This is a genomic window from Streptococcus sp. LYSM12 (genome assembly GCF_004569635.1).
Taxonomy (GTDB): Bacteria; Bacillota; Bacilli; order Lactobacillales; family Streptococcaceae; genus Streptococcus.
Window position 1 is genome coordinate 1 of record NZ_SPOZ01000014.1, and the last position, 57,671, is coordinate 57,671.

Below are 57,671 nucleotides of genomic sequence, written 5' to 3' on the forward strand. Positions count from 1 at the left end.
TATATTGAGTTTTACAATACACGACGCTATCAGACCAAATTAAATAACCTGACTCCTATAGAATTCAGGAATCAGGTTGCTTAATATCTTTTATTATTTGACTGTCTACTTGACAGGGAGCCGTTCAGGATATGATAGTCTTTTCATTTACTTTTAGTACTAGGAAACGAAATGCAGGCTGTACTGGAGTACGGCAAAGCAAGTGAACGAAGTCATAAAAGAGAAACGAAATGACTATAAAAAGAGTTCAGTTTGAAAAGAACCACTTATAATGGACAGTATAAAAAGTATACGCTACTGTTGTTATAAGGAGGTTCTTTTCAGTTTTGCCTTACTTCTTACATTCTAGGTTCGGTTTGAAGCGGTCTATTCCCAGACTGTTTCAAACCTGTCCCAGCACAGTTGGTTGATTAATACTCATTTAAAATCAAAATTAGCATTTCTTACTACTTCCTTAAGTTGTGCGGACAAAAAGCAAGCTCCTACGGCGTTTCATTCTTAATTTTCGAGCCAAAGGTTTTGAAAATCCTGTCCTTAGCAACAAGGTATCTATTGCCGGGGGGTACCACTACGGCGGAAATAGCCTTTTAGCTCACTACGTTCGCTTTCCCTTAAAAACTAGTTTTTGATTTTACAAAATTCGCTATTTTTGAAATTAGTTAAGTATAAGTTTAAAAAGAAAACCAATAGGTGTAAAAAGATCCGGTGGAGGTTTTTATACCTGCTCCCTTGAAAGAAAAAGAAACAACATTTCATTTCCAATCTTCAACACCATTATAGCCGTCACTGCGCTGAACTTTGAGAAGTGGAAAGGGCCTCATTTTATCACACGAACAATTTGATATATAGTCTTTTCATTTACTTTTAGTACTAGGCAAGGAGCTGCAGGCTGTACTGGAGTACGGCAAAGCGAGTGAACGAAGTCATAAAAGAGAAACGAAATGACTATACCTATCGGGAACGAGCCCGAATCCATTGGATTCGGGCTCGTTCGTTTCATAAAATCAAAAAGCACCTCAGAAAAGTAGTGCTGAAGTGCGATACTTTTCTTGAGGTACTTTTGCCCTGCTAGTGTTTCAAATAACTATAAAAGAATAAGGTTTAGGAAAGTTGGAGCTTATTCTTTCTCTTTTTTCTTGTAAAAGAGGAAACCAAGAAGCGCCATGCCTGAGGTAGGAAGCCCACCACTGCTCCAGCTACCTGTAGTCGGTAGTGCAGCTTTTTCTACTTTGACTTGATTGACCGTTTGTTTTAGAACCTCATCTTCTTGAGTCTTTACAGGTAAGAGTACGGTTTTAATTATTGGCTCTTTAGCTGGTTTGTCTATCCTTGATTCTCTAGCACCTTTATCAGAATTTTTTTGATCCTCATCTACCAATGTTGGAACTTCTTGTCCCTTATCTGGTTTAGGTTTCTCATCGTCCATTGGTTTAGATTGCTCTATCGGCAACAGAGTCAATTTCTCACGCGCTTCTCTTATCGCTTTTGCAAATACTGCAACCTGACCTTGCTCCGCCCGACTCAGCTCCCAATTAATGGAAGCAAGAGCTTGGTTCAATCTCTCCACACTGTCAGGAGTATAGTGAGTTAAATCAGAAAGCGACGGATTTAGGTTCATCTCAGCATAGACCAAACTATAGTCTGCTGGGAAATAGGTACTGTTCTTCCTATAAAATGCATTCATCAATCTGAAAAGATTTTCCTTAACATATGGTCTCCTAGGATTATCTGCCCAGACAGCAACCATACTTCCAATAGTTGGAACCGTACTTCCCTCATTACCTAAGACAGAATCAAAGGAATGTTTTTTTATACCATCAATTCCCTGATCAAGATTATAGTAACCACTTCCTGTCTTCTCACGACCAATCACATAATACCACGAGTCATTGGTATTCAAAATGGCATGTCCCTTATCTGACAAGAATTTGGAAGAAGCAACATTATAACCATTCCATCCTGCAGTCCAGTAAGATACAATCAAATCCTTATCAAAAACTCCAGCATCTTCTTTAGAATGATAGTAGATGCCATCATTAAAGGCTAACGGTTTCATACCCGCCTGTTTGACGATAGCTGCTAAATCATTGGCATATTGGACAAATTTACCATACTGTCCTGTCGACTGGAGGAGACCAAAACCACTTATTCCTTGGAAAGCATCGTTGGCATATTCATCTAAGCCAATATTGAAAATTTTGACTCCCTTACCTGCAAAATATTCCGCATACTTCTTGATAAGAGCCTTTGTAAAGTCAAGCGCAGCCTCATTATTCAAGTTAACCGTCCGCTGAGAACTTCCAGTTCTTCCATTTTTCATGGTATGACTAAAATGAGCATTTTCAATACCTAACTGCCTCATAGCTGTCAAGATAGCATCCATATGACCTGGACTATTTAAAGCAGGAATCAGAGCAATATCCTTAGCCTTAGCATAAGCAATCAACTGATCCATCTCCGCTTGACTGAGTGCCGCTCCTGCCGGATCATCATAATAGTGACGATTTCCTTCAAAAAGAGCCGTCTTCACATCATCGCTAGCATACACTTTGTGAGGAGTTTCAATGGTCATATCATCGAGCAAGAAACGCAAACCATCGTTTCCTACAAGAAGATGAAGCGTATTATAGCCATACTCATGCGCCTTATCAATGATTTCTTTCAAATCTTGTGGAGAAAAGTATTTACGACCTGCATCAATAGAGATTGCCTTAACAGTCCCCAATCTTCGCGTCCTCTCCTCTGGGCTCATATGTTCGAGTTCTTCTTTTGAAACCTCAATAACGTCTTCACCTGTACCCACTTCTACAATTTCCTCAATTGGCTCTGCTAAAACTTCTCTCGTCCCAACCTCTTGGAAATCCTCAATCTCCCCTTCCGCATCTTTTATCAGCTCATAAAAGATACGAACGCGTCCCACTTGCCCTTTTTGAGTCACTTTCTTAGTTCCCCTAGGTAAGTCCTTATTCTCTACTCTAGTAGTCCTATAGGCTATCTCTTCCTCAACCATTTCAAGTTCCGTTTGAGAGTGGGTTAACGGCTCTATCTTTTTGCTTCTCTTTAATTGCGGCAGATAAGCCACATAACTATCAAGCAGGTTTTGAGTCAACAGATGATCTCTCTTTAATTCATCTATAAAATCTACAATCCCTTGCAAAATTTCCGGTTCTTCTAATTTTCCATTGCTACGAAGATCCTGCAAAGTACGACGATAAGCATCATAGTTAACTTCATTTTCTTCTATGACTGGCACCACTAATCTTAATTCAGCAGCTGATTGGAAAGTATCCGGAGTATCCCCATAAGAAGCCGTCCCTGTTAAAACTACCTTTTTTGCCTTAATCGTCTTACCAAAATCAATTACCTTTTTCTCTGCAGTATCTGCCCAATCTCGCCCTTCAAAAACATGTTCCTGCCCTTGATTATCCGTCACTACCAAGCGCACATTCTTCAAAATACCGTTACTGCCGGATTGCCGAGGAACATATTCAAACTTAGTAATATCTGTCGGTTCTTTGAGAACAATCGTTGCAGGTGTGTTGATGCTTGTCTCACTCCACGGAGTATGCCACAAGGTTTCTGTGTTACCATCAAAAGCATTTTCCAAGCCCTCTCCAGCTTGAGCTGCTGCATTTACGGATTCAATCTCATTTGGTAAAACAATCTGACGTTTCGCAACTAAACCAGCAATGGATTGATTCACTTGTTCAATCAAGACTTTGGCATCCTCTACAGAAATATCTGGATCACTTATCTTTAATAGGTATAAGGCTTCACGAACTGAATCGAGGCTTGCTCTTGTATAGACATCATTCGCAACGATTGGAAGGTAGTTCTGCAAAGCTCCCTCTACTAACATAGCGCCTGTCACTTCAATCTCTTCAATAACTAGGTTATCTAGGATAAAGTCATTGTAACCTCTAAAGTTAGCATTTCCACCTGTATCACCGTGGGTATTGGAGGCTGTCCCTGTTGAGTAGATACCTATCCAGCTCTCTCCACTTTCTGCTCCATTAACGAGGAAGTTAACACGTTTCGCCCTAGGAGAATCTGTCCAGGTATTTCCCAGTAAATGCACCTCTGTATGATTGATATTCTCAAAAGCACCCTCTCCAATGACAAAGGCATAGGTATTATCCGAACCAGACTCATAATCAAAGCTGACACGATAGGACTTCCCAGCCTCAAAGCGGTAGTTTTGAGGAATTGTTTGATAAATCAAACGCTGCCTACCCACCAAACCATTTGTCTTTAAAGACCAATCCCCCTCGATAACGTCATCGATTTTTTTACCATTCCAACCTCTTTGAGTATAAGGAGCATTCTTTTCAGACAAGTGGGTCCGGTTATCGTTAACTCCTTCGGCAGCACCAATAACAAATGGGAAGATGCCCTGAGCGACATTTTCAAAGTCTTGTGTAAATTTCTTGGCTGCAGGAGTAGTGTCGTGACCGTCAGCATACATCGCTGATTCATTTTCAAAAATCCGAATCTCATCGAAATAGGCTGCTCCATCGCCTGCCTCTTTAGCCAAGGTCAAGACGACGTTTGAAACATCGCTACCTGTTGTAAAGTAAACATACATGTTCTGGAAGTAACTCAAATTATCAACCGTTGCCGTTGAGGATAAGGTATTATGAGCGTAAGCCTGAACATAGTTCAATGCAATGGACTGCTTGGTGTAGTTGCTGACTTCTTTTTCACCCGTATGAACAGTGATACTTGCCTTTGAATTACTACGGTTGTCAATTCCAACATACGCTGCATAGCGCGTATTTGGTTTTAGATCTGTTAACTTCTGAGTCAAGCTGACCTTGTCGCTGTTATTTTGAATCCGCAACATGTCATTGGATCCTTGAGATTTCACAATGCTTGCTGTTGTCGTATCGCCAGTCTTAATCCAATGATCGAGGGTTCCACTATTGAATCCCTGATCATAGATATGCATGCCCTCACTCCAAGACATTTCTGGATTTGTCTGTGGTGTCTTATAGACTACATAAGGCTGGTTCGCTAGTAGATTTAAGGTAATCTGACCATTTACGACTGGAATAAGCTGTTCTTCCGTCTTGCCTAAATCTGTTAGTTTGTAGAGATAAACAGAAGAAGTTGTCCAATCAGCCGGTAACTGCCATCTTGTTTGTCCTGCTTCTGTATTAAAGTAGTACATCTTCTCCTTGTCTTTTGCCAACTGATTTCCATTAGCATCCCAATTCCAAGGAACTAAGTAAGCACTGCCATCTTGAATGACCCGGCCATTTAGGGTAACCGTTCTCTGACGATATAAAGGACTCGTTACATCGTTACTCTTACGCGTGAGAACCAGCTGGGCATTGTCTTTGTCTGTCAGCTTAATCTCCATCTCTGGCACCCATCTATAGGTCGAGCCATTATCTGTCATACTGACAGCTTCACCATTCTTCCAGTTGCTGACTGTAAAGTGTTGGATGTATTTGGTCATGACATCATGAGCAAATAAATTAGTGACATAGCCATTATAGTCGCTACGACCTTGCCACCCTTCAAAGTCTTTCATACTGTAACCACCTAGCAGTGGATAGTTCGCAGCACCACCATAGGATGGATAGTCTCCATTCCAGGCATCTTTTTGATGGTTTCTAATAAAACGTGTAATAGCGCTATTAATTCCCTTATTGGTATAACCTCCATAAGTTAAATCCGCAGCCCAGTGTTGGAAAGTAGAATCATATTCTCCTCCGTGCCCCCACTCGATTGCAAAACGCCATCCTTGGTCAATAATTTCCTTGGCTAGTACATGGGTTGCCCAGGCTCCATTGTCACCAGACTGTCCATTCCCCCAAACATCTACATAGATGAAATCCAAGCCCTCACCTAATTCAGCCTTGAGGTCCTGCCAACGTTTCAAACGATTATGGGCCAGATCGTAAGCTGCATCAATATTGATTCCTTGATCCAACCAGTTCCAACCATAGCGATAGTTGCCATTTGTATCCTTGCTCAAGATTTCTTCTGTGAAATACTTGGATTCTGGATAGGTTTCAGAAGCATTGACATGGATTCCAAGTTTTGCACCATAAGCCTTAGACTTTTCAATCAAAGTCTTAAAATCTTCGACTCCACCGATACGTTTTCCAATATCTGCATAATTCAAATGTCCAGAATCATGCCCCTCTGATCCATACCCTTTCAAAAGGATACCTTGTCCCAGACCATCTGTGTGTAAGGCAATCTTCTTGATACCGTCTAAGGTCATCAAGAACGGATTTTGTGCCTGTGAGCCAAAGTTCATCGCAATACGGTAAGCAGCGATATCCTTGACACTCTCCCACCCTCTCGGATTGTTCATGATTTCACGATAAGCAATCGCTCCATCCTGCCAGTCAACCACCTGGTCATTGTTTATATCTTCTGTAAAGACAACCTTAGCACTCGGTAATTCTAGGGTATATTCTGGAAAGACAATATTGTTATGAGCCTTTTGCCATTGCCAAGGAGAGCTTGCAATGCCAATATAGTTCTTATCTCCTACCGTCTGCTTATATGCTGAAACGCGGGTGAAGTCATCTGCTCCTCCTCCATAACTATTTTGAGAATTACTCCAAACACCTGCTGCAACCTTATCCGTAGAAACAAAACCATACATGAAGCCTGAGGAAAAATCATTCATTGGATTTCTGACATCTACATGGACATCCCCTGACTGATGTGTGTTGTTAGACATCCGTGCTCCGTCAAATTTAGCCTGATTTTGATCGCTCGATACAGAAACTAACGGAGTGGTTAAGAAGTTCAAACTAGAAAGAAGTTTCTCAGTATTATCAATCCTTTGACCATAGTTCACCTCATTATGATTGGTGATATTGGTGATGTCAAAATGGAGTTGGTTGTTTTCAATTTTGAGACGAACAGTAATATCCGCATCAATCTTTTGATCAGCCTTTTGTACCTTTAAGACATATTCGGCTGTTTTATCATCAATCTTGCGATAGGTAACTTGTGGTTCAATATCCTGATGATTGATACTAATCTTCTTAGTAGGAACCACTTGACCATACATCTTGTTCCCCTTGTAACTATACTCTTTGATCCGGGGGAAAGTAGTATCAATGAGTGCTTCTAGGACATCGGATTTGATGGTGTCGTAAACAATGTGACTATCGTCCACTACTGGTCCAGTTTCTTTATCACTACCTGGTTGCCGGGGAGTGACATTTTCTTGATTATCTGTCTTCACTCCAACGACTGTTCGATCATCGCCATAACTACCTGCCTTTACCAAGATGCGCTTGCTATCTGCCAAATTATCTACTACAGCACTAGGCAATGTAATCGTATCAAAAAGAGAGGTTCCATTATTTGTTGCATTTAGCTGACCATCAGCCTTTAGGGTAATCGTCAATTCATTTAGAGAATGTTGAGCCGGTGCTGCAACGCGGCTTCCTTGATACCAAGCATTATGGTTTGGTGTTTTATGCTCCCAGAACCAACCCTCACGATCGTACCCAACAAAAATATTATTATCAGTATCCTTGAATTTTAAGAAGACTCCAAAGCGAGATTTAGCTGCTTCGGATTCTGCCAGAAATTGGAGAGTTACAGAGGCATTCCCATTCTCATCAACTAGTAGCCCCTCTTTTTCGTAGAGTGCAGGATTGGCAGCGTTATCATTTTGAGCAGTAGAAGACAGTCTATTGTAGCGAACACCATCTTTTTCAATGACTTCTATTTCACCTGGACTAACCCCTTGTGACGGTCTCCATTCCTTATAATCAGGTTCAGTACTTGCACGACGAACCCTTCCTCTAGGAGCTGTTTCCGGATCAGCCTTTGGAACTACTTCTGGTGCAGGCAGTTCTTTTTCAAGTACCTTTTCTTCTTCATGCACTTCTACTACCTCCTTAACAGGAGCAGGCTCTGGATTTGGCACTGCCTGCTCAGGAACAATCGGTTGCTCCAGCTGAGGATTAACTTCTACAGGCGCCTTTAGCTCTTCAACAGAACCCTCTGCTACTTTAGCCTCCTCAACTGGAACTAGAGCCTCTACAAAATCTGTGCTTGAACTTTCTGACTCACCAACTACTAGCTCAGGAGAAGCCTGGCTAGCACTTTCTCCTCCTTGTGTAACCTCTTGTGCACTAGCAGTCATTGCAGAAAAACTAAGACCGATGAGAACCGAACAAACTCCCACAGCTACCTTACGTAGACTATATTTGCATTTTCTTTGATAGAAAAAATCTTTCATTACAATACCCTTTCTTAACCTGCGCTTTTCTAATATTATTCTCTTTTCCCCTCCTTTATAAATGTAGTGCCCTAAGCGCTATTTAATATATTGACATATTTATTGTAAGGGTTTACAGTTAGTTTGTCAATCAAATTTTAAAAGATTTTTACATTTTTTAACCTTTCTCTTTCTTACTTTATAGTCTTTTCGTTTGCTTTTAGTACTAGACAACGAGTCGCAGGTAGTTGAAATAGTTGATAACTATTTCAAGTGACAGATAAGAAAAGTGTAACTTTTCTCAATAGTACAGCAAGACGAGTGAACGAAGTCATAAAAAGATAAACGAAATGACTATATCTCGCAGAAAGACATGCGAACACTCTATAACAATCAACATCTGACTAGCTCTCACAATTAGTTAGGGAACAGGAGAGAAAAGCTAGCCTCCTCTAACTGAAATAAAACAGCAGTTCAGCAAGGTGGGCTAACACCGGAAGAACGAATATACGTGAACCTCGACGAGATAAGTCGTACTCAAAAAGGCCGGGACAAAAGTACCGACCTCTTAACCGTTTATAGTATCGTTTCTTAGTTTGCTTTTAGTACTGGCAACAAGCTGCAGGCTGTACGAGAGTACGGCAATGCGAGTGAACAAAGTAGTAAAAGATAAACGAAAGGACTATATCAATCATTTGACGTATCAATCGTCAGGGGCTTAGTTAAGCCTGAACCCCAAAATGAAGAAACAAGACCTAGACAATACGCCTGTTCTTCTATTTTTATCTATGCAAGTTCAGCAATGATAGCTTTGAGCTGTTCTTTGCTATGGACACCTGCGACTTGTTTTACAACTTCTCCGTCTTTCTTGAATAAAAGGGTTGGAATTGACATAATTCCAAATTCGCGAGCTGTATTTGGATTTTCATCGACATCCATTTTCAAAATTTTCACTTCATCTTCATGAACTTCTTCTGCTAATTGCTCCAAAATTGGTGCCTGCATGCGACATGGACCACACCAGGTTGCCCAAAAATCAATCAATACAAGACCTGATTTGGTTTCTTCAACAAAGTTTGCATCAGTAACTACTTGAACCATATTTGTTCTCCTTTTTTCTTTGTACTGTTATTCTACACCAAAAGAAAATTTTTGCAAAATATTTGCTACGCCTTAAGAAAGTCAGTCGAATTCAGAAAATCTTTCTTTCTAAATCACCTGTTTAGATGTCATAAATGCAGTTCTCCAAACATTCAAACAACTGTAGCAAAACGTGCGGGATCCCCGGGTTTAAAGAAACCGATGTTTGACAAGTATTTTGAAAGAATACAGCCATATCTTGAAAGACCAACAGCGAGGGCAAAAAATGCGTTTGAGCTGTCAGCACAGGCTCTATTTAAATGTCACAATGGTTGCACCACTTCCTCCCGCATTCTGCGGTGCATAGCCAAATTCTTTGACCTGCTTGTTTCTACGGAGATACTTGGTCACTCCCTCACGGATAACACCTGTTCCAATACCGTGAATGATGTCTACTTGAGACATATTATGGAGCAGGGCTTGGTCAATAAATTCATCCAGTTCCTGCATCGCCTCTTCATAGCGTTTCCCACGCAGATCAAGGCGCGCCCTAGGTCCTTTTCCGGTGGTCCGTTTGACGACATGAACCTGCTTTGGTTTGGTTTTTTCTTCTTTTTCAACCTTTATCAAGGTAAATTCATCTGCTTTGAGTGTCATCTTAATCAAACCAACTTGGGCTTCCCAGCGACCGTCTTTTAATTGCTTGATTAAGGTGCCACGTTGCCCATAACTGGTCACTAAAATGTCATCACCCACGCGCGCCGCCTTTTCTTTCTTGGCTTTTTTCAAAACCTTGTTTTTAGAAAGATCTACAACTTCTGGCGCCAATTTTTTCAGCTGACTTTTGGCTTCGATAATCTGATGTGGTTTTAGGCTAGCCTGACTGTGAAGATGTTTTAAAATATCATCACTTTCTGCTAATGCCATGGTCACAATCTCTTGGGCTTCTAAGCGCGCCTTGTTTAACTCTGCTTCTTTCTCCCGCGAAAATTCATGATAGAGTTTCTTCAAGACGCGGTTCATCTTGAGATTTTCCTGCTCCACCTCACGAATCGTGTCAAGACGCTTCCTGCTTTCTACCGCTTGTGCCTCTAACCTTTCAATGATTTGATTGACATCGCTATCCGTCTTAGTCATGCTCTCAGCATCACTAATAATGGCTGTTGATAGACCGAGACGTTTTGCAATATCAAAGGCATTGGAGCGACCTGGAACCCCCTGCATGAAGTGATAGGTTGGTCGCAAGCTCTGGCTGTCAAACTCCATACTGGCATTTTCCACACCGATTGTTTCAATTCCATAGGCCTTTAATTCAGGATAATGGGTAGTCGCCATCGTTTTTATACCCCGCAAGCGCAGGTCTTCCAAAATAGCCATGGCAAGAGAAGCCCCCTCTTGCGGATCGGTTCCAGCTCCCAATTCATCAAATAAAATGAGGGAATCTTGATTAGCAATCCTTAAAATATCCACCGTATGGAGCATATGGCTAGAGAACGTCGACAAACTTTGCTCAATCGATTGCTCATCACCAATATCCGCAAATATTTCATGAAATAGAGCAACGCGACTGCCCTTATCTGCCAAAATGGGCAAACCTGATTGAGCCATGAGATGGGTCAGTCCTAGCGTTTTCAACATAATGGTCTTACCACCCGTATTAGGACCAGTAATCACAATCGCGGTTAACTCTTCTTTGAAGTATAAATCATTGGGCACAGGATCAGCCAAGAGCGGATGGCGAACATTTAAAAGGGCAATATCCTTTGACAAGGATAAGGTAGGAATGGTAGCTTGATACGTGCGCGCAAAAACATGTTTAGCACGGATAAAATCAAGGTGCCCAATCACCCAAGCATTATTGCGAATAGCACGACTATGCGGTCGCAACATATTGGACAATTCCTGCAAGATACGACTGATCTCATGGCGTTCTTCCGCCCTGGCATGGGTCATTTCTTCATTGAGAGAAACGACTGCGCGTGGCTCAATATAGACCGTCGAACCAGATGCCGAAATGTCATGAACCACACCCGAGATACGGTTGCGGTAGGTATTTTTCACAGGAAGGACATTGCGACCATTTCGACTGGCTAGAACCGTATCTGTCAGCATATCACTCTTGGTCTTTAGCATCTCCTGCAAGACCTGTCTGATTTGATCTTCTGATTCGCGAATCTTTCTGCGGATTTGCGTCAGTTTTTCGCTGGCAAAATCTTCTACAAAACCTCCGTTATGAATGACTTGCAAACTCCCTTGGATTAGAGGAAAAAGTTCAAACTTTTCAAATAAAGAGGGCAGTTGAATTAAGTCTACATTTTCCAAATGCTGGTAAAAATCCGCTAATTCCTTTGATACTTCTAATACTTTTTTAACCGCTAGTATTTCAGGAATATTGAGATCCGCTTCCAAGTCCAAGCGCTTCATGGCAGGTACGATATCAACCGTAGTCCCAAAACTAAAGTGAGGATGTTCTACGAACAATGCTGCCATGTCTGCCATTTCATCAAAGGCCTGCTGAATCCGCTTTGCATCTGTCATGGGCATGAGCTCCTGCAATGCAAGAGCCCCTTGTTCTGTTAGGATAAAAGGTTCCAACAAGACCTTGACCTTGTAAAACTCCAAGGTTTCCATAATTTTTTGATTCATTTTCTTTCTCCAACAAGCTACGAGAGCGTGTAAAAAGCGCATGTACCCCTAGGGCATCCGTATCTGTAAAACAGGCATAGCCTGCAACAGCTACAGTAAAAATAAGAAATACGACAAATGAAAAACTCCAGTGGAGGTTTTCAACTTCTTTCCTAAAAATAGCCAACTAGACTGGCACCCTGAAACAGCTCTATCAAGTAGCACATACTGGTTTCTAGCTAGTGCAGCCCCTCTCCACCAAATCTCGTATCTTCTTCCGTCCCCTTTCTTCCCATGTCCTGTATCATCAATCCTACCTGTATAAACAGAGGGACTGGCAACTTGTGCTCAACCCCCTTTTTACAACTAATAGTAAAATCTCCTATTGCCCAATCGTAGCAATCCATAAGTTTTTAAACAAGCTACTAGTAACAGGTATGTATTGGATTATCGCATTAGCAAGCCAACTTTTATGGAGCGTTTCTTGTACCAATGCAAGTGGAATACTTCCTACAAGGGTCAGAATAATCTGTAAGGAGATAAGGGCTACAATGACTGCCAATCCCCCACCAATCACATTGGTTACGGTTGTATCTGGATCGGCAAAACGTACCAAATGCATCAAAAGTCCAACTAGTCTCATCACAGCATAGACAAGTGCATAAACGACCAAAAAGGCCAAACCTGCATAAAAAATCTTATCTAGACTGAACAAGTATTGGCTATCAAAATAATACGTGCTGGCACCTTGACTTGCCGTTGAAAACGGTACCCATAAGTACAGCAGAGGCACTATTTTTTTAAACTGAGCTGCTGCAATAATAAGAGCAAAGATACTGGCGAACACATAATAACTTTGTAACACAATCCCTCGACTATAGCCAATGTAAAAACTCCAAACGAGAATTATCAACAAGACCAATGTTATCATGTCAGGTCCTCGAATTCATCTAAATCTAGTAGGGTTTCATTTTTCTTGAGAACTTGTTCTCTCATACTAGCTAATTCAGCTTCCACTTTCTCGTGCTCCATTTCGCGCTTCAGCTGAACAGATAGGGCATTGATAGCAAGCAACAAGGCCATGGTCTCAGGATCTGCCGTCGGCATTTTTTCCTTAATTGCCTGATATTTTTCCTGTACAATCCGCTCAATCTCTTCCATAAAAAGGTTGTCATGCTCTGTTGTGAGCGTCAACTGCTTGTCTCCAAATGTAAATTTGTATCGATTTAAATTTGCCATAAAATTACCTCACCTACCATTATATCGTAAAATCAGCCATTTGGCTAATGGACATGCCCTCTCAAACAAGACTAGAGCACTTTCTTTCTCCGCGCAAAATCGACAAAACGAAACTTGTCAATCTTATGCTTGCTTTCCGTGTATTGGAATTGCTGGGTATTTCCTAAAAAGACACGTGAACGAATTTGAACCAGATAGTCGTCCTTACTCTGCATCAGCTCCCTTTCTTCCCTGTTGGTCGGCTCGACCGTAATTTCCTTTTGAGCATAGGCAATATCCAAATGCAAGTCACCCTCCAAATAGGCATAAATAGAAACGGCTGCAATATCCTTTGTCAAATGTGGCACCAAGTCATACAATAGATAATCCGTATCAAGAACCGATACCTTGCCGTCAATAGATCTTGTACGGATAAGTTTCCAAACCTGACTATACGGTTCAAAGCCTGTCAACTGGGATAAATTACTCGTAACCGTCAATCGCTCCAAGCTCACCACCTCTGTATGACTATCCATATGAAGCGACTGGGTCAATTCTTGATAGGAGGTGAGACCTGATACAGGAAAATCAAGTAGCTCTTGCTTTAACACTAGTGAGCCCTTACCCTGTACCTTTTGAATCAATCCACGTTCTGTCAGCATCGCTAAGGCTTTACGAATTGTATCACGACTGACCTGATACTGATGTTGCAACTCTTTTTCCGTTGGCAAGACATGCTCAGCTACATAAACATTGCTATCAATTTTTTCTTTTATATCATTGAAAACTTCTTGATATTTTTTCATACTTCTTTCCATTGGTCTGCTTTTTATCATACAACTATCCCTATTATAACAAAATTTGAAAAAATGTTTTTAAAAAGCTTGCATTCTATCTTGAAATCGGATACAATACTCTTGCCTTTAAAATTTGTCCGTACAAATTTTAAAAAAATGAAAGGAGACATAGTTCAACTATCGTCTAAAAGGAAACACATCAATGGGAAAATTTGAACAAGATGCTAAGACCCTTCTTGAAGCGGTTGGCGGCAAAGAAAACGTGACAGCTGTCACACACTGCGCGACGCGCATGCGGTTTGTATTAGGAGATCCGAAAAAAGCAGATGTAACAACAATCGAAAACATTCCTGCTGTTAAAGGAACCTTTACCAACGCAGGGCAATTCCAAGTTATCATCGGAAATGATGTCCCAATCTTCTATAATGACTTCACTGCGATTTCAGGTATCGAGGGGGTGTCAAAAGAAGCTGCTAAATCAGCTGCTAAAAGCAACCAAAATGCCATTCAACGCGTCATGACTATGCTAGCAGAAATCTTCACACCACTCATTCCAGCCTTGGTCGTTGGGGGATTGATTCTCGGTTTCCGTAATGTCCTCGGAGAAGTGCAAATGGAATGGCTCGGTCAAAAAATCATTGACGGCGTTAAGCAAGTCAATGAGCAAGGAGAACCCGTCTACAATACCATCGCCGATATTTCTCAGTTCTGGAGCGGTGTCAACGATTTCTTATGGCTCCCAGGTGAGGCTATTTTCCACTTCTTGCCTGTAGGAATCACTTGGTCTGTTACTCGTAAAATGGGAACCACTCAAATCCTTGGTATCATTCTTGGTATCTGTTTGGTTTCATCTCAATTAACAAATGCCTACGATTATACCAAAGCACTGGCAGACGGAAGCTTAAAATACTGGGACTTTGGCTCTTTTTCAATTGCCCGTGTAGGCTACCAGGCGCAAGTTATTCCAGCCCTCCTTGCGGGTCTATCACTCGCCCATCTTGAAAAATTCTGGCGCAAGGTCACTCCAGAAGTGATTTCGATGATTGCAGTTCCATTCCTCTCACTTGTACCAGCCCTTATCCTTGCACACACCATCCTTGGTCCTATCGGCTGGACTATTGGTAAAGGACTATCTGCGGTCGTATTCGCTGGTTTAACCGGTCCATTCAAATGGCTCTTTGGTCTGGTATTCGGAGCTCTTTATGCCCCATTTGTTATCACCGGTCTTCACCATATGACCAATGCCATTGATACACAACTCATGGCAGATACTGCCACTCATACAACTGGTCTTTGGCCAATGATTGCTCTTTCAAATATCGCTCAAGGTTCTGCCGTATTTGCTTACTTCTTCATGAAACGTCACAATGAACGTGAGGCACAAGTTGCTCTTCCGGCTACAATCTCTGCCTATCTTGGTGTTACAGAGCCTGCCCTCTTTGGGGTCAATGTCAAATATGTCTATCCATTTGTCGCAGGAATGATTGGCTCAGCTCTTGCAGGTCTGGTCTGTGTGTTGTTAAATATCCAGGCCAATGCTGTCGGAGTCGGTGGACTTCCAGCCATTCTTTCAATCAATTCCAATTACTTCGGTGCCTTTTTATTGACCATGGTAATTGCGATTATAGTCCCTTTTATCCTAACCTTTTTCTTTGCAAAAACAGGCTTATTCGTAAAAAAAGAAGAAGCTACTGAAAAAGTTGTGACAGCCACAGCGAAAACAAAAACTCCTGCTGATATCATCAGCCCCTTGACTGGCCAAGTAAAAGAATTGGCAACCGCAACTGATCCTGTCTTTGCTTCTGGTGTCATGGGACAAGGTGTCTTGATTGACCCAAGCGAGGGGACATTAGTCGCACCAATTGACGGTGTCGTATCTGTCCTCTTCCCAACCAAACACGCAATCGGCATCACTGGTACAAACGGAGTGGAAATGCTCATACACATCGGTATGGATACTGTAACCCTCGAGGGGAAAGGCTTTGATGCCTATGTCCAACAAGGTGACCGCATCAAGGCGGGCGATCCATTAATCAAGTTTGACATCAATATCATCAAAGAAGCAGGGCTCGTGGCAGAAACACCTGTGATCATCACCAACCACACTGATTTTCCCGGCGAAATCGTAGGTAGCCTGCCAAGACCAATAGAGCGGGGACAAGCAATTCTTAAAGCCTAATCCCCCAAATGAACAACCACTTGAAGCTGAGCTTCCACCTCCTATTTTTAAACTGGTTGGAAGAACTCAGCTTCTGCTATTACAGGCTTAGAAAAAAGGCCGACCTTTATTTGAACAATTTGACATATCGCAATAGTTGCAGGGAGCGACGTTTATAGTCTTTTAGTTTACTTTTAGTACTAGGTAAGGAGCTGCAGGCTGTACTGGAGTACGGCAAAGCGAGTGAACAAAGTAATAAAAGATAAACGAAATGACTATAATACCTCATGCTAGAACCAAGAAAGTCGAGGTGGTAATCCGAGGGATTATGTTAGACCGAATCTAGAGAAAAAGAGGAGGACACACAAGACCTAAGTCCCGCTCCCTTTACTTTCCAAATAGAATAGGAGAACAACATGGTAATTGATAAGCGCAAGGTCGTCTATCAAATCTATCCAAAATCATACAAAGATACTACTGGAAATGGTATCGGAGACTTGCAAGGAATCATCCAAAAACTGCCCTATTTAAAAGAATTGGGCATCGATATGATTTGGCTCAATCCGTTTTATCCTAGCCCACAGCGGGACAATGGATACGACATTTCAGACTACACAGCAGTCAACCCTGATTTTGGTTCTATGGCAGATTTTGAAGAGATGATTGCAGTAGGGCAGGAACTCGGTATTGATTTCATGCTTGATATGGTTCTTAATCACTGCTCAACTGAGCACGAATGGTTCCAAAAAGCCCTTGCCGGCGATACCTACTACCAAGATTTCTTTATCCTACGCGATGAGCCAACCGACTGGGTGTCTAAATTCGGCGGCAACGCCTGGGCACCTTTTGGTGATACTGGCAAGTACTATCTCCACCTCTTCGACGTGACCCAAGCTGATCTCAACTGGCGTAACCCGCATGTCCGTAAGGAATTATTCAAGGTCGTCAATTTCTGGAAAGACAAGGGTGTCAAGGGATTCCGCTTTGATGTCATCAACCTAATCGGAAAAGACGAAGTCTTAGAAGATTGCCCCAGTAACGATGGAAAACCGGCCTATACGGATCGCCCAATCACACACGACTACCTCAAGATGATGAACCGTGCAACTTTTGGAGCTGAAGATGGCTTTATGACCGTTGGGGAAATGTCTGCTACTACTATTGAAAACTGTATTCTATATACTGCACCTGATCGTCAGGAATTGGCCATGGCCTTTAACTTCCACCACCTCAAAGTGGACTACAAAAACGGACAAAAATGGACTATTGTTGACTTTGATTTTCCAGAATTAAAACGCCTCTTTCACATCTGGGGAGAGGGTATGAGTAACGGCAACGGTTGGAACGCACTCTTTTACAACAACCATGACCAACCGCGTGCACTCAACCGCTTTGTAGATACCAAGCGGTTCAGAGTGGAGGGGGCAACCATGCTGGCAGCTTCCATCCACCTCTCTCGCGGAACACCTTACATATACATGGGAGAAGAAATCGGTATGATTGATCCAGACTATGATTCAATGGCAGATTATGTCGATGTAGAAAGTCTAAACGCTTATCAAATCATGCTCGAGCAAGGAAAGACTCCTGAGGAAGCCTTTACCATTATCCAGGCCAAATCACGCGACAATTCCCGCATACCAATGCAATGGGATGCGAGCAAACATGCAGGTTTCACGACTGGCACTCCTTGGCTCAAGGCAGGAAAATCCTACCCAGAAATCAACGTTGAAGCTGAAAAAGACGGACCAATCTTCACTTTCTATCAAGAGCTGATTCGCCTGCGCAAGACTATGCCGATTATTGCAGAGGGTGACTACACCGCAGCCTACAAGGACAGCAACCGTATCTATGCCTTTGAACGTAGTTTCAAGGATCAAAGACTTCTCGTCATCAACAACTTCTTTCCTAAAGAAGTTGAGCTTGATATACCGACAGACTATACCGACGGTAACATCCTCATCAGCAACTATGCAGACACTACCGTCAGCGACACTCTCACTCTCAAGCCCTATCAAACATTAGCGATTTTAAAAGCCCCAAAATAGGCGGCCGAACAGAAGTTGCTGACAACTTCGTTGTGAGACCCCGACGAGGATAGCTAGGCTAGTCCCAAACGAAAGTGCAGGGAGGAGCCAGATAGCTACCGTCAAGCGGCCGAACAGAAGTTACTGACAACTTCGTTGTGAGACCCCGACGAGGATAGCTAGGCTAGTCCCAAACGAAAGTGCAGGGAGGAGCCAGATAGCTACCGTCAAGCGGCCGAACAGAAGTTGCTGACAACTTCGTTGTGAGACCCCGACAAGGATAGCTAGGCTAGTCCCAAACGAAAGTGCAGGGAGGAGCCAGATAGCTACCGTCAAGCGGCCGAACAGAAGTTGCTGACAACTTCGTTGTGAGACCCCGACGAGGATAGCTAGGCTAGTCCCAAACGAAAGTGCAGGGAGGAGCCAGATAGCTACCGTCAAGCGGCCGAACAGAAGTTGCTGACAACTTCGTTGTGAGACCCCGACAAGGATAGCTAGGCTAGTCCCAAACGAAAGTGCAGGGAATTGCCAGATAGCTACCGTCAAGCGGTCGAACAGGGGCGGGGAAGAACTCGATAGGTAGAAAACAGTTCGATTTCCCTCTCTTCTTACATTCGAGGTTTGGGCTAAAACGGTCTATCCCAAATCATTTCACTCCCACCCCCGCACAGCTCCAACAGTCAGAGTAGTGACTGTTGGAGGTTGGAAATAAAGCGAATTCGTTCGCAGCACAGTCATAGAGGTCAAATGTAGAGTGGGAAACACGAACAAATATGAGTAAAAAGCTCCAATGGAGCTTTTTAGCCTACTTCCTAGGGAGCGCTTGCTCTGCAATCGTCAATTTCCCGCCTCCAAAGGCATGGCATACCTTTAGAGTTAGGAGTATTTATACCTAAAGGCAGCCGTATCCGTAAGCAAATAAAATTTGCAACGGCTTCGTCTCTTTTTTCCGAGCTTTTAGCCCGCGTTCAATTACACAAGATACCAGAACATATAAAGCACATATGTTTCAGAGGAGGAGAGTTTGGTTATCCGTATCTCTAACCTTTCACGATCTCAATGGTGAAAGCTAATCAGATGTTGATTTTATAGAATAATAGACCTTTATTATCTGTCCATTATCTATTTAAGAAAAAATTAAGGATAGAAAGATATACTATCCCTATCCTACTTTTTCATATCGTTCAGGTAGCTGAAATAGATTTCTCTATTATGGATACTCTGTGAAAACCAACGGATAACGTTGTTTTTCATTCAGTAGATGCTACTTGACGAAAAAATCTCCTTAAAAAATCCCTGTCATCTGACAGGGATTTTGTTATATCGTCATTTCGTTCGTTTATTACTTCGTTCACTCGCTTTTCCGTACTCTATAGTACAGCCTGCAGCTCGTTGCCTAGTACTAAAAGCAAACTAAAAGACGATACTATTTAAAAATATTTCCCAATTCAACATCAACTTTGTTTTCCTTGACATCAATATTTGTGACAGCAAGCAGTGATTTGTAATTGGCAACGTTACGAGCGCCTTTTTGATTTTCGGCAAAGACTGCTACACCTGCTAGGCTGCTGTCAAATTCTGATAAGAGGCTAATCATCCCGTTAATGGTTCCACCATTTTTCAAGAAATCATCCACAACCAACACGCGACTACCTGCCTTAAGACTACGTTTTGACAAGAACATTTTTTCAATACGGTCGCTAGATCCAGACACGTAGTTAACAGATACCGTTGATCCCTCTGTAATTTTTAAATCACGGCGTACAATAACAAAAGGCACATTCAAGACATTTGCTACGGCGTTTGCTAACGGGACTCCCTTGGTTGCGACTGTCATAACAGCATCAATCTGCTCATCCTTGAAACTGTTGGCAATAATCCGACCGACATTTTTCAAAATATGAGGAGTTGAGAGCAAGTCGGAAGAATAAATATACCCCCCTGGTAGGATACGGCTGCTTTCTGCCATTTGACTGCGCAGTTCTTCAGCAATAGCAAGAGATTCCTCATCTGAAATCATAGGAGTAAAGACCACACCGCCACTTGCTCCTGTAATCGTTTCAATCTGACCGATAGAACTTTCCTCAAAGGCTTTTTTGATAATCGCAATATCCTCTGAAATGGACGATTTGGCAGAGCTGTACTTCTTTGCAAACATATTTAGGCTGGTTAATTCATAAGGATGGTTGAGGAGATAGTGAGAGATGACCACCATTCGTTCACTTCTTCTTAATTTCATAGTTGACTCCTTCTTTGCTTTTTAACATTATAACATAAAAAAGGAAAAAACGAACTTTTTTTATTTATCTGCCCTCTTTTTTCGTATTTTATAAACACTGACCCAATACGCTCATTTTCTCTCTGAATATTTACTCAGGAAACATAAGTGCACGCAACCTCCTCCAGCACATTCAATAGTGCACCTGACTGCTGACAGTTCATTACTAGGAAATGGTATTTCTAACGCTTACTAAATCAGTCAATATTCGGTTTATAAAAAGCTCGATTATCCATTGCAAAAATGCGACTTGTCATCTCACCTGGTCCAATCTTGTCTAAAGCAGTTAGCATCATCATCATTTCCGCATCAATATTGTCAATCATGTGGAGAATTTCTGCCTCCATAATCTGTGGACGAACAGGACTGCCGTATTCAAGCAAACCGTGGTGACTGAGAATAACATGGCGCAGGATTGTCACTTCTTCTCTGCTATCATCAATTCCTAACTCTATCAGCACCTTGGTAATCTCCTCATCAATCAAGGAAATATGACCGATGAGATTGCCCCTTACAGTATAATTGGTATTTTCAGGACCTGATAATTCAATAACTTTAGCCAAGTCATGCAACATAATCCCTGCAAATAATAGACTCTTATTGAGTTGCGGATAAATATCGCCAATCTTATCGGCCAAACGCACCATGGTCGCTGTATGAAAAGACAACCCCGAATAAAAGGCATGGTGATTAGTCTTGGCAGCTGGATAAGAATAAAATTCCTGTTCATATTTACTATACAAGGATCGCACAATCCGCTGCCAAATAGCATTTTCGATTTTGAAAATCATCTGACTAAGGTACTTGCGTGTATCCTCCACATCAACAGGCGGTTTCTCCTTAAAATCGGCAGGATTATTTGGCTCACCGGGCTTGGGAAGTCGGAGGATAATCTGATTGACCTGTGGTGTGTTGTTGTAGACCTCTCTGCGTCCTTGCATGTGGACAACAACGCCTGCCTTAAAGTCCTTAATCTTACCTTGTTGAGCGTCCCAGATTTTTCCTTCAATTTCTCCCGTATCATCTTGGAAAGTCAAAGCAAGATAATCTTTTCCAGCCCTGGTCTGTCGAATGTCAGCGGTTTTAATCAGATAAAAGCCTTCAAAGAGCTCATCTTTTTTCATTTGGTTAATTTTCATCTTCTTCCCCTTCCTTCTGGAAATTCAATAGGTCAAACGGCATCTCTCCGTCTGGCAATTCAATGTGGCGCAAGGTTCGCTCAATCGCATTGGTCCGCCGTGTCAATAAATCATCCAAGTTGCCTGAGGCGTGTTGTAAATGGCGCTGTGCTTTCATCAAAACAGTCCCAAACTTGCCAAATTCTGACTTGACATTGCCCAAGACCTTGCTAATATCGTCTGCTGAACGTTGAATATTCAAGGTCTTAAAGCCAACCGATAAGGAGTTTAAAAGGGCAGATAAGGTCGAGGGACCTGCCACCACGATATGCTCTGTCCTCCGCAATTCATCAAAGAAAATCGGATTGCGCACCACCTCAGAATATAGACCTTCTGTCGGTAAAAAGAGAATGCCAAAACTAGTGGTCGCTGGTGGGTAGAGATACTTTTGCTGGATTTCCTTGGCAAAACGCTTGATAGAGGCCAAAAGATGCTTGCGATGTACTTCAATCTGCTCCTTGTCCCCTGCTTCATAGGCTTCCTCTAAACGGTAATAATCTGCGAGAGGAAACTTGGAATCAATCGGCAGATAGACAGAATCATCCTTGGTCTGACCTGGTAATTTCACTGCATATTCTACCCGCTCATTAGACCCAGCCACCGTGGCAAATTCCCGTTCATACTGGGAGGGGGTTAAAATATCTTCAATAATCTGTCCCAGCTGCAACTCCCCCATAATACCGCGCGTTTTAGTATTGGAGAGAATTTTATGAAGAGCTCCAACATCACGCGCCACCGTCTGCATTTCGCCCAAACCGCGATTGACCGACTCCAACTGCCTAGACACAGTTTCAAAAGAGGCCTGTAAGCGTGTCTGCAAGGTCTGCTCTAACTTTTCTTCCACTGTCTGGCGCATTTCTTCCAAGCGTTTTTCATTGGAATCTTGAATAGCCTGCAAGCGTTGGTCTGCCACATCACGGTTCTGGGATAGAAGTTGGTGCATTTCCTGTCGCAAAACAGTCAGTTGTTGGTAAAGGTCCCTGCGTAATTCCGTCATGTCTTGATGCAGGGCTTGTTGCTGGCTAAAAGTCTGTTGATTTTTTTGATCAAAAAGGTAGGTCAACTGGTCTGACAAGTGATCCGCCACCTCTTCTGATTGGATAGACAAACGCTTGGCATGCTGCTCTAAACGAAAGAGGACAAGGACCGAAACAGCGATGGCTATAAAGGCTAGGATATCTATCATTCTACCTCCTATCACGACTATAGATGAGAACGACATAGCCCTTATCTATTGTAAATTCGATTTCTTTTCCGATAAATTCGTTACTACTGTAACATTTTTTAAAAAAATAATGGCTTTCATTCAAGGGATACTTAGCATGGGAAATACTCAAACGACTTTCATCTGCTGGCATAAAAGATACATATGTCATCCCTTCAATCGGGGAAATCCGATGCCTGCCCGCTGGATAAAAGCGTACAATATTCAACTCATCAACCAATTCAATCTGGCGCATATAAGGTGCCAAATCAGGTTCACTAGCTAAAAAGAGATTGCTCATCATGTGATCCAGACGCCCGCCAAAGGCCCCAAACACTGTAACCTGTGCCTTATGGTAACGAGCAAAGACCTCTTTTAAGGCTAACTCCAAATCCGTATCATCTTTTTCAGCCGGCGCCTGCACAAAAACCCCTGCAACTTGAGCAATCCTTTCCCGTTCCACAGCCGTTACTGAGTCAAAATCACCAACAGCTAAATCGAGCGGAAAGTCATGCTCCAACAAATAAACGGAACCTCTATCCACCCCTACAAAGAGGTCGTAAGAGCCAGAGAGACTCCTTATGTCACCACCTGCAGCTAAGGCAATCCTAGTCATGAAGAGCCACTTTCAAGGTATCAATATTGGACTGCAAGTCCCCCTTAAACAAGTAAGACCCTGCCACAAAGACATTCGCTCCTGCTTCCTTGGCAGCTAAAATAGTTTTGTTGTCAATTCCACCGTCTACCTCAATATCAAATGACAGCCCTTTTTCCTTACGAAGCTGAACCAAGTCTGCAATCTTTTCTGCTACTTCTGGAATATAGGCTTGACCACCAAATCCTGGATTGACTGTCATCAAGAGCACCTGATCTACCAAATTCAAGACTGGCTCAATCACGACAATCGGTGTCCCTGGGTTAATCACGACTCCCACTTTCATGCCCGCTGTACGAATTTTTTGCAACGAACCATGAAGATGCTGAGTTGCTTCAGCATGAATCGTGACAATATCTGCACCTGCCCGCGCAAAATTTTCAATGTGTTGCTCTGGATTTGATACCATCAAGTGGCAATCAAATACCAGCTTACTGTGCGGGCGCATAGCAGCTACCACATCCGCACCAAAGGAAATATTGGGTACGAAATGCCCGTCCATGATATCAATGTGGATATAATCAGCTCCTGCTGCCTCCAAGCGTTTTAATTCCGTCTCGAAATTGGCATAATCCGCAGCGAGGATAGATGGGGCAATTTTAAAATGTGACATAGGAATTCCAACTTTCTATTTGATTTTTTTGCTTACTTTTTTGTATGTTTCACGCACATTCTGAATTTCCATTAAAAATTGTAAGTAATTGTCGTAGCGACTTTGGGAAATTTTTTGACCCTCCACCGCGGGCTTAACAGCACAGTTTGGCTCATGTGTATGGGTACAAGTCCTAAACTTGCAAAATTGGCTTTCTATTGCAATTTCTGGGAAACAATCTGTGAGAGCCTCTACTTCTTTTACTTCGTAATCGAGCGAAGAAAATCCCGGTGTATCTGCGATTTTCCCACCATGGACGTTATAGAAGCTGACAGCACGAGTCGTATGCCGTCCCCGCCCTAGACTGTCTGATATAGCCCCTGTTTCTAAATGTAATTCCGGGGCTATCTTATTGAGCAGAGTTGACTTTCCAACCCCTGTCTGTCCCATAAATACTGTCACCTTGTCTTTCAAGAGGGGGAGCAATTCTTCCAAACGATAGACAAACGCATAGCCAATCTTCTCATAGATAGCACGATAAGAGTCCAGCTCCTCCTGATGTTCCAGCAAATCCATTTTTGAAATATAGATAAGTGGCGTCATATTTTTCTGCTCTAGCAGGACTAAAAATCGATCCAGGAGATTAGCATTGAAATCAGGCTCTTTAGCCGACATGATGACTACTGCTTGATCAATATTGACAATCGGAGGGCGTACCAAGCTATTCTTGCGTTCATGAATCTTAAGAATATAACCCTCGGATTGCTCCTGTGCTGAAAAATCAACAATATCCCCCACATAGGGGGTCTGTCCTTTTTTTCGAAAATTTCCACGTGCCCGCGTCTGATATATCCGCCCTTCTGATTCTACATAATAAAATCCAGCAAGAGCTTTCATAATAATACCTTGCAAATCTGCTCCTCTTTCATCGTCCACTCTCCACTCCTCCTACTCTATAAACATCCACATCTGACTCGCTTTTATAGTCATTTCGTTTCTCTTTTATGACTTCGTTAACTCGTCTTGCCGTACTCCAGTACAGCTTGCAACCCGTTGCCTAGTACTAAAAGACTATACCATTAAGAATTGTGAAAACCTGGGATACGGATTGCCAAACGCTCCTCCCCTAAAACAAGGGTAGAACGGATGTTTACCTTGAGTGTTGCACAGACCTTGTATCTTGGTGTAACTGAACGCGGGCTAAAATTCTAGTGAAAAAGATAAATTGCCTTGTGTCCTGCGACACGGCGCCAATTTCCTATTTTCCTACGAATTTTAAACGCCCTTGTATCTTGATGTAATCAAACCTGCCCTAAACTCTGTGTAAAAAAGAGATACTTTCCTAGTGCCTTAGCACTGCGTCAAGTTTCCTATTTTCACTGTGTGCTTTACACGCTCTCGTATCTTATATAATTGAACTCGAGCTAAGCACTGTGTGAAAAAGAGATACTTTCCTAGTGCCTTAGCACTGCGTCAAGTTTCCTATTTTCACTGTGTGCTTTACACGCTCTCGTATCTTATATAATTGAACTCGAGCTAAGCACTGTGTGAAAAAGAGATACTTTCCTAGTGCCTTAGCACTGCGTCAAGTTTCCTATTTTCACTGTGTGCTTTACACGCTCTCGTATCTTATATAACTAAGGGTTAATGGAGTATACATCTCATTATAGCTGTTTCGTTTATTTTTAGTACTAGGCAAGGAGTCGCAGGTAGTTGAAATAGTTGATAACTATTTCAAGTGACAGATAAGAAAAGTGGAACTTTTCTCAATGGTACAGCAAGACGAGTGAACGAAGTAATAAAAATATAAGCGAAATGACTATAAAACACTGTTTCATCAAGTATGCCTGCTCCTATTATAACAAAAATCGAGCGAAATAGTTGGTTTTGGAGATGAGAACAGAGATTTCAAAGCAGAGAAATACGGAAAGCAATCAAATCACTTTCCGTATTCCTTTTATGCAGCCTCTTTAGAGCTGAATCAAGTGACACTCCAGGGGAAGATGATCAGACGGGTAAAAGGGGCCTCTTTTTTCTGCCACAATCTCAGTATTTGGAATGGCGAATTGTCCCGAGACAAATATATAGTCAATTTTTTCTAGCTGTTTCCCCTCAATATCTTCTGGAAAATCTTCATCGATGAAACTTCCTTCAGGACCCCAACAATGCTCAGCAACCACACTCACATCACGAAAGTGCTGACACAAAATAGGATAACAGGCTTCAGCTGGTGTCGCATTCAAATCCCCCATTAAAATGATCTCCTGATAAGACTGGGATTTGACAAAATCAAGCACCTGCTTAGCTGACTCCTCCCTAGCCAAAGGGCTTACATGGTCAAAGTGAGTATTGATCACCAATATCTCCTTTCCCGACTGCTTGTCCTCTAGCAAGGCCCAAGTTGCAATCCGAAAACAAGCTGCATTCCAACAATCCGCTTTAGACATCATCTGAGGAGTAGGAGATAACCAGAAAGTATGGCTCTCTAGACATCGGTACTTGACCTTACGAAATAGGATTGGATTGTACTCCCCATATTCTTCCGTATCACGAACCGTTCCTAGCCGTTCAAATTCTTCAAGGTCCGCAAAATCCTGCCATTGTTCCTCAGTTACTTCTTGTAATCCTACAATATCCCAGTTTCTAGAACGAATCAACTGCATCATGCTTTCTTTTCGATGTACCCAATTATGTTCTGCTACTGCAACAGGACAGGCATTTTTTATATTATAGGTCGCTACTGTAATCATCTTCTACCTCCACTTCTCACTACCTAGATAGATTTGTTGCATTTCGTCCCTCTGTGGCACCATTAAATGATAAGCCGGTTCTCCCGTGTGGTATAGCCGTTTCGTTTATTTTTAGTACTAGGCAACGAGTCGCAGGTAGTTGAAATAGTTGATAACTATTTCAAGTGACAGATAAGAAAAGTGTAACTTTTCTCAATGGTACAGCAAGACGAGTGAACGAAGGAATAAAAAATAGAAACGAAATGACTATACTATCACAAACATCATTTCAAGCCTGGCTCTCTGCTCATCGACTTCAACTGATTATCGCTCTCTCTGTTATTTTTTGATTGACATACCAGACGAACTCCACACCTGCCCTCGCTATTCGTTGAAAATAGATTGGTGTTGTGATGTGTCATCTTTATTCTCCTGACTCATGCCAATACGAACTGTCCTAATCTCATATGGTTGCATTGTCAGCACAATGGTTCCTTGGTGCTTGGCACCGATTGGTCGTTCCAACAAATCAACCTCCTGCCACCACTGACTATTCTCAAATAAAAGTTCAAGGTAGTCTGTTCCTCCAGCATACTCGTGGAAACGAAAAATATAACCATTTCCATCTTCAGCTTTTTTCAAGGTATCCATGAACACATGAGCCCCACTTGTCATAGTCATCTGCGGCATTTCAACAGCAGCCTCCACAACTCCTAATGGATCGTTGATTTCCCAAGCCTCTTTCACCGTTTCTCCTTCGATAAAATCACCCCTATGTGGATATAGACTATAGGTAAACTGATGACTGCCAATATCGGCTATCGGGTCTGGGAAAATAGCCCCTTTTAACAAACTCAGGCGTAGGGTTTGTCCTTTGACATCACAACCATATTTGGAATCATTGAGCAGGCTCACCCCGTAATCTCTCTGCGATAGATCAACCCACTGATGAACAACAGACTCAAATTTAGCCAGCTCCCAACTCGTATTCCAGTTCGTTGCACGACGTACATTTCCATATTGAATATCATAGGTTGCATACGTACTGCGAACATTGACATCAAATTTAACTTTCAGTAACTGTTGACGCTCTTGCCAATCAACTTCTGTCACAAAGTCAATCCGTTTCGTATGATGATATAGTCTCATCTCCTGGACAAGGGTTGATTTCCCAAAGCGATAGCAGAAGCGAACGCTATCATATAACGGATTGGTCGGGAGGGCTTCAACACTCTCTGCTACCAATACACGATGCTTTTCCTGGTAGAAAATATCAATATCCCAAGCATCAAAATTCATCGGCTTGTCTTCAAATAGCTGGAAGACATTTCCTTTTCCTGCCAACACTTCTTTCTGATGCTCTTTGTCATAAATCTGTGTCAAATGCCCCTCTTCATTCCATTGAATCTGATACCATTCATTCTCAATAGAAGATAGAGCAACGGTAGCTGCTGCTCGAATTGGCTCACCTGTTTCTGGCGTTTCCGATAGTTGCACAATTTCAGAAGCATAAGCCGGGAGGGCTTCTATCAAAGCATAGGTCTTATCCTCTGCATTGAAGCTCAACAAGGGCTTTCCTGCAGAATCGATGTAGTTGTATCCTAAAGGAGCTAGGGGGAGCTCTAGGATAGACGTTCGCTCCCACGTACTCGTGTTACAGACCGTCATAGCACTTGAAGACATTCGTACTCCACTGAGCAATCGATGACATCTCTCAACTACTTGCCCCATTTCCAGTCGGTAATCTTGATAGACCTCTCTAATTGAAGAACCTGGTATAATATCATGAAATTGGTTTCTGAGAACTGTTTCCCACAAGGTATACAGTTCCTTTTGGGGATAGTTGGCATATCCTTTCATGTCTAGCAATGAGAAGAGGTACTCCAATCTACGTAGGAATAGCTCACATTGCCGATTCATCTTTTTCACAAAAGCTTGGGAGGTATAGGTTCCTCTATGGTACTCGAGGTAGAGCTCTCCGTCCCAGGTGTGAATATATTGCGAAGTCTGCTTAAAGGTTTCTTGCAAGGTTGCAAAATAATCATCTGCCCGCCCTGTTTTAACATAGGGCAAACCAGGTAATTGATCCATGACCCTGCGTTTTTCTAGCATGTCTCGCGTAACACCACCACCACCATCTCCAAACCCATAGGAGATGAGCAGGTTTTGGTTAATATTTTTATCTCGATAGGCTTCATAGACCCCCAGAACGGTCTCAGGTTCTAGTTCACCATTGTAGGTATAATACCAATTAGATTCCCATTCATTTTCTTCCCCTGGCTCAGGTGTGGTAATAAAATGCGTCAAGACCTCCGAACCGTCCAACCCTTTCCAAATAAAGGTATCATGGGGCATTCGATTAAACTGATTCCAACTGATTTTGGTCGTCATAAACGTATCGATACCACTTTTTTTCAGGATTTGTGGCAAGGCCCATGAGTAACCAAACACATCCGGCAACCAAAGATAGTGAACCTCTTTTTGAAATTCATTTCGAATGAACTGGGAGCCATGTAATATTTGTCTGGTCAAGGATTCACCGGATGGAATATTACAATCGGCTTCGAGCCACATAGCTCCATCGACTTCCCAGCGACCCTCAGCCACACGTTCCTTGATTTTATCAAAGAGTTCTGGATAATCTTCTTTGATAAATTGATAGAGCTGTGGCTGGGTCTGTAAGAAAATATAGTCGGGGTACTCTTCCATTAAACGTAGTACCGTTGCAAAGCTTCTGGCCGCCTTTTCTCGGGTATGTTTTAATCTCCACAACCAGGCCACATCAATGTGGGTATGACCAATCGTTGTCACCGTAATCGGACTATCTTTGGACATGGATTGAAGCTCTGTTTTTAGATAGCGATATGCAGCCTCTACCGATTGATGAAAGGTCTCACTACCTGGTTCTGACCAATCAAGAAACTGGAAAGTCTGATTCAAAAGGATAGAATAGCGATGATACAGGGGATTCGTTTCACCTAGCTCTGCCATTGTCTTGTGTAGCATATCCGCATAGCAAATAAGTCCATCTACCGAACGGTTCAGACGACATACGGCAGCTCTTCGAAATTCGTGTGTCTGGATTTTTTCTTCGCCACCACCTTCTAAGCCTGACCACAACTTGAGTGAAACTGTAATGGTCTGATTGCGATAGCTTTCTGCTAGCTTAACTTCCTTATGATTGGAATCAACTCCTTGATAAATCTCTCGATTAATGAATAAAAGGGATTCAAAACCTGAATTATAACCACCACCAGTGTGACCAAAATCCAAGTATAGATAGAGGTTCTCCTCATCGGGTATTATTATTTCTTGTTGAATCCACAAATAATAATCCCTCCCTTTCCACCTATCTCCTAACACAAAAGAAACACTATTTGAAAATGGAGAGGGAGGATATTTCTCTTGCTTGGTCTCATCTTCCAATAATTTCCATTCTGGAATCGTGTAAATCGTGTGGAAGCGATAATTTTCTAACTCATTTATTCGCGCACGTAGCTTTTCTGTTCGATAAAATAAACTCATTTGGGAACTCCTTGAAACTTTTCTTTTTCCTGCTTCATCAGCATGTCCAATACTGCTATAAACCAAACACCTGGCACAACCTCCTAGACAGACCGACAAAGCCCAAGAACTACACAATCCCGGAACAAGCACACTGCTATCGTACAAGTGGTTTCCAACTAATCCTCATCAAGCCTCCACCTCTTGCGTCGTTATATAGTCTTGTAAGTTTAGGCAACGAGCTGCTGTACTGAAGTACGGCAAAGCAAGTGAACGAAGTACACGAAATGACTATACTCTGCGAAAATCAACCTTAAACAGCGTTAGCATCCCCTTATTGAACTTTCGTTCTACGTTTTAGTGTCCCTGCTCCGTCAGATTTTGGTATTTTATAGAGGGTAAGATTGACGAAAACTCTCATCTACCTCTTTTAAAAATCTAGCTCTAACTCTGCATAGCGATCCTCTTCTACTTTTTCCTGAACATTCTTTTCATAGGCTTTAAAAAATGGATAATACATCACGGTAGCAAGTAGCAAAACAACAGCAACTAGCACCAAGGAGCGAATATCCAAGGTCGCAAGAAAAGGGGCTAGTGGGAGTGGGAGATCTGCTACAAAAAAGAGGGGCGGATTGACCCAACCTTGTCGGAAAACAAACCATTGAAATACGGCTAAAAGCGGTGTCCCAATAACAAAGGGAATAAACAAATAAGGATTCATCACCACAGGAATACCGAAGATAATTGGCTCTGACACAGACCAAAACATCCCCGAAACCGCTGCTTTCCCTACCTCTTTAATAGTCTTGTTAGAACTGAGCAAGGACAGAATAACCATGGCTCCTGTTAGCCCCGAACCTGTCATGCTGAAAAAATAATCCCACAAGTTCGGCGTAAAGATATGTGCAGGAATTCTCCCTTCCGTAATTGCTACGAGATTTGCTTGAAAATGATTGATTGCAAAAAAGAGCACAAAAGGAGCTAAAACACCGTAGCCATTCATACCAATGTACCAGAGGAGCATCTCAAAAAATACGATGAGAAAGATGACTAGCGGGTGATCCAGCGTCCAATATGCAAGATAAGAAACGATCGAGTAGGACGATAACCACTGCACTACTCCCCACAAGCCACCAAATACTATGACAAGATAGAGCATCTGGCACAAGTAGTCAAGCCCTTTCATCGGTAAGGACAACGAGCGCGAACACAGAAACTGAAAAAACACTCTCTGATAAATATAGGCGATACCTGTACTGATAAGAAGTGAGATAAACGCTATAGGAAGTCCGGTAGAAGCTGACCCACCTGCTCCATTTAATAGAAAGAAGACGATAGCACAGCAGCAATACAATAGGGGTTTTGTGAAATCTTGAGCTACCAAGTAGGCTAGTAAAATCATAAAAATCCATGAAAAATGTTGCGTTATCAGCCCTAATAATTCCGTCGTCACTTGGTCAAGCAACTGGTGATGTATCCAAGAATGATTTACTACTTTAACTGCCGCAAGAGCAGACATGGTCATCATCAAAACATTTAATTGCAAAAAGCATTGCTTTAAACTTTGAAACCAGCTATTTTTTTCAAGCTTAGCAACCACAGGGAGAATCAATCTCTGAAATCGCTCAAGCATACGGTGAAATTGATTTACTAACACTCTTTATCCCTCAGATGAATTGGTCTTTATCAAGTAAATGGCTTCTCTTAAAATATTAGCAGCATTCATGGTTCCGTAATCGGCTGCATCAATCACAGCCACTGGCACATGATAAGGTCGCGCTTTCTCTTCAATTTCTTCTTTTCGGTGACCAATCTGAGGTCCTAATAAAATAACTTGATATGTCTCTAACATCTTCCCATCAATACTACCTGCTGGCACTGCCTCAATCATCACATTCTTGCTTGATAGCTTCTGACTCGCTTCCACGATGGTTTGCATTTTACTGACGAGTATACTGGTAGAGGCTCCCAAATTGCAAGCCAAACAAATTGCTAGTCTTTCCATTTTATTCTCCTTTTTTATAAAACAATATAAATTCTTCGACAACAGTGGACATCAAGATTGTATTCATCAGCGTCCCTTGAGCATGAATCAACAATACATTCACTTGGTTCTCCTCTCCGTTCATCTCTTTCACAATCAACTGGGTTTGCAGATTATGAGCTTCATTCATCAGTTGCTCTGCTTCCTGCCTTTTTTGTTCTGCACTCTCAAAATGGTGTTGTCTAGCTTCCCGCAACGCCTCTATTAGTAGCGAAAAAGCAGTACCTGCTTTTGAAATCAATTCAAAAGAAATTTCGTTCATCGTCTTCCCTCATTTTTTCCTAACAAAGTATTTATTTTTTGGATACATTTCAAGCGATTGCTACTGTCGCGTAGCGTAAATAAGGTTTCCTCCTGTGTAATCCAATGGATAAGACTTTCAATCACCAAATAGGAACTGTGCTTATCCATCGCGACAACGATGATGACTTGTATGGGCATCCCATCTATGGACGGGAAAATGACTGGCTCTTGAAAAACATGCATACTCAGTCCATTTTGCCTCACGCCATCTTCTGCACCAGCATGGATTAACATCACACCGGGAGCAATAACCATGTATAGCCCGAATTGTTCGATATTATAAATCATTTTTCGGATATAGCTTGCTTCAATGCTTCCGTTCTCTAGTAAGCATTCTGAGCTAAGCTGTACAGCTTCCCGCCATTCCAATTTCTCGTGTTCTTGATGATAGACCAGCATCGTCGGATCAAATAGAAAATCAGGCGAAGGAAGCGACGGTTTCTCAACAACATTCGTTGACAAAATGTTGATAATCTTCGCTTCTATCCGATCCATCTGAATATGGTCTCCCAATTCTTCCGCAAGAACCTCCATGATATACGAAAGCTTGGTTACATCACGTGATGGAGCTAAGCGCACTTGTGCTGTCAATAGCTTCTGTATCTGCTGCAGAAAGACATCTGAAAAGGCATTTTCTATATAGATAACTTTTTCTGATTCCACCTCCGGTAATTTAATCGTTGTCATAATATAATCATAATCTTGAATCTGTTTCGGCTGAAATTCGAAGACTGCTATAGTATCAATATAAGCCTCCTCTACAAAGTAGGCAATTCTCCCTTTCAAAATACTTGAAATAGCACGGCCCTCTGCACAAATAATAAGAATCCGCGGGCAGAATGGTTCCACTACTGGGAGTTCATCTAGGCCATTGATATAATAAAGGGTCACCAAGGCAGCTTCTGAAGCAGTCACATATTGAAATATCTGTCCCTTATAAGAACGGAGGGCAGTCAAAATAAGATGAAACAGCTCCGGATACATTTTGACAAAATCTAAATTAACATCTTGTATCGGAGTACCTTGCTTTTGGCGTACAATAAACCGCTGGAGATGCCCAATCAATACTTCTGTCGTATGGCGTGATGTGACCAGTCGCAACGACGAGGTGATTTTCGTCTCAAGATAAACAAGCAGATCTTGTGCCAACTGTAAGTCGTCAGCTTTTTGTTCGTGATTCATCTCTAAACTAGATAAGAACTGGGTCAACTGCTCCATTCTCTCTGATTGAGTCAAATCCGGAAGCTCTTTTTGCACCCTTATCAATTTATAGTTTAGAATCATCATATTCAAAAAGGATGTATCATCCAGCTGATCATCTACTGTTTTAGAATATTCAATCGTTTTTTCTAAGGCTTCAAAGAGTAGATCTAATTCAAAAATATCAAAGAAAACCAGATCACCAACTTTAGAATAGACGGTATCCTTGTAATAAAAACTGTAGATTTCTCGGATATTGATTAATTTTTTTAAGATAGATACAAAGAAAGCAAACCGCTTAAAGCTGTATTCTGGTACACGATATCCCCGTCTCAATACGTAGTCCAGCTGAATCGCTTCTATTGCACACCTTTTCTTCACTTTTTCAAGCAGGTTGACAATGCTAGTTCTGGAAGAACCTAGCACTTTTGTAAAATAATTAATCGGAATATAATCATCTGCAATGAGTAATTTCAATAAAATGAAATATTCCATTTGCTGGGGTGTAAATTTAAACTGCCCCGGCGTCGTATGAGATACAAAAAAAGTAAATTCTTCTAGGATTCTTTCTCGATCTCCAATCAAGATACAGTCCTTCTCCACCTTTAACAAACTTACTTTTCTGGTTCGTAAAAAGCGATTGATTTTCCCTAGGGTATAGCGAATTTGATTATCAGACAAGCCCAATCTTTGGCGAATGTTCGCGATTTTCAGCCCATCTTTTTGTTCCAAAATAAACCGGAGTAGATCAATTTCACGCTGGGTCAATTTCATGGCACTCCTCCTTATACTCAATGAAAATCAACAGAAGACTAGAAAAAGATGACGGTCGCACGGCAAGTTACAAAATAGGCTGCTGATTGTTTAGAGTACTATCGCTCTCTTCTTCCTGATATCACCTGCTCACTTGTCTTATTGAGTAGTTGAAGAAAACTACCTATTACTACCACTAGACACGGCGGATAAATGACCACTGCAACACCTACCACGCACAACAAAGCAAATAATCCTATCCAGCTTGGAACTCCTACGATAAGTCCTTTTACCCCTTGATAGAGAAGCTCCCTAGATGGAGCACAGCCCCTTGCTAATTGCCATATGCCTGTCGTCAGAAGTGAAAAACTAACGATACTCAATACGGTCAGTAAAAAGCTACTCACAATGACAAGAACATTCGGTAAAACTGAAAGAAGCTGCAGGTTCAATAAAAGAATGACTAAGAAAAGATAAACAAGAAACTGTAGCCCGATACAAACTGCAATAACCTTTTTATCTTTCACAACGGTCCACTTACTATCTGATAGAGGAGCTAGGTATACAAACGCAAGCAATAAGCCATACACCCCTCCAATAATCGTCAGTAAACCAAGCACAGCAAGTGCACTCACAATGATGATGTCCATCAATTTTGCTTGCCATTCTACGACTTTTTCTTTCATCGCCTTACCTACTGCTTCACAGCTCCTTCTGTAATCCCTGCAATCAACTGCCTACTAAAGATAACAAATACAACCAACAGCGGAATGGTTGCTAATAGCGTTCCTGTAATAACCAAAGGATAATTGACGGTGTAGAGTCCTTTTAACTGGGTGAGCGCCAACATCAGGGTATACTTTGATTCGTCATTCAAAATAATCAACGGCCACATATAGTCATTCCACGAGCCCATAAAAGAATAGAGAGCTAAGAAAGCCAAGGCTGGTTTCATAATCGGCAGCGCAATTTTAACATACACTTTAAAAGTTGAACATCCATCTAAGGTTGCGGATTCAATAAGACTATCTGGTATTGCATCTGTACAATATTGCTTAATCCAAAAAATCCCAAAGGCGTTGGCCATACCTGGAATAATGAGTGCCTTATACGAACCAACCCAGCCCAACTTATCCATTAGATAGAAAGAGGGTATAATGTTTAGCTGCCCAGGAATCATCATGGTTCCCAATAAAAAGGCAAACAAGAAGTCCTTACCTTTAAAGGTCAATTTTGCAAAGGAGAAGCCCGCCAAGGAATCAAAAAATAAGATAAGCACAGTTGATGTAATCGCAATAAAGAGGGTATTGAGTACCGAATGGAAGAAAGGCGTTTCTTTAAAAACAGTCTCAATATTATGAAATAATTCAGAACCTAGTAGTAGATTTGGTGGAATCTGATAGATTTCCTTGTTCTGCTTACTTCCCATCACCAACATCCAGTAAAATGGGAAAATGGATACAACCACACCAATTCCTAAAAACATTCTCACAAATAATCTAAACGGTGCATTTCCCATGCCTATTCTCCCTTGATACGATAAGTCGTCAGATACCAGTTTACTAATGAGAAGAGTATAATAATGATCACCAAGGCCCATGCAATCGCTGACCCGTAGCCATAATCATTATTCGAAAACGCTGTATTATACAGGTAATAGACAATGGTCATCGCGCCACCCTCTGGTGTCGCCCCTTGCGGTACTAGCACCTGGGCTTCTGAAAATACCTGCAAACCACCAATCGTTGACATCATGACTGTAAACAGAATAATCGGCTTTAATTGGGGAATGGTAATGTGACGAAAAATTTGAAAATGGGTCGCCCCATCCATGATGGCTGCTTCATAATAATCATTTGGAATCTTGGTGATACCGGTCAGGTAGATAATTGTATTGTAGCCCAGATACATCCAAATATTAATCAGCGCGATGACAATTCGAACCCAAAATGTTGAGGCAACCCATTTTATTGGTGACAACCCAATATACTGTAGTAAACTATTTGCCAGACCGTCTAAATTGGAAAAAATCAGACCAAACAAAATGGTTACTGCAACAACAGAGGTGATATTTGGTAAAAAGAAAATGGCCTTTACCAATTCCTTATGTTTCACAAACTTTAGATTGATCATAAATGCTAGTACTAAAGCAATGAGGAGCATCGGAAAGGTTCCAACTGCCCAAATCACCAATGTATTTTTCACAGATAAGTAAAAATCCGCATCATGTATCAATCGGATAAAATTTCCCCATCCAACAAATCTCATTTCTCCCAGACCATCCCATTTATTAAAGGCTAAGATTCCTGCAAAAATAATGGGAAAGAGACCAAAAATTAAAAATAAGATATAAAATGGGGAAATAAAAAGATAAGGAACATACCTGTCAACATCTATTTTCTTACTCATCGTCCTACCTTTCATCTCTTCTCTGAAAGCACAAAACCTGTATTCACCATATATCGTCTTTTCATTTGCTTTTAGTACTAGGCAAGGAGCTGCAGGCTGTACGAGAGTACGGCAAAGCGAGTGAACGAAGTAATATAGCCGTTTCGTTTATTTTTAGTACTAGGCAACGAGTCGCAGGTAGTTGAAATAGTTGATAACTATTTCAAGTGACAGATAAGAAAAGTGTAACTTTTCTCAATGGTACAGCAAGACGAGCTAACAAAGTAATAAAAATATAAACGAAATGACTATAAAAGATAAACGAAAATGACGATAATACTTTTATCCAACACTTACTTTAGGGCATTCATCGTTTTTAAAAAAGTAATTTTCTGACAATGCCCCTCACTTGTAAATACAAGCCCTACATTTTGAGTCTGAACGAACGTCCAGACCCATTACTCAACGTTCGTATTAACATCTCAGTTCTTACCTCAAAGTCTGAGATACTGTTTGAGGTAAGAACTGAGATTTACTGTTGACGCAAATCCGTTCACTCCATTTCCACCCTCAAACTTTCTCAACTGTTGCCACTGTGCGAGGCGAGGTAGTCATCAGACAGCGAGTATCGTCCAATAAATGATGTTAACCCGAACGAGAAATCAGGAAGTGAGAGCACATTCGTTTTTGGTTCCTTGCATGCTTTCTCACTCCCAAAACAAAGCACTATACAGTACTATTTAGACATTTCTTCCACTTTCTTCTTCGCATCATTCCAGGCTTGTTCAGAATCCTTTCCTTGTTCAGCAACAAGAATGAGCTGATTTTCAAAAGCTTCAAAGGCAGCAGATTCACGAGAATCAAACGGAATATACTCTAAAGCATTTGCAGATTCAATAAAATAATGATTATACTGCTCATCACCGAATAGTTCATGCTTCACATTTGCGAACTCATCATCAAAAACTTTTTTATGTGATGGGAAAAGCGCTAATTCTTTATAGTTTACGCGTTGACTTTCTTCGTTGGTGAGGTATTTAACAACATCTGCTGCTTCTTTGGGGTGAGCAGTTGTCTTGATAACTGCAAGATAAGAACCGCCATAGTTTGAAGGCAAGAATGGTGATTTAGCAATTAGCCATTGCTCTGGAGCAGCTCCATTTTCTGCCAAGTCATTGATGCCCCAAGAGGCTCCAACCATACCGCCAAATAAACCTCGTTGAACAGAGTTTGCACCCTCTGCACTATTTCCTTTTGCTCCAAGGGTATAGCCATTTTTTTCTGCCATAACAGCATAATCCCAAGCTTTTTTCAATTCACCGTCTGCGTAGGTCAGATTCCCATCTTTATCGTAGATGTGCTTGGTCATCGCACGATAGCGTTCTTGAAAGAGAGACACAGAAGATTGGAACAAGGGCATGTCCGCTTTTTCTTTCATCTGCTTAGCCGCTTCCATATACTTCTCATCGCTACTCAATCGTTCACTGACTGCCTTATCATCTGTTGGCAAACCGGCTTTTTTAAAGGCTTCGACATTGTAGAAAAGGGCTGTTGGGCCAATGTCAATCGGCATCGCAATCTGAACTGACTTGTCATTGGTAAAGCAGGAATCCCATTTCCACTCCACATACTCCTGAGCCAAATCAGCTGTACCATAATCCAACAAGTTCACAAAACGGTCACTATAGGGAATATAATCTGCAATATTACTATTAATTGCCGTAATATCTGGAGCTGACTTTGAATTAAGACTGGCTTTTAATTTTGTATCAAAATCTCCATTTGCTGGAATTTGCTTGAAATTCAATTCATAGTCAGGAAACGCCTTTTTAGCATTTTCAATAGCTGCCTCACTAATGGCACCATTGTAATAGTTAATCGATAGTGATACCTTATCGCTTGCTGTTGGCGAGCTACTGCTACAAGCACTAAGCAGGGCTCCTCCTAACAATACACCACTCATCAGCATCCATCTTAATCTACTTTTCATATATGTAATCCTTTTCTTTTTATAGTGATACTAAATAATCAAAACTTTTAGCCAAGCTCTGTAGCATTCCAATCTTTGAGTAATCTTGTTCAATACAATAATACTCTACGCCATTTGCTTCTCCCCAGCGAACAATCTCGTCAACACGGACATCGCCACTACCCAACTCTGTCAGGTTATTGTCCATATCTTTTGGATCATACCCTTTTTTATAATCTTTCAGATGTACAATAGGAGCACGATAAGAAAATTTTTTGAACTCTTCCACGGGATCTTTTCCTGCAACAGACATCCAATACGTATCTGGTTCAGCATAAAGTCCCAAACCATACGCTGGAGCAGTAATATAGTCTAAAACCGTTACCCCGTCTATCTGGTTGTTAAAGTCATACTCTGGACAATGAAGGCCGACACGAAAACCAAGCCCTTTTAACTGCTCTTGAACGTGTAGCAACTGTCGCTTGGTCTTGACATAGCCGTCCACATGCTGATCTTCATCATCAATGTATTTATCATAAATTGTTTTGCAGTTAAATAGCAAAGCTTCTTCAATAATTCCATCGATATCATGAAAAAATCGGTCATGCTTGAGGTGCATTCCAGCAATCTCAAAACCGTATCGATCCACTAAGGCCTTGATTTCCTGAGGAGAATGGCCACGCATCCCATCCAACTGCACAGCTTCAAATCCAATTTCCTTTAATGCTTTAAAGGTTTCATCTGGATCCTTAGCCAATTCCTTACGAACCGAATAAAGTTGCACCGCTATTTTCTTTCTCTCCATCAACTTCTACTCTCCTTTCCTTAAAGATTCCATTTCCTCATCTGAAAGGTGAATGTCCAATGCATCAAGCGAATCCTGAAGCTGCCATTCTTCTTCTGGACCAATTGTTGCAAATACTGGAAATGGTTGATGTAATACGTAAGCTAGAGAGATTTGAATCGGTTTTACTCCCTTTTCCTGTGCTAATCGATCGCAGACAGCTAATCGTTTCCAATTCAATTCATTAAAATAAACATCTACAAATTCTTTTAGGGTTGGATCTGCAGCGTCTTCTTTTTTAAAGCGATGACCAAAAAAGCCCTCCGCCTGTGCAGACCAAGCAATCAACGGAAATTGATTGACCTTATGCCACTCCAGCATTTCTTGATCAGCCGTCACTGTATTTTCCCAACGTTGGCAGTTGACAGCAGCCAAGCTTAAATTGGGACTGTTAAAGGTAATCGGATGCAACTGATGTTCCTCACAATAAGCCAGAGCCTCCTTGATGCGGTCCAAGGTCCAGTTAGAAACTCCAAAGGCCTTGATTTTATGCTCATCTACTAGTTGACTGAGCGTCTCCATCAAGGGACCGACAGGATAAGTGGTATCATCTCGATGCAACAATAAAATATCAACATAGTCAGTACCCAGCATTTCTAAACTAGTCGTCAAATCTTGAACAATATCCTCTGGGGTAACTCTCGGCGCATGGGGCGCTTCTCGAACGGGGTGACAACACTTAGTAATAATCGTATAGGCTGAGCGTGGTTGTTCCCTCAGCCATTCACCAATGACAGATTCACTGTCCCTATAATGGCGCGCGGTATCAATAGCTAATCCGCCAGCATTTACATAAGCTCCAAACATCGTATGGACTTTGGGCATGTTGTTTAATTTCAGATAGTCACTCGATCCCAAAATAATCTTTGATAACCGAATCTCTCCACTGCCTACCGTTGTGATTTCGCTTTTCACCAAGAAATCTCCTTTCTATTTTCAGAAAACGCTTCCTTATATGTGTCCAGTCTACCATATACAAAAATGACTTGCAACAAAGCGAATAACAAACTTTTGCAAATTTTAGGTAAAAAAATGTTATTGGTAAGCTTGATTTTTCAGCCAATCTTCGTTATGGTAAAAGCATGGACATTTTTAAAAAATCGTACTCACTTCCCCTCTCCATTCAAGACTATTTAACCACTACGCAGCCCATTATAGTCTTTCAGTTTACTTTTTAGTACTCGGCAAGGAGTTGCAGGCTGTACTGGAGTACGGCAAAGCGAGTGAACGAAGTCATAAAAGATAAACGAAATGACGATAGTTGTTTTTTTCAATATATAGCTTTTAGTACTAGGCAAGGAGCTGCAGGCTGTACGAGAGTACGGCAAAGTAAGTGAACGAAGTAGTAAAAGATAAACGAACTGACGATACCACCTGCATTCTTTCAATCAAATTGCCCCTATCTCTCATGGAGGAATACAGGTTCTAATGAAAGGATATTCCTGATGCTCACCTATCAAAACGACACATTCAATATCTTACAGTTTACCGATATTCATATCGGCGAGGCACCTTTTAACCAAGAAGATCTCCAAACATTTGAACAGATTCGAGCGACCCTTGATACAACATCGGCTGATTTAATTTGTATCACAGGTGATTTGATTTGGTCCGATGGTGTAAAAGACCCCCAACAAGGCTTGATTGCCTTAGCAGAAATCTTTAACCAGTATCCCATCCCACTAGCTATCACCTACGGAAATCATGACTCTGAACAATCCCTATCCCGTCAAGACCTGCATACCTTAGAACAAGAATTATTCCAGCATTTAGCACCGAAGTCTCACGTATTTTTCGATAGCCAGCATAAAGAATGCTTCACTATTGAACTCTATCAAGGTCAAGAATTGAGCAATGTACTGTATTTCATTGATTCTGGAGTAGATGCTTTATTAGACATCGAAAGCTATGACTGGGTGTCCCTAGAGCAAGTAAATTGGTACAAAGAAACAGCCCAGCAATATTTGGAGAAACACCCACATCTGACCCACGACCTCTTATTTTTACATATCCCTCTCCCTGAATTTGAACAAGCTGGCGAGCATATTATCGACGGTCACTATTGGGAAATGAACCCTCGTATTTCAGCCCCTAAATTAAACACCGGACTCTTCAGTCATATCTTGCATCAGCAGCATATCAATGCTATCTTTTGCGGTCATGATCATGATAATAATTTCGAAGGCCTCTTCTTAAACCATCGGTTTATCTATGGAAATGTTTCTGGCTATAATTGCTACGGTGTTTTACCAAGAGGGTATCGCTCCATTACTCTCTCGCCTGATAAGATGAAAACCATGATTCACACCTACTCATAAAAAATACCGAGAAAGGCCTAGCACCTTTCTCGGTATTTTTATTACGTTTACCCTAATCCACCTGCCTTTAAAGCATCACTCAATCGGGCAAAATCCTCCAAAGTCAAGGCCTCACCACGGACAGAGGGTTGGAGGTTTGCTGCTGCTAGCGCTACCTCTAATGTTTCCTTGACATCGTCCGCCTTGCCAAAATAGCTGGTCAGATTATTCCACAAGGTTTTGCGGCGGTGGGTGAAGCTGGCCTTTGCCACCTTAAAGAAGAACTTCTCATCTGTCACTGCTACTGCAGGCTCAGCTCGTCTGGTCATTTTCAAAATAGCACTATCTACATTCGGTGCTGGCACAAAGACCGTCCGTGGCACGATAAAGGCCACTTTAGCTGTCATATAATACTGTACTGCAATCGACAAGCTACCATAAGCCTTGGTATTCGCCTCTGCTGAAATGCGGTCTGCCACTTCACGCTGCATCATCACGACAAATTCACTAAAGGGAATGCCACTCTCAATCAAGTGCATCAAAATGGGTGTCGTGATATAGTAAGGAAGATTGGCTACCACCTTGAGCGGTAGATTAGGATTCTTAAACTGCTTGATATGCTCCTCCAAATTGGTCTTTAAAATATCCTGATTGACCACGGTCACATTATCAACATCTCGAAGCGTATCTGCCAAAATCGGAATCAAACGCTCATCAATCTCAAATGCCATAACCTCCGCTGCCCGCTCCGCCAAAAACTCCGTAAGAGCACCAATTCCAGGACCAATCTCAATCACATTGATTGATGTATCAATCTCCGCTGTATCCACAATCTTCTGTAAAATATTCGTATCTGTCAAAAAATTTTGACCAAACGACTTCTTAAACGTAAAACCATGACGCTCTAAAATCGCGCGCGTCACACTATAATCTGCAATATGCATACCTTTCTCCAACTTTCTTCCATACGAACGCTAACTCTACTTATATATATTCTTTTACTTCAAGAGAATTACTCACAACTGTTATAGTCTTTTTGTTTACTTTTAGTACGAGGCAACGAGCTCAGACTGCTGAGGCTGGGCAAACAGTCCCAACTTTCTCACTTTATGAACCGAATGACGTTGATGCAGTGGTTGATGGCTTCAATGGCTATCCTGCCGTTGAAAGTTGGAAATGAACTGCTGCTCCTTTTTATTTTAAGGGAACAGGCTAAAAATCTCCACTGGAGCTTTTTACTCGTATTTGTTCCTGTTTCACACTCCACATCTGACCTCTACGACTGATGCGAACTCGTTGGCTTCATTTCCAGCCTCCAACAGTCACTGCTCTGACTGTTGGAGCTGTGCGGGGTGGCAGTGAAACAGTCTATTCCCAGACCGTTTCAGTCCCAAGCTAGAATTTAGGAAATAAGGAAAACCCAACTCTTTTTTTGACCTATCGAGTTCTTTCCCACTCCCAGGCGGGAAATAGGGAAACGAAGTTTCCTCAATCTCCGAAGTAATAAAAACTAAACGAAATGATCCTATCGCTCAATGATTGTCCTCATACCCTTTCATGACCTTTTCTACTTCAACCAGCGAAATCCCAAACATCTCAAGACGTTTTAAGAGTTGCTTACCATTCGTATAGCCAATGCGGAGTTGTTCACCAAGATACTCCCTACGTTTGCGGCTATCTGACCCTGCAAGAAAACCAAGGCGAATCAAATCGCTCCTACTGATGTCAAAGCTCGAGCCTTCTTCACTTGCGCCACCTAGCACCTGGGAAAGCGCCTTGTCCAAATCTTCAAAAGAAGCATGCTCAATACCGAGCGACTGACCTTTGTTCTTAGAGCTAGGGGTTGCTTCAGCACGTTTCAAAAAAGCGTGCTTGGCACTCGGAACAGCTGCCATAATCAGCTTCCGAATCCGCTCACCGTTAAAATCCGGATCCGTAAAGACAATCACTCCATGCAAGGCATTCAAACGTTGAATCCGCTCGAGGTCGTCCTCTGAAATCGCAGACCCCCTAGTTTCATAGGTCTCCACCTCGTAAAATCGTCTGAGATTAGCGGTATCATCTCGCCCCTCAACCACAATGATTTCTGATATTTTACGTTTCATCTCAATCACTCAACCCAAATAACTTTTGCGCATTGGCATAGGTTGCACTTGCGACTTCCTCGATAGATAGGCCTCGAAGCGCTGCAATTTTATCTACTACATAGCGAGTATAAGCGGTATGATTCTCACGTCCGCGCTTGGGAACAGGAGCCAAATACGGCGCATCCGTTTCCACCAAAATCTTATCAAGTGGTAAATGAGCCGCCGCTTCTTGAATGTCGACTGCTTTCTTAAAGGTGACCACACCCGAAAATGAAATAGTCATCCCAAGTTCGATAAACTGCTCTGCCATTTTGAGAGAACCTGAATAAGAATGCATAATCCCACCGCGTGGTCCTACGCCCTCTCTCTTGATGATAGCATAGGTATCCTCCAAGGCATCTCGGGTATGGACCACAAAAGGCAGGTCAACTTCCTTTGCAAGTGCAATCTGCCGACAGAATACTTGCTCCTGTATCTCTTTCGGCGCTGTCATCCAGTGGTAATCCAATCCAATCTCACCCAGAGCAATCACCTTGTCATGCTTGAGCTGCCTGCGCAAACGCTGTTCCACTTCATCGTTGTAGGTACCAGCCTCTGTCGGGTGCCAACCAATGGTCGCATAAATCTGCTCATAGCGTTCTGCCAGATCCAAAGCACGTTTAATCGTCGGCTCATCAAAGCCCACCACATTCATAGAAATCACACCCATTTCTGCGGCTGATGCTATCTCCTCCTCAATCCGTCCCTCAAACTCTTTGACATTGAGGTGGGTATGGGTATCAAAAATCTGAATCATCTTTTTCTCCTACATGTTTAAACTATAAAATCAAGGAAGTCGTCCTCCCTCCCCACCTTTATAGCTGGGATAGTTGAACGTATTTATCAACGTTAGGTGAGCAGAAAGCGATTACGTTTCCTTTGCTCTTTACGGGCTTAGTATCTTAGTTTAATTGAACACAGCCTACGAGCTATGTAAAAAAAGAAGCATTTGCTAGACGAAACGTCTTCGAAAAAGGCATTTACTTACATATTAAGGCACCAATCTCATTGGTCGTAAACCTACCTGCTTCGATTGCTGGGTGCTAACGCTAGCCGGGGTCTCAAGTTGGCATTAACGAGTATTCATACTTAAAATAGCGAATTTTTAAACTAATTTTCAAGGGAAAGCGAACATAGTGAGCTAAAAGGCTACTTCCGCCGTAGTGGTATCCCCGGCAATAAATACCTTGTGGCTGAGGGCGGGATTTTCAAAACCTTTAGCTCGAAAATTAGGAATGAAACTCCGTATCCGTCCGCACAACTTGAGGAAGTAGTAAGAAATGCTAATGTTGATTTTAAATGAGTATCAGTACTATCTCACTCCCATTATACCGCTTTTCCCATAAAAAAACCAACAGACTCGAGTTTCTGCTGGCTTTTTTATCATTTTATTATGCCACTGCAAGCACTTTGCGTCCTTTACGACGACGAGCTGCTAACACGCGACGGCCGTTCTTAGTTGACATACGGTTACGGAATCCGTGTTTGCGTGCGCGACGAATTTTACTTGGTTGAAAAGTACGTTTCACGATGAATACCTCCTCATAGATTTTGTATTCGTTTAGCCGGCTAGTTTTGATCAGTTACTAAACATACCTTACTATTCTATCTGATTCTTTCTGCTTTGTCAAGCTATACTCGTCCAGAAACCACGACAAAGGCAGGAAATATCTCTTTTCTCTTTACAGATTAGAGCCATTTTTGAACATGTTTTTCACCTCCCGTATGGCTTCTAACTGACTCGTTTTTCCTCGATAGTAGGCTAAAAATGTTCATTTTACAGGCTATTTTGCTTTTTAGCAGTAGATACTTGTTGTCTTGGAAATAACAGAAAGCATTCGTCTAACAAGTCCGAAATTAAATCATTTGCCAAATACTACAGAAAATTTTTTCAAGAAAAAACCAGAGGATGCGCTCCTCTGGTCTTTTCAAGGCTGATACCTAAGCTCAAGCTCCACTCTCTTGACTGCCCTCTGTTTTAACTTAGAGTCCTCAATTTCGCCAAGCTTTCGATTGAACTACATCAAACCGTTTCAACTCTAAACCCGACCCGACAAGGTTGGGATAAAAATCCCAACCTCAACAGTGCGTAAGATGAATTTATAATGTTTGGATTTTATAGTTATTTAGCTTATCTTTTATTCCTTCGTTCACTCGCTTTGTCGTACTCTAGTACGGCCTGCAGCTCCTTGCCTAGTACTAAAATCAAACGAAAAGACTATATTTTGATGAACACTAATCATTTTTTCCTTCAATATCAACTACCACATAACGATTTGGTTCACTGCCCTCTGAATAACTAGTCAAGCCATCCATTTTTGAAATGATCCGGTGGATAATTTTACGTTCACTGCTAGACATTGGATCTGTATGATAGGCTTCTTGCTCCTCAAGCACTCGCTCAGCAAGTTTTTGAGCATAGCCTTGTAAGACTTCAGCACGATGTTCTACATAATCGTTGACGTTAATAGTCACGTAGAAATTACGCTCGTAACGATTGTAAAGGAAATTTTGAGCTAATAGTTGCAAGGATTTCAAAACCTTTCCATGGTAGCCAATGACGCGTCCAGGTTCATCGGTATCCACTTGAAGATTGATGGTACGGCGATTATGTGTGGTTTCAATCCGTGCCTCCACATCCATATCATCTAAAATATCTTGGATGTAAGCAGATACTTCGGTCACCACCTGATCAATATCATATTGTTGCTCAATCTTAATATCTAAATCATCAAATGATTCTACTTTAGCTCCCCCAACTTCGGTCCCTGCTGTCATATCTTCATCTTTCATAATCTCGATACGACCTGTCTCAGCTAGAATAGTCTTTGCATCTTTCTTATTTTGTAAGATTTTAGCTTTCACCGTATCTTCTAACTGCTGACCAGTTTTTTCAAATTCTTTAACTGCTGCGACAACCTTTCCAAGGTCAATCGTTGCTTCAGAAACACTTTTAACGGGTTCATTGAGACTATTTACTTCATTTGGAACGCCACGCACTGCTTTTTGATTCGCTTTTACAACCGTCGTTTCATCGATGACATCGATATCTACTTGAGCAGGCTTTTTACCAAATCCTAAGAATCCTTTTTTCTCACGTGCAAGCACTGTAATATGCGCTCTCTTACGAGGAATATTTAATTCCAAAAGTCCATTCTGGATTGCTTCTTCTACTGTTGCTCCTACAAACTTCATCTTTTATCTCCTAATATCCTATTTTTTTCTCCGAGCCTTTTTCTGAGCTTTTCGGATCTTTGCCTGACGCTCCCGCTCCGCCTCCATCTTAGCCTCACGCTCCGCAATGATTTTAAAAGGATTGTTCAATGCTAAGATTTGGAAGACTTGATAGGCGTTTGATACAGTCCAGTAGAGGGTAACTCCACTCGCTGCCGAAAGGGCAAACAATAAAATCATAAGCGGCATAGCAAACATCATGACTGTCATCGCACTATTGCGTTCTAGCGCAGCCTTATTGCTCAACCACATGCTCAAGAACGTGAAACCAGTAGCTAGAATAGGCAAGATATAGTAAGGATCTGTATCCCCAAGATTCAACCAAAGGAAATGCCCAACCCGCAAATCTGGTACCCTCGTCAAGGCTTGATAGAGAGCTAGCAAGATTGGCATCTGAATAAAGACTGGCATCATGGATGCAGACATCTTAACATCATTGTCCTTATAGAGCTTACGTGTTGCTTCTGTCAGCAACTGTCTGCTCTCCAAATCTTTTCCTGGATACTGCTCTTGCAAGGAGCGTAATTGAGGTTGCAATTCTTGCATTTTCCGAGATGAGGTCATCTGTAGCTGGAAAAGCGGCAAGAGAAGAGTCCGAACTAAGATAGTAAAGAGAATAATCCCTACTCCCAGTTGTCCATTGATAGACAATAGTTTGATGATACTTGCAAACCAATAAATCAATCGTTCCCAAGCATCTGTCGATTGGCTGGTCACATCTCCCCTACCACAAGCCGTCAGTAAAAGCAAGGATAAGGTGAGCAGACTAGCCCACTTAACTTTCTTTTTCAAAAGGAACACCTTCCTGGTATAATTTAGCTAGTTTTAAAACATGCAGAAGATTTTGCTTAATTTCTTGATAGGACAACTCCTCAACCCCTTTACGGGCAATGACTACAAAATCATCTGTCACTAGATAAGGAGCACACTCCATCAAAACATGCCGAATTTTACGTTTGATTCCATTACGCGTCACTGCATTTCCTAATTTTTTACTGACAGATAAACCTACTCGGAAATGCGTTTGCTCCTTAGCCAATCGATAGATTACAAACTTCCGGTTGGCTATATTTTTGCCCTGTGTAAAAATATCGTTAAAATCACGTTCACGCTTCACACGATACGTTTTCTTCAAAATCTAACTCCATCTTTCAAAATTACTTCCATTATACCATATTTTTCAAAAAAGCCAATAAACTGCCTAGTTATGCAGGTCAATTCCTAACATTTTAGCTTTTGAAGAGCTATCTAAAAACGTATTCCTGTAACAAAACAAGATATACTCTATAAAAGTCAAACGCTGACTAGCACGGAAACTGAACGTGGAACGGAAGTACAGCAAGCTAATCTACGGATGAAAGAAGTTGTTTTTAACGAGTATAACAGGCGTTCCTACGCTTGCCATGAGTATGTTGATGTTCGATTTTCCCTATAACAAATGCCGGAAAGTACCCGTTCCAAACCTTTCGTTATGAGCCACAATCTTTTTACGTTAGGCCTCCTTATAAAGAAACAAGGTACTATGTCCCAGTTTTTAGAACATAAGGAATATAAAATGTTAAAAACGTACGTTTTTCCTAAGATTGAACCCATTTTAGATTGACGAATGATAAGGAATATAATATAATAATATAGAAGAAGTAAAGGAGATTTACAAATGAAAAAGATGTTTACTTATGTTTCGTTAGTCCTAGCTACATCTGTGCTAGCAGCCTGTGGCTCAGGTACCAAACCGTCGACAGACGGTGAGTCTGGTGGTAATGGTGCCGTTGAAATTCGAGTAAAGGACGGAATGTATGTCCTGCCATCTGATGAATCCCCAGATAATCACTACTTGGCCTTGAATATCGAGATAAAAAACAAGGGTACTAAAAAATTAGAAATTTCAAAGACAGATATAACGCTTTATAACTCTGATGATGAAAAAACAGAGTCATTAAACGTTTACGATTCCAATGATAAGTTTAAAACTCTTAGTTTTGAAAGCCTATCTGAAGGAAAAATAACAACAGGCTATGTTGTTTTTGAAGTAGACTCTAAGGAAGAAAGCTATGAAATGCACTACTCTCCTTTTGCTTACGATTTAGAAAAGAAAGACACTAAAGATATAACGATTAAAATCGACCCCTCTAAATATCCTGATGAGAAAGAAAAAGTTGCCGAGCTCGCAAAAGAATACATTACTAGTGTATTTTTAAACGGAGAAGCAACCGGTGGTACTAGCAATGTAAGTGCTAATTCCACTAAGCCAGAGATTATTTCCTTGGGTTCCTCTAATGAAAAGGATAAAGAAAATAAAAAAGATAAAGACATTTCGGAGGAGCAATCTGAGTCTGGCTTTGCGTTAGCAAATGATGTAGAAAAAGAACGCAATGAATTTACAAAAACCTTTATAGATAAGTTTGGCCGTGAGTTTATGAACTATCAGCCATCCGAAGCAGAACTTCGTACCTTTGTAGAAGCTTATATCAAAGCAAACGCAAAACGCGCTAAGATAACCTATACAGTGAAAGAGTTTTTCCCAGATAGCGCCGTCATCTACATCCGTCCTGAAACGATTGGATTAGAAAATGTGAAGACCTATGATTTAGTTTCTAAATTTGCTCAAGATCATGCGAACGAATACAATAACTATAGTGACGCTCTTAAAGCAGCTGAAAAATATCTACTCGAACAGATTCCAAGTCAGCTGGATTCAACACCATTAGTGACGAATGACATGAGTGATCGCAATGGTTTCCGCTTAAAATTGACCAATAAAAAAGGCCAATGGACTGTGGACACTTCAGACTACGAATATGATAGTATTTCCGAAGCTTTCCGCGGTGGATTATACTAAGAAGTTGAAAACCAATGAAGCTCTATAAAAGATAGCCAACCATACTCCACTCTAAAACTTGAAACCAAAAACAATCACATACTTATTTCCTATCTAATGCAGGAAATAAGTATTTTCATTTCTGCTCAATGCTCTTCTTGATTTAAGGAAAGCTCAACTATTTTGAAAAAAGTGTGGTATAGCCGTTTCGTTTATTGTTAGTACTAGGCAACGAGTCGCAGGTAGTACTGGAGTACAGCAAGACGAGTGAACGAAGTAATAAAAATATAAACGAAATGACTATAACACCCCAAAAGTTAGATAGAAAAAATCTAACTTTTGGGGTGTCTATCACAATTTTCTTCAGCTTTTTTATTCTCTTTGAGAAAGAAAAACTCTTAGAAACTGCACCAAATCAACAGTTCTAAGAGTAGAGTTTATATAAAGTTTATCTCAAATTTCGATTTTTCAGTTGTTTATTCAGTTTGTCGTCAGGATATTGACACAAACTCTGAAAAGCAGCTCTGGGATTATTGCCAGTCTTGTCAAACGCCCTTGTATCTTGATGAATTGAACGTGGGCTACGAGCTGTCCAAAAAAGTTAAATACGCCTAGAAGTCCATGCTGCTTCGGTGTGTTTCCTATTTTTGCTTTGCTCGCTTCAACAGTCTAAAAAGACTGTTGAAGATGGGAGATAAAACGAGTGAAACTCGTGTCTAATGCCCTTGTATCTTGTGTAACATGTTATCCAAGTGTTGGATAGATTTTTCACGGCCGAGTAGGTAGATAGTGTCCGGCAATTCTGGTCCATGCATTTCACCTGAAACGGCAATACGAATTGGCATGAAGAGATTTTTCCCTTTGATACCCGTTTCTTTCTGAACTGCCTTGATTTGTGGGAAGATGTTTTCAGACTTGAAATCTTCATCAGACATGGCCTCTAATTTTTCCTTGAAAGCAGCGAGAACCGTTGGCACAGTTTCACCTGCCATGACTTCTTTTTCAACCTCTGTCAAGGCTGGGAAATCATCAAAGAACAAATCTGTCAACGGTACAATCTCATCGACTGACCTCATTTGTGGCTTGTAAAGCTCCACCAGTTTTTCAGCCTTATCTGTCAAACGACCTGCTTCTTCTAGGTAAGGTTTTGCCATTTCAAAAATCGTTTCAAAGTCTGCATTTTTGATATACTCATTGCTCATCCAATCGAGTTTCTTAGAATCAAAAGAAGCTGGAGACTTGCTCAAACGGCTTTCATCAAATAAACGAATAATTTCTTCCTTAGAGAAGAGTTCCTCTTCACCCCCTGGTGTCCAACCAAGCAAAGTGACAAAATTAAAAATAGCTTCTGGCAAATAACCTTTTTTCCGATAGGCCTCAATGGACATTGTATTTGGGTCACGTTTCGACAGCTTTTTACCTGTCCCAGCATTGATAATCAAGGTCATATGACCAAACTCTGGTGCTTCCCAACCAAGAGCTTCATAGACCATGAGCTGTTTTGGAGTATTCGCAATGTGGTCATCCCCACGGATAACATGAGAAATTTCCATCAAATGGTCATCGATCACCACAGCAAAGTTATAGGTCGGATAGCCGTCTTTCTTCTGAATAACCCAGTCACCACCGATATTGCCACCTTCAAATTCAATCTCGCCCTTTACCATATCCGTCCACTTGTAGATACCCGCTTCATTAACCGCCAAACGAACAGTCGGAATAATTCCCGCAGCCTCGCGCTCTGCGATATAGGCTGCCTTTTCTTCGTTTGACATATCGAGGTATTCATTGATATAGCGCGGTGTTTCACCAGCTGCCTCTTGGCGCTCACGCTCTGCTGCCAATTCTTCTTCTGTCACATATGACTTGTAGGCCAAGCCTTTTTCCAAGAGCTCATCGACATACTTTTGATAGATTGCAAGACGTTCTGATTGGCGGTATTGAGCATGGGTTTCTGGACTTTCATCCCAGTCAATTCCTAACCAGCGTAGATTTTCAAGCTGCGAACGCTCACCATCTTCAATATGACGTTTGCGGTCAGTATCTTCAATCCGAATGATAAAAGCTCCGCCATGATGGCGTGCAAAAAGATAATTAAATAAGGCTGTACGAGTATTCCCAATATGTAGAAATCCCGTTGGACTTGGTGCATAGCGCACACGAATCGTTTTTGTCATTTACAATACTCTCCTTGTCAACATTCACTAGCTCCTATTATAGCACATATCCCTCGCTTTAAACCAAAAAATCAGCCACAAGCGCTGATTTATTACGAGCTGACAATGACAAGGTTGGAAAATGCCAAATCTGCTTTGACCACAAGCTTCTTTTCAAATACTGTAGGCTGAGATGCTTGCTGAATGGTACTGAATGCCTTATCCGCCTTGACCTGAACCAACCATGTTTCTGGTACATAAAGGTGAATCGTTGAAAAGGCTGCATCTACTTCAAAGGTTGCTTCTTCACCAGCCATAACAGTATGATTAAAATAAATGGTCGCATTCCCAAAGGCTGCATCAACATTTCCATACGTAAAATGTGTATCATGAATATAGCGGGTTGAACTACCAAAGGCGATATTATTCTCATCTTCTACCCAGGCACTTTTCCCAGTTGATTTGGATTTCAAATGAGTAAATAAACGGATATCTCCCTGCTTTGGCTTTAAGAGAATGCTAACACCAAGATAGGCTAATATAGCACCCATAACGACCGTTTTCGTATCCACTGCCAAAAAATGGTACTGCTTGTTCAGCAAGATAAAAAGTCCTGTACCAAAAAAGAAACTCCCATGCAATCTTTTTTGGATCAGATTATTTACTAAGCCTGCTGCGAATGCCAGAATAAAAGCCAGCTTCCATATAGTTACATCAATCCGTAGCAAATAATTTTGGAACAAGACCAAACCAGACAAGACCAACAAGCCAATTCCCAATACATACTTTTTCATAAGACTACCTCAACTCCTGCAATCTTTCTTTTAATAACTGATAATAGCGACGTGAAACATGGACTACCTTGTGCGTATCCGCAAAGCGAATCCGACTAGTCCCCGAAAAGGACTTATCCAGCGAATACACCGACCGAACATTTGCAATGCTGGACTTGGAAATCCTACAGAAGATTATCGGCAAGATTTCCTCCAACTCATACAATTTTAATCTGACCTCATAAGCGTCCGTCCTTGAATGAGCAAAAATCTTCCCACCGTCTGTCTCGAAAAATAAAATCTCCTCTAACCTAACAAAATATTCACTCGCATCCTTATAAAAAACCAAAGAGGGGTGCTTCACCTGGGACAAGAGCTGTTGCAACTGATGAACTTGATCCGTCAAACTAGCTGTCTTAATGATTACTTCCACATCGTCCAAGCTATCATCCAGCTCAATCCGTATTTTCATAATGCCCTCCTTGCTTTTCTACATGTATTATAACAAGATTTCTTCCAAATACAAGTCCCTTTCAATGACTGGTTACTTTTTAAGGCTAAGTGGTCATTCTGATGACCTGAAAGGAAAGTTCCCACAAAACCTCTTTCTTTTGAGCAACAGCTTCATACTCTTCAAACCAGATTACTATAAAATATTTCCACAAAGAAAGTACACCCCCTAAAGGAAGTCTATCTGTAAGTAGATATAGCCTATAACCGTCGTCATTCTTTCTTGTACAGCCCTTAGCCCATGTTCATTTGGTTGATTTTTTAAAATGTTTCAATACACTTGGTTAAGCACATTATGAAATCAACCATTTTACAGTTAAATCAGAAACCTTATGTGTAACAGACATCAAAAAAGGACTTTTGAGCCTGAAAATGAGGAAATGGAGCCACTCAACCAATATATAGATACATCTAAACGAAGATTACACAACTTCTGTCATACGTCCCGTATCAACATCATAGACGGCGCCAGAAATACCGATATCATCTGGAATCAACGGTGACTTGCGAAGCAAGTCCATATCTTCACGAACACTTTCTTCCACATCTGTAAAGGGTAAAAAGTCCTGATGTGATACATCTACACCGAATTTTTCTTGTAACTCTTCTTGAAAAACCTCATTTGTAAAGGTCTGGGCTCCACAATCCGTATGGTGTAAAACTACAATTTCCTGAGTCCCCAGCTGTTGCTCAGAAATAACGAGCGAGCGAATCATATCATCTGTGACGCGCCCTCCTGCATTCCGTAGGATATGAGCATCCCCAAGCGCCAGCCCCAGAGCTTGCGCCACATGCAAGCGCGAATCCATACAAGTCACAATCGCCACTTTAGTCTTAGGCTTCAAGGGCAAATGGTGCGTACCATGCAAATCAACATAGGCCTGATTAGCCTTCATAAAATTCTGAAAATAGGACATAAAAACTCCTTTCCTAAACACCATGTTCCTTTCATACTAGGCTACCATGTTCCCAAGCTTTTGTCAGTGCTTAAGCTTTGAAAAGAGCGTTTCGCGCTGTTACTTCCGAATGTTTTGAGGTAGACATAATCAAAAAGCTAGAAATTCAAGTTGGAATGTCTAGCTTTTTTCTATATACCGTCACTCGAAATAAAAGAACTAACCTTGTTGCTATTGGCAGAAAGCGCCTTTATCCTGTTGAGAAAACATGGCCACTTAGAAACATCCCCGAACAACAAAGAAGTTTATACAATACTTTAACGCTGGTATCGTATTCCTATTTCAAATGAACAGATAGACGCTGTCTTGCAAAAACTCCTAACCAAAAACGTTCTGCAAGACCTCGCCAATAGTAGTCACGCCAACGACCGTGAGGCCTTTGGGAATTTCAAGACCGATAAGGGAGTTTTTCGGAGCGTAAATTTTAGTAAAACCTAACTTAGCAGCCTCGTTCATCCGTTGCTCTATGCGGTTGATTCGGCGGATTTCACCTGTCAAACCAATTTCTCCAATAAAGCATTCTTGAGGATTGGTTGGCTTGTCCTTATAGCTAGAAGCAATCGCAACCGCAACAGCCAAGTCAATCGCTGGCTCATCTAGCTTAACACCACCTGCTGACTTGAGATAGGCATCTTGATTTTGAAGGAGCAAACCGGCCCGCTTTTCTAAAACTGCCATGATAAGACTGGCTCGATTGAAATCAAGCCCTGTCGTTGTTCGCTTGGCATTGCCAAACATGGTCGGTGTCACCAAGGCCTGAACCTCCGCCAAAATAGGGCGCGTCCCCTCCATGGTCACCACAATTGCAGATCCCGTTGCTCCATCCAATCGCTCTTCCAAAAAGACCTGACTAGGATTTAGAACCTCCACCAACCCGGCCGACTGCATCTCAAAAATTCCTATTTCATTGGTCGAGCCAAAACGATTTTTCACCGCACGCAAAATACGAAACGTATGCTGGCGTTCTCCTTCAAAATACAATACAGTATCCACCATATGTTCTAGCATACGCGGTCCTGCAAGCGTTCCTTCCTTAGTCACATGTCCCACGATAAAGGTAGCAATATTGTTGGTCTTAGCAATCTGCATCAATTCCGCTGTTACCTCTCGAACCTGGCTGACCGAACCTTGAATACTTGCAATCTCAGGACTCATAATCGTCTGGATAGAGTCGATAATCAAAAAATCAGGCTGAATCTTCTCCACCTCCGCTCGAATACTCTGCATATTGGTCTCAGCATAGAGGTAAAATTCATTGTCAATATCACCGAGGCGTTCGCTCCGCAACTTGATTTGCTCCGCCGACTCCTCCCCACTAACATAAAGAACAGTCCCGCGACTGGCCAGCTGAGTTGATACTTGTAATAGCAAAGTAGACTTCCCAATTCCTGGATCTCCACCAATTAGAACAAGACTACCTGGTACCACACCACCACCAAGAACACGATTAAATTCTGCCATATCGGTCTCAACGCGGGTAACATTGCTCGAAGTTACTTGATTCAGTTTAATCGGTCTAGTCTTCTCCCCTGTCAAGGATATTCGCGCATTTTTAACTTCTACAACTTCCACTTCCTCCACAAAAGAGGACCAGGTGCCACAGTTAGGACAACGTCCTAGATATTTAGGGGAATGATAATCACAATTTTGACAGACAAAGGTTGCTTTTTTCTTTGCCATGCTTAATTCCCCGTTGAGCCGAAACCGCCTGTACGCGTTCCTGTTGCTTCATCACCGTCTACTAATAAAAATGAAGCAAAGACCGCTTGGACAATTCGCTCCCCAACTTCAAGCACAACTGTCTTATCGGTAATATTTTGCATTTGAGCAAAGATATGCCCCTCATTAGCTGGATTACCATAATAATCACCATCAATCACACCGACCGAGTTAATCAAGACCAACCCTTTCTTGCGGGGATTAGACGAACGATCATAGAGATAAAGCACCTCACCTGTCTGCATATAGGCTTTGACACCCGTTGGCACTAACTGAATCTCACCTGGGGCAAGCACTATACGCTCTGCTACTTTCAAGTCATAGCCCGCTGCATGCGCTGTTTCTCGCTTTGGTAGCAAGCTCTCATCTGTAAAGTGCGATACTAATTCAAATCCACGTTGTTTCATGTCTATCTCCTAACATTTCAAATAGTCTACAGTCACCTACCATTATACTATAATATTCGTAAAAAATGATGAAAAGGGAGGTAGGCCATCACTTCCTTTCTGACACACCGTATTCTGCCACTTCTGTTTCCAAGCGGTCCGCCATATCGCTCAAATCAGCAGTTCGTAATAGAACAAGCCCTTTTTGAATCATCAAATCATCATTCTGACAGATTCCTAAACGTACCCAGGTAAATCCTAATTGATCAACACGCAGGCTGTCTCTCGCCAGTTCATGAGCTTTCTGTGTCACCCTCAGGCAATTTTTAACATCACCTTCATGGAGAAAAACAGTTCCCATATTTGCTAAGAGAGAAAATTGACTGCTAATAGACCCACGAAAAACACGGTACTTTTCTAAGGAAAGCAGCACTTTTTCAGCAATCTTCTCCATTTGAGCAGGTGAAAAGCAGATAAGAACTGCATTTAATTTGCGAAGATCCGATAGATACCATGTATTGCATTTTTCTAATTCCTGCCACATTTCTTGAGCGAGAATGCGTGAAGTATCTCCAATACCGTCTTGACAAATGGACAGACATAACTGGTATAGCTTGGCAATTCGTTCTACTCGAATATCTTGATGTCTTTCTAAATAATGATGACACTTCTCAAGCATTTCCTGAAACTCACTACCTTTCCGCACATTCGATGAAAAGTTTTCAAAATTTTCAATAATCTTAGATCTCTCTGTCGGAGTATAATAATGACAGATATAGTCAAATTCTGCAAAGCTCATATCGAGCTGTCGGAGGATATGTTCAAATTTCTCTAAATTAGGTACTTCTTTATTATTCTCAATTTTCGAGAGAGTCGTGCGCGATAGAAAATCACCACAAATCGCTCGCTGTGTCAACCCTTTTCCCTGTCGAATCTCCTTTAATACT

At 41.6% G+C, this 57,671-nt stretch carries 42 protein-coding genes (1 of these 42 running past the window's edge); 4 read left to right on the top strand and 38 right to left on the bottom strand.

Annotated elements, in window-relative coordinates:
* Positions 1-1,117: 1,117 nt before the first annotated feature.
* The 6 genes from E4T79_RS05700 to treR all read right to left on the bottom strand — a co-directional run bounded on the left by E4T79_RS05700 (position 1,118) and on the right by treR (position 13,932).
* On the bottom strand, positions 1,118-8,224 hold the full coding sequence (locus E4T79_RS05700) for an endo-alpha-N-acetylgalactosaminidase family protein (protein WP_135028518.1): 7,107 nt from the start codon (positions 8,222-8,224) through the stop codon (positions 1,118-1,120).
* A 765-nt stretch (positions 8,225-8,989) separates the two neighbouring features.
* Positions 8,990-9,304 (bottom strand): thioredoxin, encoded by a 315-nt coding sequence (gene trxA, locus E4T79_RS05705; protein ID WP_135028520.1) that lies wholly within the window; start codon positions 9,302-9,304, stop codon positions 8,990-8,992.
* 291 nt (positions 9,305-9,595) lie between these two features.
* Entirely contained in the window at positions 9,596-11,929 is a 2,334-nt protein-coding gene (locus tag E4T79_RS05710; RefSeq protein ID WP_135028522.1) for an endonuclease MutS2, read from the bottom strand.
* A gap of 361 nt (positions 11,930-12,290) precedes the next feature.
* Positions 12,291-12,839, bottom strand: a complete 549-nt coding sequence (locus E4T79_RS05715) for a CvpA family protein (RefSeq protein WP_135028523.1) — start codon at positions 12,837-12,839, stop codon at positions 12,291-12,293.
* On the bottom strand, positions 12,836-13,147 hold the full coding sequence (zapA, locus tag E4T79_RS05720) for a cell division protein ZapA (RefSeq protein WP_135028525.1): 312 nt from the start codon (positions 13,145-13,147) through the stop codon (positions 12,836-12,838). Before zapA ends, E4T79_RS05715 begins: the two co-directional genes overlap by 4 nt.
* A 71-nt stretch (positions 13,148-13,218) precedes the next feature.
* The gene (gene treR, locus E4T79_RS05725) at positions 13,219-13,932 is read right to left on the bottom strand and encodes a trehalose operon repressor (RefSeq protein ID WP_135028527.1); all 714 of its coding nucleotides are present in this window, start codon (positions 13,930-13,932) and stop codon (positions 13,219-13,221) included.
* Positions 13,933-14,125: 193 nt separating this feature from the next.
* Here treR and treP point away from each other — a divergent pair, with 193 nt between their 5' ends.
* Entirely contained in the window at positions 14,126-16,102 is a 1,977-nt protein-coding gene (gene treP, locus E4T79_RS05730) for a PTS system trehalose-specific EIIBC component (protein ID WP_135028529.1), read from the top strand.
* 395 nt (positions 16,103-16,497) lie between these two features.
* Positions 16,498-18,129 (top strand): alpha,alpha-phosphotrehalase, encoded by a 1,632-nt coding sequence (gene treC / locus E4T79_RS05735; protein ID WP_135028531.1) that lies wholly within the window; start codon positions 16,498-16,500, stop codon positions 18,127-18,129.
* A 1,405-nt stretch (positions 18,130-19,534) separates the two neighbouring features.
* Here the strand turns inward: treC and purR are convergent.
* The 18 genes from purR to E4T79_RS05825 all read right to left on the bottom strand — a co-directional run bounded on the left by purR (position 19,535) and on the right by E4T79_RS05825 (position 40,664).
* Positions 19,535-20,347, bottom strand: coding sequence for a pur operon repressor (gene purR, locus E4T79_RS05740; RefSeq protein WP_135028533.1), 813 nt, complete (start codon positions 20,345-20,347; stop codon positions 19,535-19,537).
* 236 nt (positions 20,348-20,583) lie between these two features.
* Positions 20,584-21,525: a 3'-5' exoribonuclease YhaM family protein gene (locus E4T79_RS05745; RefSeq protein WP_135028535.1), complete on the bottom strand. Its 942-nt coding sequence runs from the start codon at positions 21,523-21,525 to the stop codon at positions 20,584-20,586.
* Positions 21,515-22,750, bottom strand: a complete 1,236-nt coding sequence (gene rmuC / locus E4T79_RS05750) for a DNA recombination protein RmuC (protein ID WP_135028537.1) — start codon at positions 22,748-22,750, stop codon at positions 21,515-21,517. Before rmuC ends, E4T79_RS05745 begins: the two co-directional genes overlap by 11 nt.
* Before the next feature lies 1 nt (position 22,751).
* Positions 22,752-23,384 (bottom strand): thiamine diphosphokinase, encoded by a 633-nt coding sequence (locus E4T79_RS05755; RefSeq protein WP_135028539.1) that lies wholly within the window; start codon positions 23,382-23,384, stop codon positions 22,752-22,754.
* Positions 23,377-24,036 (bottom strand): ribulose-phosphate 3-epimerase, encoded by a 660-nt coding sequence (rpe, locus tag E4T79_RS05760; RefSeq protein WP_135028541.1) that lies wholly within the window; start codon positions 24,034-24,036, stop codon positions 23,377-23,379. The genes E4T79_RS05755 and rpe overlap by 8 nt, the downstream gene beginning before the upstream one ends.
* 15 nt (positions 24,037-24,051) lie before the next feature.
* Positions 24,052-24,927 carry a ribosome small subunit-dependent GTPase A gene (rsgA, locus tag E4T79_RS05765; protein ID WP_135028626.1) on the bottom strand — a complete coding sequence of 292 codons (876 nt, stop codon included), beginning with the start codon at positions 24,925-24,927 and terminating at the stop codon, positions 24,052-24,054.
* A 1,058-nt stretch (positions 24,928-25,985) separates the two neighbouring features.
* Positions 25,986-26,765: an endonuclease/exonuclease/phosphatase family protein gene (locus E4T79_RS05770; protein ID WP_135028543.1), complete on the bottom strand. Its 780-nt coding sequence runs from the start codon at positions 26,763-26,765 to the stop codon at positions 25,986-25,988.
* Between the two features lie 363 nt (positions 26,766-27,128).
* Positions 27,129-30,269, bottom strand: a complete 3,141-nt coding sequence (locus E4T79_RS05775; protein WP_135028545.1) for an alpha-mannosidase — start codon at positions 30,267-30,269, stop codon at positions 27,129-27,131.
* Positions 30,270-30,678: 409 nt separating this feature from the next.
* A complete protein-coding gene (locus tag E4T79_RS05780) occupies positions 30,679-31,905 on the bottom strand; it encodes a PTS transporter subunit EIIC (RefSeq protein ID WP_135028547.1) in 1,227 nt (408 codons plus the stop codon).
* A gap of 3 nt (positions 31,906-31,908) precedes the next feature.
* On the bottom strand, positions 31,909-32,253 hold the full coding sequence (locus E4T79_RS05785) for a PTS sugar transporter subunit IIB (RefSeq protein WP_135028549.1): 345 nt from the start codon (positions 32,251-32,253) through the stop codon (positions 31,909-31,911).
* Position 32,254: 1 nt separating this feature from the next.
* Positions 32,255-32,554 carry a PTS lactose/cellobiose transporter subunit IIA gene (locus E4T79_RS05790; protein ID WP_135028551.1) on the bottom strand — a complete coding sequence of 100 codons (300 nt, stop codon included), beginning with the start codon at positions 32,552-32,554 and terminating at the stop codon, positions 32,255-32,257.
* Positions 32,551-34,569, bottom strand: a complete 2,019-nt coding sequence (locus E4T79_RS05795; RefSeq protein WP_135028553.1) for a PTS sugar transporter subunit IIA — start codon at positions 34,567-34,569, stop codon at positions 32,551-32,553. The genes E4T79_RS05790 and E4T79_RS05795 overlap by 4 nt, the downstream gene beginning before the upstream one ends.
* A gap of 98 nt (positions 34,570-34,667) precedes the next feature.
* Positions 34,668-35,234, bottom strand: a complete 567-nt coding sequence (locus tag E4T79_RS05800) for a hypothetical protein (RefSeq protein ID WP_135028556.1) — start codon at positions 35,232-35,234, stop codon at positions 34,668-34,670.
* An 8-nt stretch (positions 35,235-35,242) separates the two neighbouring features.
* Positions 35,243-36,067: a carbohydrate ABC transporter permease gene (locus E4T79_RS05805; RefSeq protein ID WP_135028558.1), complete on the bottom strand. Its 825-nt coding sequence runs from the start codon at positions 36,065-36,067 to the stop codon at positions 35,243-35,245.
* A 2-nt stretch (positions 36,068-36,069) separates the two neighbouring features.
* Complete coding sequence (locus tag E4T79_RS05810; protein ID WP_135028560.1) at positions 36,070-36,957, bottom strand: sugar ABC transporter permease; 888 nt, start codon at positions 36,955-36,957, stop codon at positions 36,070-36,072.
* 715 nt (positions 36,958-37,672) lie between these two features.
* Entirely contained in the window at positions 37,673-38,926 is a 1,254-nt protein-coding gene (locus E4T79_RS05815) for an ABC transporter substrate-binding protein (RefSeq protein WP_135028563.1), read from the bottom strand.
* 19 nt (positions 38,927-38,945) lie between these two features.
* On the bottom strand, positions 38,946-39,710 hold the full coding sequence (locus E4T79_RS05820; RefSeq protein ID WP_135028565.1) for a sugar phosphate isomerase/epimerase: 765 nt from the start codon (positions 39,708-39,710) through the stop codon (positions 38,946-38,948).
* Positions 39,711-39,716: 6 nt separating this feature from the next.
* Positions 39,717-40,664 (bottom strand): aldo/keto reductase, encoded by a 948-nt coding sequence (locus E4T79_RS05825; protein ID WP_245168060.1) that lies wholly within the window; start codon positions 40,662-40,664, stop codon positions 39,717-39,719.
* A gap of 530 nt (positions 40,665-41,194) precedes the next feature.
* Here E4T79_RS05825 and E4T79_RS05830 point away from each other — a divergent pair.
* On the top strand, positions 41,195-42,067 hold the full coding sequence (locus E4T79_RS05830) for a metallophosphoesterase family protein (protein ID WP_228063802.1): 873 nt from the start codon (positions 41,195-41,197) through the stop codon (positions 42,065-42,067).
* Between the two features lie 47 nt (positions 42,068-42,114).
* On the opposite strand, the gene rsmA is transcribed toward E4T79_RS05830, so the two are convergent.
* The 7 genes from rsmA to rnpA form a co-directional block, all read right to left on the bottom strand.
* Positions 42,115-42,990, bottom strand: coding sequence for a 16S rRNA (adenine(1518)-N(6)/adenine(1519)-N(6))-dimethyltransferase RsmA (gene rsmA, locus E4T79_RS05835; RefSeq protein ID WP_135028567.1), 876 nt, complete (start codon positions 42,988-42,990; stop codon positions 42,115-42,117).
* A 588-nt stretch (positions 42,991-43,578) separates the two neighbouring features.
* On the bottom strand, positions 43,579-44,151 hold the full coding sequence (gene rnmV / locus E4T79_RS05840) for a ribonuclease M5 (RefSeq protein WP_135028569.1): 573 nt from the start codon (positions 44,149-44,151) through the stop codon (positions 43,579-43,581).
* A gap of 1 nt (position 44,152) precedes the next feature.
* Positions 44,153-44,929 carry a TatD family hydrolase gene (locus tag E4T79_RS05845; RefSeq protein WP_135028571.1) on the bottom strand — a complete coding sequence of 259 codons (777 nt, stop codon included), beginning with the start codon at positions 44,927-44,929 and terminating at the stop codon, positions 44,153-44,155.
* A gap of 634 nt (positions 44,930-45,563) precedes the next feature.
* Positions 45,564-45,701 carry a 50S ribosomal protein L34 gene (rpmH, locus tag E4T79_RS05850; RefSeq protein ID WP_018368178.1) on the bottom strand — a complete coding sequence of 46 codons (138 nt, stop codon included), beginning with the start codon at positions 45,699-45,701 and terminating at the stop codon, positions 45,564-45,566.
* 706 nt (positions 45,702-46,407) lie between these two features.
* Positions 46,408-47,367, bottom strand: a complete 960-nt coding sequence (gene jag / locus E4T79_RS05860; RefSeq protein WP_135028575.1) for an RNA-binding cell elongation regulator Jag/EloR — start codon at positions 47,365-47,367, stop codon at positions 46,408-46,410.
* An 18-nt stretch (positions 47,368-47,385) separates the two neighbouring features.
* Positions 47,386-48,198, bottom strand: a complete 813-nt coding sequence (locus E4T79_RS05865; protein ID WP_135028578.1) for a membrane protein insertase YidC — start codon at positions 48,196-48,198, stop codon at positions 47,386-47,388.
* Positions 48,182-48,541 (bottom strand): ribonuclease P protein component, encoded by a 360-nt coding sequence (rnpA, locus tag E4T79_RS05870; protein WP_135028580.1) that lies wholly within the window; start codon positions 48,539-48,541, stop codon positions 48,182-48,184. The genes E4T79_RS05865 and rnpA overlap by 17 nt, the downstream gene beginning before the upstream one ends.
* Positions 48,542-49,063: 522 nt before the next feature.
* On the opposite strand from rnpA, the gene E4T79_RS05875 reads away from it, so the two are divergent.
* Positions 49,064-50,245 (top strand): DUF4352 domain-containing protein, encoded by a 1,182-nt coding sequence (locus tag E4T79_RS05875; RefSeq protein WP_135028582.1) that lies wholly within the window; start codon positions 49,064-49,066, stop codon positions 50,243-50,245.
* Positions 50,246-50,940: 695 nt separating this feature from the next.
* On the opposite strand, the gene gltX is transcribed toward E4T79_RS05875, so the two are convergent.
* From gltX to E4T79_RS05910, 7 genes are all read right to left on the bottom strand, one after another.
* On the bottom strand, positions 50,941-52,401 hold the full coding sequence (gene gltX, locus E4T79_RS05880) for a glutamate--tRNA ligase (protein ID WP_135028584.1): 1,461 nt from the start codon (positions 52,399-52,401) through the stop codon (positions 50,941-50,943).
* A gap of 92 nt (positions 52,402-52,493) precedes the next feature.
* Entirely contained in the window at positions 52,494-53,174 is a 681-nt protein-coding gene (locus E4T79_RS05885) for a hypothetical protein (RefSeq protein WP_135028586.1), read from the bottom strand.
* A 4-nt stretch (positions 53,175-53,178) separates the two neighbouring features.
* Positions 53,179-53,625 carry a LytTR family DNA-binding domain-containing protein gene (locus E4T79_RS05890; protein ID WP_135028588.1) on the bottom strand — a complete coding sequence of 149 codons (447 nt, stop codon included), beginning with the start codon at positions 53,623-53,625 and terminating at the stop codon, positions 53,179-53,181.
* 460 nt (positions 53,626-54,085) lie between these two features.
* The gene (locus E4T79_RS05895) at positions 54,086-54,580 is read right to left on the bottom strand and encodes a carbonic anhydrase (protein ID WP_135028590.1); all 495 of its coding nucleotides are present in this window, start codon (positions 54,578-54,580) and stop codon (positions 54,086-54,088) included.
* 357 nt (positions 54,581-54,937) lie between these two features.
* Positions 54,938-56,299, bottom strand: a complete 1,362-nt coding sequence (gene radA / locus E4T79_RS05900) for a DNA repair protein RadA (protein ID WP_135028592.1) — start codon at positions 56,297-56,299, stop codon at positions 54,938-54,940.
* Positions 56,300-56,301: 2 nt separating this feature from the next.
* On the bottom strand, positions 56,302-56,745 hold the full coding sequence (locus tag E4T79_RS05905) for a dUTP diphosphatase (protein ID WP_135028594.1): 444 nt from the start codon (positions 56,743-56,745) through the stop codon (positions 56,302-56,304).
* An 88-nt stretch (positions 56,746-56,833) separates the two neighbouring features.
* Positions 56,834-57,671, bottom strand: partial view of a helix-turn-helix transcriptional regulator gene (locus E4T79_RS05910; protein ID WP_135028595.1) — the 3' portion only. Its footprint extends 20 nt past the window's final position; only the last 838 of its 858 coding nucleotides appear in the window; its start codon lies beyond the right edge, outside the window; the stop codon is at positions 56,834-56,836.

Coding starts and splice junctions, on each gene's coding strand:
- E4T79_RS05700 (WP_135028518.1), bottom strand. CDS start 8,224: ATGAAAGATTTTTTCTATCAAAGAAAATGCAAATATAGTCTACGTAAG.
- trxA (WP_135028520.1), bottom strand. CDS start 9,304: ATGGTTCAAGTAGTTACTGATGCAAACTTTGTTGAAGAAACCAAATCA.
- E4T79_RS05710 (WP_135028522.1), bottom strand. CDS start 11,929: ATGAATCAAAAAATTATGGAAACCTTGGAGTTTTACAAGGTCAAGGTC.
- E4T79_RS05715 (WP_135028523.1), bottom strand. CDS start 12,839: ATGATAACATTGGTCTTGTTGATAATTCTCGTTTGGAGTTTTTACATT.
- zapA (WP_135028525.1), bottom strand. CDS start 13,147: ATGGCAAATTTAAATCGATACAAATTTACATTTGGAGACAAGCAGTTG.
- treR (WP_135028527.1), bottom strand. CDS start 13,932: ATGAAAAAATATCAAGAAGTTTTCAATGATATAAAAGAAAAAATTGAT.
- treP (WP_135028529.1), top strand. CDS start 14,126: ATGGGAAAATTTGAACAAGATGCTAAGACCCTTCTTGAAGCGGTTGGC.
- treC (WP_135028531.1), top strand. CDS start 16,498: ATGGTAATTGATAAGCGCAAGGTCGTCTATCAAATCTATCCAAAATCA.
- purR (WP_135028533.1), bottom strand. CDS start 20,347: ATGAAATTAAGAAGAAGTGAACGAATGGTGGTCATCTCTCACTATCTC.
- E4T79_RS05745 (WP_135028535.1), bottom strand. CDS start 21,525: ATGAAAATTAACCAAATGAAAAAAGATGAGCTCTTTGAAGGCTTTTAT.
- rmuC (WP_135028537.1), bottom strand. CDS start 22,750: ATGATAGATATCCTAGCCTTTATAGCCATCGCTGTTTCGGTCCTTGTC.
- E4T79_RS05755 (WP_135028539.1), bottom strand. CDS start 23,384: ATGACTAGGATTGCCTTAGCTGCAGGTGGTGACATAAGGAGTCTCTCT.
- rpe (WP_135028541.1), bottom strand. CDS start 24,036: ATGTCACATTTTAAAATTGCCCCATCTATCCTCGCTGCGGATTATGCC.
- E4T79_RS05770 (WP_135028543.1), bottom strand. CDS start 26,765: ATGATTACAGTAGCGACCTATAATATAAAAAATGCCTGTCCTGTTGCA.
- E4T79_RS05775 (WP_135028545.1), bottom strand. CDS start 30,269: ATGAGTTTATTTTATCGAACAGAAAAGCTACGTGCGCGAATAAATGAG.
- E4T79_RS05785 (WP_135028549.1), bottom strand. CDS start 32,253: ATGGAAAGACTAGCAATTTGTTTGGCTTGCAATTTGGGAGCCTCTACC.
- E4T79_RS05790 (WP_135028551.1), bottom strand. CDS start 32,554: ATGAACGAAATTTCTTTTGAATTGATTTCAAAAGCAGGTACTGCTTTT.
- E4T79_RS05795 (WP_135028553.1), bottom strand. CDS start 34,569: ATGAAATTGACCCAGCGTGAAATTGATCTACTCCGGTTTATTTTGGAA.
- E4T79_RS05800 (WP_135028556.1), bottom strand. CDS start 35,234: ATGAAAGAAAAAGTCGTAGAATGGCAAGCAAAATTGATGGACATCATC.
- E4T79_RS05805 (WP_135028558.1), bottom strand. CDS start 36,067: ATGGGAAATGCACCGTTTAGATTATTTGTGAGAATGTTTTTAGGAATT.
- E4T79_RS05810 (WP_135028560.1), bottom strand. CDS start 36,957: ATGAGTAAGAAAATAGATGTTGACAGGTATGTTCCTTATCTTTTTATT.
- E4T79_RS05815 (WP_135028563.1), bottom strand. CDS start 38,926: ATGAAAAGTAGATTAAGATGGATGCTGATGAGTGGTGTATTGTTAGGA.
- E4T79_RS05820 (WP_135028565.1), bottom strand. CDS start 39,710: ATGGAGAGAAAGAAAATAGCGGTGCAACTTTATTCGGTTCGTAAGGAA.
- E4T79_RS05830 (WP_228063802.1), top strand. CDS start 41,195: ATGCTCACCTATCAAAACGACACATTCAATATCTTACAGTTTACCGAT.
- rsmA (WP_135028567.1), bottom strand. CDS start 42,990: ATGCATATTGCAGATTATAGTGTGACGCGCGCGATTTTAGAGCGTCAT.
- rnmV (WP_135028569.1), bottom strand. CDS start 44,151: ATGAAACGTAAAATATCAGAAATCATTGTGGTTGAGGGGCGAGATGAT.
- E4T79_RS05845 (WP_135028571.1), bottom strand. CDS start 44,929: ATGATTCAGATTTTTGATACCCATACCCACCTCAATGTCAAAGAGTTT.
- jag (WP_135028575.1), bottom strand. CDS start 47,367: ATGAAGTTTGTAGGAGCAACAGTAGAAGAAGCAATCCAGAATGGACTT.
- E4T79_RS05875 (WP_135028582.1), top strand. CDS start 49,064: ATGAAAAAGATGTTTACTTATGTTTCGTTAGTCCTAGCTACATCTGTG.
- gltX (WP_135028584.1), bottom strand. CDS start 52,401: ATGACAAAAACGATTCGTGTGCGCTATGCACCAAGTCCAACGGGATTT.
- E4T79_RS05885 (WP_135028586.1), bottom strand. CDS start 53,174: ATGAAAAAGTATGTATTGGGAATTGGCTTGTTGGTCTTGTCTGGTTTG.
- E4T79_RS05890 (WP_135028588.1), bottom strand. CDS start 53,625: ATGAAAATACGGATTGAGCTGGATGATAGCTTGGACGATGTGGAAGTA.
- E4T79_RS05895 (WP_135028590.1), bottom strand. CDS start 54,580: ATGTCCTATTTTCAGAATTTTATGAAGGCTAATCAGGCCTATGTTGAT.
- radA (WP_135028592.1), bottom strand. CDS start 56,299: ATGGCAAAGAAAAAAGCAACCTTTGTCTGTCAAAATTGTGATTATCAT.
- E4T79_RS05905 (WP_135028594.1), bottom strand. CDS start 56,745: ATGAAACAACGTGGATTTGAATTAGTATCGCACTTTACAGATGAGAGC.